The organism is Levilactobacillus tangyuanensis (genome assembly GCF_003946545.1).
GTDB lineage: Bacteria > Bacillota > Bacilli > Lactobacillales > Lactobacillaceae > Levilactobacillus > Levilactobacillus tangyuanensis.
On the sequence record NZ_RHOA01000015.1, the window covers coordinates 1 to 44591 of the forward strand.

The following is a 44591-nucleotide window of genomic DNA, read 5'->3' on the forward strand; positions in this document are numbered from 1 at the left end:
ATTGGCGAACACCGATTGAGATCTTTTTGCGTGATCTGCGTTACTAAATTTGTTCAAGTTATTTCTTGCAATCTGCCTATTAGTCACTGCCAGTACTGTCTATGGCGGAATGATCACTGCCTCAAGTAGTACCAGATTTGTCAGCAAGTTCAGCCATATCAGGGTCTCGAAACACAAAATTTCCGGAAAAACTTCTCGCGGTGCAACGATTCAGCTACTGACAGCCAAGAGTAAGCAACTGGCCAAAACCGTTTCGAATCGAAAGGGTCACTTTTCAATTAAGCTTAAACACGCTAAACTCACAAAGCTTAACTTTAAGTTGAAGGCCTCGAAACATGGGTTTCGGTCCAGATGGTTCAAACATTCTAAAACCGCAACCAAGATTTCGCGTAAGAAGGCGCCTCAGAGTGGTTCGAATAAGCCAGTTGAGACTCCAGAACAAGTCAAGCCTGTCATCCCTGCCACTGTAAACCCTTCTCCTCAGCCATCCACCCTTCCCAAATATCCGGCTACGGTGGAGCCAACAAAATCTAAAGAACAATTGATACAAGAAAAACTGAAACAACTAGACGATGCTTCTAACGATGCAGCTCGTATCCATGCGGAGTTCGACTCTAAATTAGCTCCCTTCAACGAAAAATACCTTTTAATAATCAGAGATTTTGAAAGCACAGATAAAGAAATTGATAAGCAACGCATCGATTTGCAGAAGGCCATTATTTCTAAAGACAATGACCAAATAGACAAAACAAATAAGGAACTCACAAAATTAAAATCAGAATACGAGCAGAAACGTAAAGACTACATCGCTATTCAAGCAGAACATGACCGTCTGTATTCACCGATTAGTAAAGCAGAACGCCTCGTTATCGAATTGAAAAATGAGATCCTTGAGCTAGACCCTAGCTATTATCCTGACATGGCATAATAGAATAAATTTCCGGATCAAGCCAAAATTTTTCTGTCGATTTCGGTTACAAATAACGTTGTAAGCACATCTGCTTTACGCAAGTTGTACGCAATGTTATAGTTTTGAATACTGGTAATGGTGTTAATAATTCAGGACATAAAAGGGGATTAAATAAATTATGCAGACTAAGCAAATGCTACTGTTAGCCACAGCCTTCGCCGCCATGCCGACCAAGGGCAAACCGGCCGCTAAGCAATTGAAGCCACTGATGAAGTTTCGCCACCTGCATGTGTCGAAGCACAAGGTCACTGGCAAGACGGTTAAGCACGCCCAAGTCCACATCTATGACCTGAGACATCACACCCTGTTAAGCGCTCAGGCTGACCGTCACGGCCACTTTAGCATCCGCTCCAAGCAAAGTAACCTGGGCAAGCTAAAGTTCCATCTGATTGCCACTAAGCCCGGTTATCAAGCTCGTGTTCTGACGCACCAATTGAAGAAAAACAAAGCTACCGCCTCGGAAAAAACGGCTGTCCTGATTGAAAATAGCCCCGCCCTGCCGGTCAAGGTCACCGCTCGGCCTGCTCATCAGCAGCCCAAGCAACAGGTGCAGGATTTACTGACCCAACTACGTTCCGTGGCCGCCGCCGAGAAACGGGAAATTCTGGCCCAACGATCCTCAAGAAAAACCATCCAGGAGCATCAAGAAATTCTCCGACGGTTACAGAACACCCTGGCACAGTCACAATTAGACCTGACGGCGGCGGAAAAGTCCGGTAATCAGTCGCTCCAACGGTCTTTGAAGGATGAGGTCCTGGCCGCGCGGACCGAGCTGTCTAATCAAATCGATGTGTTCAAGGTAGATACCGATACCCTGCACAGCCTCAACGTGGCGCTAAACTATTTCAAGACGCAGAAAACAGTTCTCAAGGAACGACTGGCCTCACTGGATGCCAATTCCGACACTGACAAGGTGACCGTTGCCCGGGCCTAATCAGTCCCCACTGGCCAACAACCGCTCAAGCACCAACAAATCATGGCCACTAAAAAAGGCGGAGCTCAGCTCCGCCTTTGATTGATAGAGTTAAATTAAGCGATGACCATCGATAACAGGAAAACACTGATTAAACCGATAATCACTGAGATTGCCATCGACCGAGTCCGGTACGCGACCACCACGACGATAACGGCCGCGATCATCTCAGAATATTTGGAAAAGATAAACTGGTAGCTTTCACTATCAATGAAAATATCCTTCACGACCAACGCCGTAAATAATGCCACGGGAACGAACTTCATCCATTCGTTGAACCATTCGGGAATTTCCCGCTTGGTGAACAACATCAGGGGGAAGAAACGCGGGATAAATGCGACGAAAAAGCCGAGGATGATTAGCCAAAAGTGTTGCGTACTATTCCAATTCATATAGCGTCTCCTGTATCCTAATTATCTTCTGTGTTCTCAACAACCGATTTCTTAGCCCCGGGACTGCGAAGTTTCCACAACCAGTGACTGTCTGGTAAATGCTTCTTCAGGGTGGTCTCTAGGAAGAAACCAATCAATGAAGCGATAATGGTCGAAATGACCAACCCCAGGGTACTCTTGGTTAGCATCATGCATAGGGCCGCAAACACCCCGGAAATCAGGCAGATCACAATGGTCAGCCGGTTCTTAATCTGCATGACAATCATATACAAGAACAATGCCGTCAGTGCGAAGTTAACGACCCCTAGGTCAATCTTCAACGCACTCCCGATCAGACTGCCGATAACGTTGCTGACAGCCCAAAAGAGTAAAGAATAGTGCTCCACCATCAAAGCCTCTTTACCCGTCCACTTCTTGTCAGTGGCGAATTTTAAATAGTTAATGGCGTAATTTTCATCATTTAACGAGACCGCAAAGATAAACAAAAAGCGGTTTGATTGGCCCTTTAAGTATGGCGATAAGCTCGAACTCAATAAGGCATAACGTAATTCCAAGAAGAACAGCATCAAAACAATTGAAAGTAATGGGGAATTAATCGTCAACATCGTGGCAATTAGAAATTGTGCCCCACCAGAAAAGATTAGCAATGAAACCAATCCGGTCAGTAAGGTATTGAATCCTGCCGCGTGTAGCAAAATCCCACAAGCCAGCCCAATAGGAATGTAACTTAGATTCAAGGGCATGGCTACCCGCAAGGTCGACCGCCATAAGGGTTCATCGGGGTCCGGCACCTGCTTGGGGTTTGGCCGTCGTTTATTCAATAATGTTTGCCTCCGTCGAAATACTTGAGATATGAAGCAAGTTAATGGATTTACCCGTTATCCACAAAACACAATGATATTTTAACATGTTTCATGCTATTTTCATATAACAACCGTGATATTTAGCAAAGGTAATCGGGCATTCCGGCGGGTTTCATTAAAACTTTGTGAAATTGCAAAGCCCATTTTCATCATTTTCACGCCGATTCAAGGGGCTCCACCGACTTTCCATCCTGAGCCGGATGGCCCCTTTGACTGACACCATAAAAAATGTCGCAAGGCCTGTGGCCCTGCGACATTTTCCATTATTTTATGAATGTGAATTAGTATTTGGATCCTCAACGGCGCCCAACTTTTGGTTGTCATCCAGTTGAGAAACGCCCATCAGATGCTTCTTCTTTAACCAGATCATCGTTGGCCACAACAGGGCTAACGCGACAATCATAAAGAGTAAGAGCATCCAGAACGCCTTACCAACCATCCCTGGCATCCCTGACGTAATCGCATCCCGGAATCCGAGAATGGAGTAAGTCATTGGCAAGAATGGATGAACGGCGTTGTAGAACGAGTTCGTGACTTCCATAGGGAACGTCCCACCGGAACCACCAAGTTGCAACATCAGGAGAACCATGGCCAAGAACCGACCAGGGTTGTCCAACAGCATCGACAGGAACATGACAATGAACATCGACGCCTCCGAGAACATGATGGAGACCAGAATCATTTGCATTGGGTGAACAACACTCAAGCCACCCAACATCATCAATGATGGTTCGATAACGGCCATCGCAAGCGCTACGACAGCTCCGATAGAAACCTTACTGAAGAACCAGCCGGTCGCACTACCATCTGCCTTAGAAACCTTACGGATTGGGAAGGCAAAGTTGAAGACCAAGGCCCCAACATAGAGTGCCACGGACAGAACGTACGGTGCTAAGGCATGGCCATAGTTTGGTACGTAGCTGTAGCTTTCATGCTTCAGGTGAGTTGGTGCAGCGAACATGTCCGCCGTCTTGTCAGACAGTGGTTGGTCGTTGATCTGCTTAGCCCCACTCTTCAAGGACGTGGCCAATTGGCCTTGACCCTTGTTAAGCTTGTTGGCACCACTGATAATCTGGCCGTTCTTATCAACTAATTGTTGTGACCCGTTGGCAGCTTGGTTAACCCCGCTGACCAGAGCCGGTACCTTGCCGTTCAAGGTGGTCAAGCCAGCGCTAAGGGTACTTGCACCCTGATTAAGCTGGTTGCCCGCAGACGTCAATTTAGGCGTGTTTGCTTGCAACTTGTTAACACCAACAGCAGCCTGGTTAATGCCGCTTGTCAATTGACTCATACCTGACGTTAATGATGGGCTCTTCTTGACCAGCTTCTTTGAGCCATCGGACAATTGAGTAACCCCTGCCGTTAAGGCTGGCACTTGCTTGTTCAACTTCGTTAAGCCATCCGTCAACTGGTTAGATCCATCTAAAGCGCTATGAACACCTGCAGTATACGTATCAAGTCCCGTGCTAAGCTTGGTTGCACCCGTAGATAATTTCCCTATCAGGTCTTTCGAACTTCCTAATTGTTGCAGAACCGGCATTTGAGCCTGTAGTTGAGTTAACGCACTAGCCACATCGGAATAGTCCTGTGGTTTTAAATTGGAGTTACTTAAACTTTGTAATACTGGCATCAAATTAACTAACTTAGGAGCAACGGTTTGCAAAGCTACGATGTCGTTAAGTTTGCTTGTAAGGCCGGTTAACGTGGTATTTAATTCCATCACATGGCTAACCAAAGACTCAACCGCAGCATTATAGGCGGAATCGCCCGTATTTGCAGCAGCCGGAGCTGGTGTATCTTTACCAGCCGTTACAGCTCCTGCTTTGGCATCAGCAGTTGTCGCATCCCGAGCAACCTGTTGAGTAGCATTCTTGATCGCGGTATCATCACCGCTCTTGACTGCAGCTTGGAGATCAGCTGTGTCACTCTTGGTTGCGGCCGCAGCATCCTGTGATGCTTTGATTTCTGCACTGTTACTGCCAGTTGTTGAGCCCGAAGTAGCCGTTGAAGAACTACTTCCTGAACTTGAAGGCTTGTTAGCTTCAATATTCTTAATGTCAGTGCTGATGGCAGTCTGGAGAGTTGGTAACCCAGACAGGTCAGCAGGATTAAGCCCGCTCAACGATTTTAATCCATTTTCTAATGTTGCCACATCATTCTGCGTTAGGTTCAGGTCACCGTTGTTGGCTAGAGATTGTAAAAGCCCACGAAGTTCGTCTAGCTTTGTAGGATCGGCTGTTAGTGTTGAAAGAGCACCCAAACTTGGTCCAAGTTTCGTAACCAGCGCATTAATATCGGTAACCCCACCGGCTACTGATTTGGCGCCAGAGTTTAAATCTTTCGAATTTTTATCCAATTCTTTTAGCCCTGACGTCAATTTATTGCTACCAGTACTCAACTTGGTAACGCCACTAGCTAATGGCCCAACCTTCGTCGTTAATTTACCCAGCCCAGAATTCAAGCTGTAAACCCCATTGACATACTTGTAGACACCTGAATTCAGCTTGTTAGCACCAGCCTGCATCGTTGGCATCTTAGCACTCAGTTGGCTAACACCACCGGTAAATTGGTTAACACCGGACGTGTATTGACCGAGGCCAGAAGCCAGGGTGGCCGAGCCATCCGTCAGCTTCTGAATCCCGTTCGACAGTGGTTGAACCTTGGTCTTCATGGTTAACAGGCCATCGTTAAGCTGAGAGACACCAGTGGTGTAGGCGTTCAGACCATCCGTCAAGGTAACGGTCCCGTCCTTTAACTTGGCAGAACCCTTGGCAGCCTTGTCCATCCCCTGACCCACAGCGTAGATTTGCTTAAACGTTGCTTGGGCGTAGGCCTTGGTAACCTTGGCCTTGATCTGGCTATCCAACTTGTCGGAACCAACTTCACTCATAACCTGAGCGATGTAGTTGGCCGACCCGTTCGTCTTGTAGCTAAAGGTCATCTTCTTGGGCGTTTTGTCCAGCGCCGTTGCGGCGTTAGCCGAGAAGTTCTTTGGAATCGTGATGACGGTGTAGTACTTGTGATGCTTCAAGCCATCTGCTGCCTTGCTTGCGGAAACGAACCGCCAGCCCAACTGATGGTTCTTCTTCAGGTTTGACACCGTCTGATCCCCAACATTTAATTTCTGCCCCTTGAAACTTACCGCCTGGTCATTGTTGACCACGGCAACGGGCAGTTTACCGGTTTCCCCATATGGGTCCCAAACCGATTTTAGAAAGAAAATACTATAGAGGAATGGAATAAACATAATGGCAATAACCGAGATTAAAATCAGTCGGTTGTGCCGGATGTAGCTCCATTCGCCTTTAATCATGTCCACTTGTTTCAGCTCCCTTTATCCTCAAAATAACCTTAAATAATTGCAGTCTCTTTTATAATAGAAGTATCTTCGCACATTATTACTTGACTTGTCAAAACAATAACATGCCATCGACTATTAATAGAAATCGCCACCACCCGCACCCCATCAATGTTTCGGGCCGTTTTACGTTAATTTTTAAAATTTTTCGGTTGGTTAAATAAATCCCTCAGGTTACGAAAAAGCTTACCAAACCGGCCCGCAACCCGCCTTGATCTGAATCAACCTTCCCCTAGCTCGGGAAAGGCCGGACCAAACCGTAAAAAAATCCGCTACCTCGTTATTTCGGTAGCGGATGACTACTATATTAATTTAACCCCTTAGAACAAGGCGACGATCGACCGCCATGCCCGAACCAGGAAGTTGGCCTTCTCGACGGGTTCCGTCACCTTGAGGGGAACCTTGGTCGTCTTGGTATTACCCAAGAAGCCTAACTGGTCACCCTTCAGAGAAACATTGGCCGTCCCGACCTGGTCATTCTTGGCAACTGGGGCTTCCAGCGCCTTATCCTTAGCTAACTTCGCGGTTAGCTGCGGCGTGGCCCGAACGTTGCTGGCTACCTGGTCGTTACGAATCCACAAGTCAACATCGCTGGCCAAGGCCGTCTTAGCCGTTGGCTGCTTGGCATCGTGCGTCTTAACCGACTTGGCCCCAGCAATCTGCGTGCCGGCCTTGAAGGAAACGGTCTTGAAGTTATTGTAAACATACGACATCATCTTCTGGGTCTGTTGAAACCGGGAAGGATCGGTCTCGGACTTGTGAGCGGCGTGCAAGACAACCGTCACAATACGCTTCCCGCCATTGTTGGCGGTCCCGGTAAAGTTTGCGCCGGCAGCATCGGACGTCCCCGTCTTCAGCCCGTCAACGTTGAGCTTGGTGTAAGCGGCCGTGAGCCCCTTCAACATCCAGTTCCAGTTTTCCATCTTGGTGGCATCCTTCGTACCCTTTTCGAACCACATCTTGGAAACCTTGGTGGTGTCGAGCACTTCCGGATACTTGTTTAACAAAGCCACGGCCAACGTTGCTTGGTCGGCGGCCGACCATTCGTTCTCGGCCTTGGCGGCAGCCTTGCTGTCCCCTAATTTGCCGACCTGCTTATTGGTCAACCCACAGGCGTTGTAAATCTTAACATTGGTCATGCCTAGGTCCTTGGCCTTGGTCTTCATCTTGGAAACGAAGGCTTGGGGTGAACCGGCAACCGCCGTCCCCAGGGCTTCGATGGCCCCATTGGCGGAATAAATCAAGGAAGCCTGATACAAGGACTTCACCGTGTAGCTATGGCCCGCCCGTAATGGCACGTTCGACAGCTTGGTGTTTTGGGCAACCTTGGCCGTCGCGGCGTCAATCTTAACCTGCTGGTTCCACTTCAGCTTACCGCTGTGAACGGCCTCCAGAACGAGGTAGATCGACAACAGCTTACTCATCGAGGCCACCGGCAAGGTCTTGTCGGCGTCCTTACTGTATAGAATCTGACCGGTCTTGGCGTCGACCGCGATGCCGGCCTTAGCCTTCAAATTAACCGTGGAACTGGTGGTACTCTTCGTCGCCGCCTGAGCGGTTACCGTCGCGGGGGCAACGCTCATCCCACTGGCAGCACCGGTGAACAAGGTCATCGCCGTGACGAGACCAATCACAACTTGCTTTAATCGTTTCATTTAACTTAAAACTCCTCTATATGTAGGTCGCCGAGTCGGCCGACACTTTATTTCGTTGATCCCGCTGTCTTTAATTCTTTGGGGATCTCTAAGGGGTGATCTTGTTTGACTGGTAAATGAATGACGAAACTGGTCAGATCATCATCTGATTCGACATAAATATAGCCACCGTGTAGGGCAACAATACTTTGCGCGATCGCTAGGCCCAGCCCAGTCCCACCGGTTTCCTTGGACCGCGACTCTTCAACCCGGTAGAACCGTTCGAAGATTAACGCCAGGGACTCCTTAGGAATCTTCGGACCGTCATTGGTCACGCGAACCTCCAACTCCTGGTCGTTGACCCGCTTGGCAATCAAATTAATCTCGGTCCCGCCATCCCCGTATTTCAGGGCATTGGCCACCAGATTATTAAAGACCCGTACCAGTTTCTCTGGGTCGGCCTCCATCATCAGGCTGGCCGGGGTGCTTGAGGCCCCGATCGTCATGTCTTTCTTCTGGGCTTCCAACTCAAAGCTGGCCCCCAGTTGCGCCAACATCGCGGCCAAATCAATCTTGGTCAGACTGAGTGGCGTATCCGTCTGCCGCACCTTGGTGTATTCAAACAAATCATCCACCAGGGACTTCATTTGCTTGGACTTCAGGAAGGCCGTATGGGTGTATTTCAACAGGTCGTCTTCGGAATGATACTGCTGGTCTTCAATCAGGCCCAGGTAACCAATGATCGAGGTCAATGGCGTCCGAATATCGTGACTGACGTTTGTAATCAGCTCATCCTTGGACTTCTCAATCGCCCGCTCCTCATCCATCGAATGGATGACGGAATCCACCAGGGCATTGACGGAATCCACCACCCGCTGCACGTCCCCACTGACCCGGAACGGAATCCGGTGATCGAAGTGACCGTTGGCAATGTAGTGAAGTTCTTCAATAATGTGGTGGAGTTGCATCTGCCGGTAACGCCGAATCAGGCGCCACCAAACAACTAAGGCGTCGGCAATTAACATCAAGCCAATGAACAGATTCTCCCAACTCCATAGCTGAAACTTATTGGGCCCCAACATGATGGAGCGCTTGATGATAAAGATCCCGTCTCGCAGGCCTGGGTTGCTTTCGATGGCCTGAATAATCAGGACCAATAGCGCCAGGTTCAGCATGAACAACAGGATCACCGTGACAACCCCCTCTAACCAGAGGGCACTCTTCTCTCGTGTGGTCAGCTTCATGCTCTGACCTCCCAAGCGTCAATCAACCGGGAGTCGCTAAGTTTTTCCATTGAACATCCCATCTTTCCTGACTGCCACCTTAAACCATTAATGTGATTCAATCTTGTAACCCACACCCCAAACGGTTTGAATAACCTTTTCACCGTTCGTGGCTTCTTCAATCTTATCCCGCAAGTGACTCACGTGGACCATGACGGTCTTGGCCGACACGATACTTTCCTGACGCCAGACCCGTTCGAAGATTTCGTCCGCCGAGAACACCCGGTTTGGATGACTGGCCAACAGGTAGAGGATCCCGAATTCTAGGGCCGTCAGTGAGATCGTCTTACCGGCAATCGTCTTGACTTCGTGAGAATCCTTGTTGATCGTCAACGTGCCGATGTCCAAGATATCTGGGGCATCATCGGTCACTTGATCTTGACTCCGCCGCAGCAGCGACTTAACCCGCGCCATGACCTCTAGAGGGTTAAATGGCTTGGTGACATAATCATCCGCACCGGTAATCAACCCTTGAATCTTATCCATGTCGCCGGTCTTGGCCGACAGGATTAAGATTGGAATCTGTGAATCCTTCCGGACTTCCTTCACGACCTCAATCCCACTCATCTCGGGCATCATGATGTCCAAGATCATTAAGGAAATATCGGGCGTGGTGTGTAATTTGGTGAGGGCTTCCTTCCCGTCATAGGCGGTTAAGGGTTCGTACCCTTCGTTTTTAATGTAAATTTCGAGTAATTGTGCAATTTCTTTATCATCATCGACAACTAAAATTTTCATAAGAGCTAGTCTCCTTTACCAACTAGGTCACATCACTAGTGGTTTCCCCTTTGGATTTATCTTCATTCTAGCAAATAAACCCGCCGGAACGTCCTTACGCCACCAACCTTTAATCGGGCGTAAGGCACTTTACCATTCCTTAATTTTACACTAATTAGCGATGACTAGCCAACCGGATGTTTAAACCTGGTTAAGCTTCTGAAATTTTCGGTCACTGACCTTCTTTGGCGGCTGGTCGCTCTGCTCCGGCTGCCAGGGCCGGAACGTGGTGGCCACGATTTTAAGCCCGGCAACCCACCGGTCTTAAAACTCGGGCTTTTCCTAATCCGGCCCAACCCGCCGAATAAGGAAAACGACACCACTGAGCCCTGGCCGCCTCCGCGGCGCTGACACTTACCAGTGAAGGCGGCAGCATACACCACCTCTAATCACCTCACTCGATGGTTCCATCGTCGGCCGCACTTTCCAGTAGGTAACGATTGGCATTTAGCCTTGACGCTTCTACACTGGCGGCAAAACGAGTGAATGAGGAGGCCTTTTTATGAAATCACCACGTACCACGGTCATCATCCTCGCTTGCCTTGTCGTCCTGGCCGCGTTTGTTTCCTTCCCGATTGAACACACCGCGTTCGGTAAATTTGTCGAGGTCGCCATGGTCCTAATCATTGTCATCGTGGCCAACTTCCACAAATTCCAACACTGGCGGCATCAACATTAATGGCTAACGCCAAGTGGTCAGACTTCTGACGCTTGGCTTTTTTTGTCGCAATCAATTGGCCATTACCGTGATAACACTTACTGACGAGAGTAAAAATCACAGACCTGTTGAACCATCCCCCCACTAACCACTAACCGATGCAGGACCAATCGGTAACGACTATTGACCCGTGGATCTCAACCAGAGGGCGCCGGGAGGGGGGCTCAGCCGTGGAACTGCCTTAGTGGAATGGTTTTCTCCGCTTAGGCAGAACTGACCTTTGAGACCGCTCTTTGGCTCAAAGTCATGTTCACCGCGTTCCAGCCCCCAGCACGGCAACCGGCGGTTGCCAAATCCAACCAAGATAAATAAAAAGGTCGATTCCCAGTGGAATCGACCCGTAAAACAGAATTATTTGTAGTTAGGTGCGGCCTTCGTGATTTGCACATCATGTGGATGTGATTCAATCAAACCGGCATTGGAAATCCGGACGAATTGCGCATCGTTGATTAGGTCTTGAATCGTGGCGCTACCGGTGTAACCCATCCCGGAACGCAGGCCACCAACCATTTGGAAGATGATATCGTTAACGCTACCCTTGTATTCAACCCGGGCTTCGATACCTTCTGGAACCAACTTGTTGGCTTCGTTCACGCCGCCTTGGAAGTAACGGTCGGCGGAACCGTGTGACATGGAAGCTAAGCTCCCCATCCCACGGTAAGTCTTGTACTTCTTACCACCGTCTTCGATGACGTCGCCAGGTGCTTCGTCGGTCCCGGAGAACATGGACCCAAACATCACAGCGTTACCACCGGCGGCGATCGCCTTCACGATGTCCCCGGAGTACTTCATCCCACCATCGGCGATGATTGGCTTGCCAAAGTCACGGGCCACGGCGGCAGCATCATAGATGGCCGTCAATTGAGGAACCCCGACACCGGCAACGACCCGCGTCGTGCAGATTGAGCCGGGGCCAATCCCAACTTTAACCACGTCGACACCGGCTTCGAACAGTGCCCGGGTACCTTCACCCGTAGCAACGTTCCCGGCAATCAGCGTGGCTGCTGGGAAGTGGTCGCGAATCTCGGCAACCTTACGCAGCACCCCAGCAGAGTGACCGTGCGCCGTGTCGATGATGATCGCATCGGCACCGGCATCGAGCAACGCTTGGGCCCGATCGAAGGTATCGGAGGTGACCCCAACGGCAGCGGCGACTAACAAGTGGTTGTTAGCATCGACGGCCGCAACGGGGAATTTCTTAGCATCATTTTCGATGGCCTTAACTTCGGCGACCATTTTTGCCTGGTCGGCGGCGCTCATGTTCTTGTGGATGACGCCCAGCCCACCATTGTGAGCCATTGCAGTCGCCATCTTGGTCTCGGTGACCGTATCCATCGAGGCACTTAGAAATGGAACGTTCAACTTGAGGTTCGGGGCTAATTGGACACTTAAATCGACTTCATTCGGCAAAACGTGACTCTCGGCAGGAATTAACAAAACATCATCAAACGTGAATCCTTCTTTAGCAAACTTGGTGTCCCAATTAGACATAGTTGATAGCGCTCCTCTTTTTTAGTCTCAGGCTCGGTTAGGAATCCTGGGAGATATTGTTTCTTAATTTACCAGTCTAGGCCATTGAGGTCAAGGACTCTCATTGAACTATCATCATTGAATTATTTAGCAACCGTTACTGGTTTAGGCCGTGAATCGGTAATCCCACGGCGATATTTTCGGATCAGCCAGCCAGCGAGGCCCAACCAACTCAAGCCCGAAATCCAGGCCGATAGCCGTTGCACGCCCGTCGGCACGTATTTTAACACGATGGTACTCTGCCCTTTAGGAATCGCCACGTGGATGACATCTGTCTGATCGGCGGTCCAACGCCGCCGTTGCCCATTCACCCAAACCTGATAACCTTGGTATCCCAGGTGGGGCAACTTGGTCTGGCGGGCGCGCCGACTGTTGACCCGATAGGTAAAGCTGTCGGGCCCCACCGTTCGGCTCAACTGGCGAATCGTCCGATCCCGTTGACCATTGGCCTTGGTATCCATCACGTCGATCGAATGCGTTTCGATGGCATCCAGCGAGACCAACGAGCGGGTTGGGATGTAATCGGGATTGCGCATCGAGGTCGCCGCCCAATCATACTGGTCGTCACGAATCGATCGGTTGACCGTCGCCGAGCTGTTGATAAAACCCTGGCAACTGAAGAACCCAAACAGGACAATGACCCCCGTCCCCGCCGTCAGCCAGGCCGTGCGGTTGAACCGCAGTCCCTGACCAAATAGGATCACGATGGCCCGCGTACCGGCCAAGGCGACAAACAGGTTGGCAATGCCCAGAAAACGCCAAGGGAATTGAATCATCCCCATCAGCCCCTGAAAGGGTGGCCACGGAAAGAGCTGCGTCGCCATAATGGTAAACAGCCAGCCGAGTCCCAACAGGTAGCGATCCCGCGGGCTAAACCGGCGGAACGCCACCAGGCCGAGCGTCAACAGAAGCAAGGCCACCAAACCGATATTGATATGACCGGAAGCCATCCGATTCATCACCGAATCCTTTAAGAAGGCCCACGGCTGTTGCACACTGTCCTCCAGTGTGAACTGGGCAACATTGAGTTTGCCCACCTGACGAAGCTGTTGCAGGAGTGGCGCTAGACAGGTCAGTGCCAGCAGCACCGTGGTGATAATCGCCAGACATAATGCCTTGAACCGCGGCAGTAAATGTTGGCGTTTGATCAGAGCCATCCCTAAGGTAAACAGAACCAGCGCCGCACACAACAAGAGCGAAACCAGATGGGTCAGTGCGATGAGGGCCATGCCGATTGCCAGCCAATACCACCGGTGCCAGTCCCCATAGGCAATGCTGTACGCCCCATAGAAAACCAAGGGAATGATGGCAAAGGTAATCCCTTCTGCCAAGGCGCCACGAACGAAGAAATCCAGCAAACGGTAGTGGGCAAAGGCGTAGAATACGGCCACCATGATCCCCTGAAACCGGCTATGTAATAGGCGTTGTCCCACGAATGATGCCGAATACAGGGTGGCCATATTGATCATAAATAGATACAGCGCATAGGCTAATGGGCCGCCGAACAGCACTTGCAGTGCTGCCATCGGCCACAACAGATAGGCCGGATAGAATAGGTTAACCGGATACCCCCAGGCGTTGAATGAGCCGGTCGCAATGTGACCCAGCCCTAATTTGCCAAATTTTAAGTACTGCGTGATGCTCTGAACGCGATTCAGATGAAATGCCAGGTCATCCCCGAGGTAAATCCGGCCATTGGCGATCCACGGCAGGAGCCAGACCAGCGTTAATACAATGAAGAACAACAGACGGGCGAGTTCCCAGTGTTGCCGCACCCACTGTCCAAGTGCCGTATTCGATGTCGTTTGCAAGCTGCTTCAACTCCCCTTCTAGCGCGCCCGCCGCTGATAGAGCCGGTAGGTCACGTTGACACTCTCAAATGATTGGGTATGCCGGGCCACTAACCGATAGTTTTTGGTCAGCGACTTCGCAATCACCCGGGTTCCTGGATTCAAATTACCCCCGGTGATCTGCCCCTTATGATAAGGGTCCCCCGTCCAGTTCCGCAGGGTTTTCTTCGCCGGCGTATTCAGGACGACCCATTCGACCTTGCGGTGACGAATCGTGGCCCGCTGCCCCCGCAGAATCTGCGGTGCGTCCTGTTCCGGAATGTTGTAATTTTGAAAATAATAGGTATTGGGTACGGCCCCCGAGGCCGTGTAGAACCCCATGTCGATCGACCCATAATTAAGCAACGTCAACGGTTGCGACGACCGCCGCATGATCCGGCCAAACACGACCTGGGCGGGTTGTTGCGGCACCACCGTGTCCTGCTTGGTTACCGACGCGTTGTTCGGAAACAGGCGAGAGCTCACCACGTTGTTGTTCACGCCGAGCACCAGAAAGGTACTAAGAACCACCGTGGCAACGATGATAAACGGATCGTCGGTTGCCGGTAATTTGGCAAAGGTTAAGCCCCAGCGAGCCATTAGAATTAATGGTAGCACGAAGAAGGCAAAATACACCAGCTGATAATAGGCATAGACGGAACCGGAATCATACCCGTACAGGGCCAACAGGTCGCTGGCCAAGAAAATCACCAGGTACAGTGCCCGGCCGAACGTGGTGTGGAATAGTTTCGGTTGAAAGATAACCAATAGCGTTCCCAGCAGGCCCAGGACGAAGAAGACCACATGATTGAGGAAAAACTGGGCCAACAACACGGCCGACTGAACCAGGTTGGCAAAGACCGATACCGATGAGGTCAAATAGGCCCGGGTATTGAAGAGAAAATACACGTTAATGAAGGCCTTGAGCGATCCCGTGGCGAGAAAATACAGTAACCAGGGAACGGTGGCCAACAGGAAGCCAGCACCGCTCCAAAGCACCATTTGCCAAAGTGTGGCGGTCCGATGTCGATGCAACAGATACACGCCCAGCATCAGGTAAAAGGCTATCCAGGCCCCCAGCAACGTGTACTTCGACAGGAAGACGATGCCCACGAATAGCCCCTGCGCGAAGTACCACCAGTGATTAACGGTGAACCCGTGCCGGTCGAGCAACACCACCAGATAGATTAACGACAGAATCAGCGGCAACACCGCGTATTCCACGGTATCACCATAATCATAGTAGGGATGAAAGATAAACAGCACCGGCGAAACGATGGCAATCAACAGTGCCGGCAACGACCGCATTGCCAGCAGTCGACCCAAACGATAGGTCAACCACATGGCGGCCACTAGAATGATAATTTCTAGAACAAAGATAATGATGAAACTGCGGGCTGCGATTAACGATGCCAGGCCGTGAATGAAGTAAACGTATGGCCCCTTCTGTTCGAAGATGTCCTTATAGGGCACGACACCGTGCATCATCGCCTTGCCAACCGAGAAGAAGGCGTTGTTGTCGGGCGAATAATCAAAGTAAAAGGCCGGTGACGTGTAGGAACAGAACGTCATCATAAAAATTCCGATAATGGTTAATAGATAAAAGTACTGGGCGTCATGACTCTTGAGCCGCCGCATGATCCGTTGTTTCACGAGGATAACTCCCTTTCTCGCCGATAAAAAAGAAAGAGCCTGGGCCAGAAGCCCAGACTCTTCTGTGTTTTAATGACTAGCCGTCGGTCTACTTGGAGATCGTGTACTTGACGGTGTACGTCTTGTAGCCCTTTAGCGAAACGGTGAAGGTGAAGTACTTACCGCCCTTGTTTAGCTTCTTGGCTTGTTTCTTCGTCAACTTAATGGTGAACTTCCCGTTCTTCTTAACGGTGAAGCGCTTAACGACTTGGCCCTTACGGTTCCGCAGGACAATCTTCGTGCCCTTCTTAGCCTTTTGAAACAGGATCTTCCGGGCGTTCTTCTTGTAGTGCTTCCGGCCACGCATCTTCTTGGCACTCGTCACGACTTTCTTCGTAGTTTTAACCGTCTTCTTCGAGCTGCTAGAGGAGACGACGCTGCTGGAACTGGAACTGCTCGTCACAACATGTGAACTATAAACGACGGAGCTGTGCCCACTGGTTGCGGTTGCAGCATTACCAGCGGCGTTGGCCGTTGTTGCCAGCACGCCACCCAATGACAAAACGGCGATTAATCCTAAAACATATCCAAATACTTTTTTCATAAAGTAGATGGCCTCCTATTCTAATTAGACTCAATTAAAAAAGATATGAGTTGTTTATTATTCACTTTCTAGCGTAGTTCTGTCCTGAAAAATCGTCAAGGTGTCATTTTCCTAAAACTGTGTCGTTAGTGAAAGCTTAGTTACATTCATTTTTTCAGTCAAAAACAGGTCACCCGTTAAGATGACCTGTTTTTGATTGCTTTAGTTGTGCCGCCGGCGGCGGTTAGGGCTTCCGTCCTATGGGACCCGTCCGGAGCCAAAGACCGGTCTCCGAATTCGCCTTCAAGCCGACAAACCCCTGTCGGCTCGAAGACGGTCCGTGCTGTAAGGCCGAAGGCCCTGGCCTAACACCACTTTCACAGGACTCCACCCCTACCCGCCTTTGGCTCAGATTGATAGAAAACCAACGCCACTCATACATTCGATTAAAGATGGCCGCCAGTGGCCATAGAGGCGTTGCCAATTCTAGAATGACTGGCAAGACCACTGTTAGTGAACCAAGCCACCTTCATTAATTTAGGGGTCACAACTCAGCATGATGACTTGGAAACAGCAATAACACATGCGACTTTCGAAGCCATAAGAACCAATGGCATTGTACTCGTCGATCTCAGCCGTAGGCGGCCAGACAGAGCCCCGTGGAAGTCGTGTTAGCTGGGGGATTCTCCCAGCTTAGACGACTGGCCAGTCTTGGAAACTCACGGGTTGGGTGAGGTTCCAAGCTGCCCTGAGGACCGGTCTTCGGCCTCAGGTCTGCCTCATGGGGCGGCGTCTGGCTGCCGTAGGCGAGCCAACACCCACCAGGCTAAGCTAGTTGGAGACGCCAAAGGCACACACTACTTATGAAGCCACCAGAACCAATGGCATTGTACTCGTCGATCTCAGCCGGAGGTAGCCAGACAGAGCCCCGTGGAAGTTGTGTTAGCTGGGGGGCATTTGCCCAGCTTAGACGACTGGCCAGCCTTGGAAACTCACGGGTTGGGTGAGGTTCCAAGCTGCCCTGAGGACCGGTCTTCGGCCTCAGGTCTGCCTCATGGGGCGGCGTCTGGCTGCCGCAGGCGGGCCACCAATATCCACAAAACTCAAAGCCTATTTCCGTTGATACAACCAGTAGGTAACGTTAACGCCCTCGAAGATTTGGGTGTGGTTGGCCACCATCCGGTAGTGGCGATTCAGTGACTTGGCAAGACCGCTGGTGCCGGGATTCAGGTTCCCGCTACTGATCTTGCCGGTACCACCGTTCCACTGCTTGATGTTCTTCCCGGCCGGCGTATTCAAGACGACCCACTCCACCTTGTGGTTGCGGATCGTCGCCACTTGCGACCGCAGGATTTGTGGCGCCGCGGATTGGGCAATGTTGTAGTTTTGGAAGTAATACGACGTCGGCACGGCCCCGGAAGCGGTGTAAAAGCCCATGTCGATCGAGCCATAGTTTAACATCGTCAGCGGTTGGCCCGACCGCCGCATCAGGTTACCGAAGACCACTTGCGCCGGTTGTTGCGGCTTGGTCGTGGTCTTCTCCGTAATCGCACTGTTGTTGGGAAATAGCCGTGAATCGGTCACGTTATTATTGACCCCCAGCACGAGTAAGCAGCTGACAATCAACATCCCCAGAATCAGGAATGGGTCGTCATCGTGGGGCAGCGGCACATGCCGAAATAGCATTTGTCCCAAGAGGATGAACGGCACCACGAAGAAGCCGAAATAAATTAATTGATAATACTGATAAACGGCCCCCGCTTGGTACCCGTACAGGGCAAATAGTCCACTGGCCAAACATGAGAACAGATACAATCCCCGCGTTAATTTGTGCTGAAAAATCTTGGGATCGAAGAGGATCAGCAACGTGCCGACCACCCCGAGAACCATGAAGACCGCGTTGCTCAAGTAGAACTGCGTCAACAGACTGGCCGATTGAATCAGATTGGCAAACAACGCCACGGATGAGGTCAGGTAAACCTTGGTGTTGAACAGAATATAGACATTGATGAAGGACGCCAGGGATTTAGTCACCAAGAAATACGCCAGCCAGGGTAGCGTGCTCAACAGGAACCCGGCTGCACTCCAGGCCACCAGCCGGCCCAGTTCCTTCCATTGGCGTTTCCCCAATAAATAGCCACCCAGCAGCAGGTAAAACGCGATCCACGCCCCCAGCAGCGTGTACTTCGACAGGAACACGATGCCAACGATCAGGCCTTGGGCGAAGTACCACCAATGACTCACGGCGAACCGGCGCCGATCCATCAACACGATCAGGTAGACCAGGGATAACAGTAGCGGTAACGTGAAGAACTCCACGGTGTCGCCGTAGTCGTAATACGGATGAAAAACAAAGAGTAGTGGCGACAGCAACGCCAGTAACAGGCTGCCCAATTCCGGCGTCCCTAGGAGCAACGCCAGCTTGTAAACCAGGAACATCGCCGCTACCAGCGTGATAATTTCAAACACAAAGATCAGGGCAAAACTACGATGACTGACCAAATAGGCCAGGCCGTGAATGAAGTAAACGTAGGGTCCCTTCTGCTCAAAAATGTCCTTATAGGGGACGATGCCATGCATCATGGCCTTCCCCACGGTGAAGAAGGCGTTGTTGTCAGGTGATGTGTCGAAATAAAAGGCGGGAGAGGTGTAGGAACAAAATGCCATGATAAACGCCCCAACCACGGTCAGTAGGCCTAACACCTGAGTTGAGCGGCGATGGATCAGTGATTGCATTCGTTTCATAATCGTTACCCCTCTCCATTAATTCGGTGAACAATCAATCTGACGAGATAAGAAAAGGCGTGGTCACCCACGCCCTTCCTTATAGCAAGCCAGCTACTTCTTGATGTCGTAACGGATCGTGTAAGGCTTGTAGCCGTGATCCCGAACGGTAAAGGTAAAGTACTTACCGCCGCGGTCCAACTTCAAGGCTTCCTTACGAGATAACCGTACGTCGAAGCGGCCATTCTTCTTGACCGTGAACCGGTCAACAACAGCACCTCGGCGGTTACGTAGGGTAACCCGTGCGCCCTTCATGCCCTTTTGGAACAAGATGGTCCGGCCATCACGATCGTAGTGTAAGCGACCCCGCATTTCGCGGTCTGCCCGCAGCCGGTAAACGACTGGGCGACGGCGAACGACTCTTCTGCGAGAAGTCCACTTGGTTGAACTTGAAATACTACTGCTCGTCGCACTTGAAGGTGCAGTTGACCCGCCACCGTTGTCGGCGCCGGAAGTCATGGTGGCACTGTCACTGCCACTACCGCTTGCTGCATCAGCACTGTTTCCATCGGCGTTTGCTGTCGTGGCGACCACACCAGCAAATGATAAGGCTGCAACTAACCCTGCAACATACCCAAAGACTTTTCTCATAAAAAATCCTCCCCGAAATGCTGAATTTTTCGTCAGGCCGAAGACCGGTTCGGCTTGATTACTTGAACGCATAATAAGGCTAGGGAGTAATGGGGTCAAGCACTGACACCATTGGGTTTTGCGGCGGTCACAACTAGTTTGCCCCTGAATAAATAGGCGCCATTAATACGTCCAATCCTTGGCTTTCTTGGACTTCTTTCCTGGTAGCTGCCAATTTAGTTAGGTTTAACTTAAGCAGTCTATTAGTCTTTTGGCTGAAATTCTTTTTTGCTTACTACCGTGAGTTTACTAAGTGGCTAGTGTTGTATTCTTTTTGATCTTTGATGGACCGCCGGCGGCGGTTAGGGATTCCGTCCTATGGGACCCGTCCGGAGCCACAGCCCGGTCTCCGAACTCGCCTTCAAGCCGACCATAACCCGGTCAGCTCGAAGGTCGGTCCGTGCTGTAAGGCCTAAGCCCTTGGCCTAACACCACTTTCACAGGACGCCACCCCTAACCACCTTTGGCTAACACTGAATGCTAGAACCAACACCTAAATACCAGAAGATCCATATCGACCTAGCTCTCTATTCAGTCTCATTAAACAACAAAGCGTGATCGACTTCCGCCGTTACTCTTGAACACTCCCAGACCAACTTCATAACAAAGACCGGCATCCTAAACGGGCAACCGGTTACTCTCTAATCCAACCAAATTCGCTGATTTCACGTCCACAAGAACAAAGACAATTGAATTTGACTCGTGACCAACCACGGTTACTGAAGCCAACGTTACGGTTTACCTCAACGACCAATCTTTCAACCAGAAGGCGGCGCTGGGACGGCTCAGCCGTAAAATTATTCTTAGTCGGGCGGCCTTCCCGGCTTAGAATAAGGTCGAGCTTGAAGACTTGTGTCCGCCAAGGGGTCAAGTCGTACCCACGGCGTTCCAGCCTTCCCAGGGCAACTGGCGGTTGCCAGCCTAGACCCAAGTCAAAAAACCAGAAAACAATGATGACCAGCAAAGGCGCTTCATGTCGATTGACTTCATTGTCATCTTAACGGCCGATCACAAACCGTAGGGCGGCCGGGAGGGGGGCTCAGCCGTGGAACTGCCTTAGTGGAGCGGTTTTCTCCGCTTAGGCAGAACTGACCTTTGAGACCGCTCTTTGGCTCAAAGTCATGTTCACCGCGTTCCTGCCCCCAGCCCGGCAACCGAAGGTTGCCAACCCCGACTAAAGTCAAAAAAAGCGCCAACCATCATGATGATAGTTGGCGCCACAATTCAATTTAAATTTAGCTTTGGCCGAAGAAGCCGCCTTCGATCTTGAAGAAACGACGGACCAGGAACATGCCACCGATTGATAGCACGCCCAGTACGATGCTCCACATTGCTGGAAGCACTGGGTTGAAGACAGTCAGGTTTTCTGAGACGTAGAATAATCCCATCCAAACACCGAAGCCTAAGACAACCGCAATCGTCCGGAAGAACAGGTTAAACCGGTGCTTGATGTGGGTGTCCAATAATTTAGGCATCATTGGTAACAAGAACCCAGCAACGATGGCACTAACGGCGATGGCCGTTACCCCAACGGGCTTGCTGGTCTTCATCAAGCTAGGACTAAAGGTGTACATCAACCCAAACATCAAGTTGAAGATCATGAAGAAGGTCAGGGCATTGTACAAGACGTTAGGCCAGTAGCCAATACCACCGATTAACTTCTGTTCAACCTTAGGGCCTTCAACGACGCGCTTGATGTGTTCATCAATGTCGCCGTACATGCTCTTAGCCGTCTTACCTTCCTTTTGCCCCGCCGTCAGTTCGGTAACCATCCGTTTGATGACCCCTGCCTTGTGGTCGGGCGATAAACGTTGTTTTTGTAGTTCACGGTTGAACCGGAACATGTAGTCTGCATTCCGCTTTGACAACCCAATGTTGTCAAAGGCAGCACGTTCTTCAATGTCCACGTGACGGTGAGTCTGGCGGACACCCGCATTCCGTTGGGACTGCTGGGCGCCTGCATTGCGTGGGGTTTCTTTGTTATCGCTCATGTATTCTTGATCCCTTCTAAACGTTGAATCGGAATTCGACGATGTCGCCGTCTTCCATCACGTAGTCTTTCCCTTCGACCCGCAGCTTACCGGCTTCTTTGACGGCAGCTTCGGATTCGAATTCATCTAAGGCGTCAAACGCCATAACTTCTGCTCGAATGAAGCCTCGTTCAAAGTCGGAGTGAATGATCCCTGCGGCTTGAGGTGCCTTGGTGCCGGTCTTAAACGTCCAGGCACGAGTTTCCTTACCACCAGCCGTAAAGAACGTTTGCAGGCCTAAGAGGTGGTATGAGGCCCGAATCAAGCGATTCAAACCAGGTTCTTCAACCCCTTCGGCTTCCAGGAAGTCCTTCTTTTCGTCGTCGTCCAATTGAGCGATTTCTTCTTCGGCTTCGGCAGCCACGGCAATGGCTTCGGCGCCTTCCTTGGCTGCATAGTCTTCGATAGTCTTGAAGTACTTGGAGTCTTCAGGGTCTGCCATGTCATCTTCTGCAATATTGGCCACGTACAGCACTGGCTTGGAGGTTAATAAGAACAGCCCCTTCACGATCTTGGTTTCCTCTTCGTCGAAATCAATCGTGCGCACCGCGCCGCCATTTTCCAAGACGGGTTGAATCTTCTGTAGGACGGCCAATTCAGCCTTAGCTTCCTTGTCGCTCCCCTTGGCAGCCCGTTCAACCTTCGCTAAGCGTTTGTTGACGGCTTCCAAGTCGGATAGACCGAGTTCCAAGTTGATGGTTTCAATATCATCAATTGGGTCGATCTTACCGGAAACGTGGGTGATGTTGTCGTCGTCAAATGCCCGCACAACGTGGACAATGGCGTCGACTTGGCGAATGTTTTCCAAGAACTTGTTCCCAAGTCCTTCACCCTTGCTGGCACCCTTAACGATCCCGGCAATATCGGTAAATTCAAAGGTCGTCGGAACCACCTTTTTGGCTGGAATCAGTTCTTGAATCCGGTCCAAACGCTTATCTGGCACTTCCACCATGCCGACGTTCGGATCGATCGTGGCAAATGGGTAGTTGGCCATTTCGGCCCCGGCCTTCGTAATCGCGTTAAATAACGTGGACTTACCAACGTTTGGCAGTCCAACGATCCCTGCAGTTAATGACATAGCAATTATTCACTCTTTCCATTATCGGCATCGGCCTGGTGGACCAATACCTTCTTTAATTTCTTTTCAAATTCACGCCGTGACAACATCACAATGTGGCCACAGTTCGTACACTTAATCTTAATATCGGCACCCATCCGGGTAATCTCCCACCGGTTAGTCCCACATGGATGAGGCTTCTTCATTTCTACCAAATCTCCGAGATCATACATGACAAGGCCTCCAAATCTGATTAATCCAAGTGAATGTCTAACAAATCTAAGATCCGGTTCAAATCATCGTTGGACAGGTATTCAATTTCAATCCGTCCTTGATGGTCGTCTTTGCTGCTTTCGTTAATCGAAACCTGGGTGCCAAAGCGTTCTTGGAGTTGGTTCTCCGTGGACCGCAAGAATGGTGATTTCTTCTTGCCTGGCTTCTTGGCCAGCTTCTTGGCGGCACCGTTCAGCTTATTAACCTCGGCCTCAAGCGTCCGCACGGTCATCCCGTCCGTAACGGCTTTTTTAGCCAATGCAACTAGCTTACTCTTGTCCTTCAAGGATAACAACGTTCGCGCCTGCCCCATGGACAGCTCGTTGTGTTGCAACATATCCTTAACGGCCTTAGGCAATCCCAACAACCGCAAATAGTTCGCGATGTATGGCCGACTCTTGCCTAAGCGTTCGGAGACCTGAGCCTGCGTCAGGGTGAGCTTGGTCATCAAGGTATCGTAGGCTTCGGCTTCTTCAAGTGGCGTCAGGTCTTCCCGTTGCAGGTTTTCCAGCACGGCAATTTCCATCATTTGTTCTTCGGAAATCGTCCGAACAATGGCGGGAATCGTGTCCTTACCGGCTAACTTAGAGGCCCGGTAACGCCGTTCACCCGCGAGAATTTCGTAGCGCTGCAGGCTCTTATCTGGCTGACGGACGATGATGGGTTGGAAGACCCCGGTCTTCTCGATGGAAGTTGCCAGGTCCTTCAAGCCCTTCTGATCAAACTTTTGCCGTGGTTGATAGGGGTTAGGCCGGATATCAGCCAGCGCCAGGTCAACCACGTTTTCCTCAGCGGTATCCACACCATTTTCAGCAAACAGTGCGTCGATCCCGCGTCCTAAACTTTTCTCTTTCTTACTTGCCATGGGCTGCTAGCACTTCCTTTGCGAGTTCTGCGTACACCTGAGCACCTTTCGACTTTGGCGCGTAGTCCACGATTGGCATCCCATGACTAGGGGCCTCCGCTAACTGCACGTTGCGAGGAATGATGGTTGAATAGACCTTGTTTTGGAAATACTTCTTCACTTCTTCGTTGACCTGCTTGCCCAAATTAGTCCGGGCATCGTACAGCGTCAACAGCACGCCTTCAATCTTCAAATCGCGGTTAAAGTGCTTTTGGACCAACTTAACCGTGTTCAAGAGTTGGGTTAACCCTTCCAACGCGTAGTATTCACTTTGCACCGGAATCAAGATGGAATCCGCTGCCGTGAAGGCGTTGATGGTCAGGAGCCCGAGCGAAGGTGGGCAATCAATTAAAATGTAATCATAGTCGTCACGGACCTCATCCAGGGCGGCCTTTAACCGTGTTTCACGGGCCATCATGGGGGTCAATTCGATCTCCGCACCGGAAAGCTGGATAGTGGCTGGAACGATGTCTAGGTCCGGATGTTCCGTATGAATGATGGCTTCTTTGATCGGCGTTTCATTGACCAGGACATCATAGACTTCCCGTTCAATCGTGGCCTTTTGAATCCCAACGCCACTCGTCGCGTTCCCTTGGGCATCGGTGTCGACCAACAACACGTGTTGACCCGCACTTGCCAAGGCTGCGCCCAAATTGACACCGGTCGTGGTCTTACCCACACCACCTTTTTGGTTGGCTAATGCAATGATAGTGCCCATATGTTTTCCACCTCTAGCTTTCTTTTGGAATATCGATGATGATGCGGTACCCGTCTGGGGTCTCTTCTTCATGAGTTTCCAGCTTCATCCCTGCGTCGGTGACCATCTTCACGGATTTCCGGATGGTATTCACCGCCACACGAGTATCGCCGGTCACACCGTGGCGGGTGACCTTGCGTCGCCGTTTCGCCGGCTTAGCGGGTGCCTTCTTTTCGGCAATCAGGGCCTCGGTCTCCTTGACCGTTAATTGGTCGGCCAGAACCTGTTGTAAGATTTCGGGTTGCGCGTCCTCGGACACGGCCAACATGGCCCGCCCGTGGCGTTCGGAAATTTTACGATTTAAGATGGCCGCCCGAACCGGTTCGGCAAGCTTCAACAACCGAAGTTTGTTGGCAATGAACCCTTGGCTCTTCCCAATGCCTTCGGCCAATTGGGCCTGCGTCATGTGATTCAAGGCCATCAACTGTTGATAAGCATGCGCTTCTTCAACAGCCGACAATTCCTCACGTTGGAGGTTTTCAATCAACGCCATCGAGGCCGTCTCATCATCATTCATGGTTTCGACGATCGCGGGTACCGTGTCCCATTTGAGACTGGATACCGCTCTAAACCGTCGCTCACCGGCAATAATTTCGTAGTGATCGGGCTCGTATTCCCGGAGCACAATCGGTTGAAGTAACCCGTGTTCCGCAATGGTCTGAGCTAATTCACCAATCGCCGTTTCATCAAAGCGTTGTCGCGGTTGGAATCGGTTGGGAATGATTTGCCCAATCGGAATCATCACGACAGTTTGTTTCACGGGATGCGTTGGTTCATTCGCCTTATCCCGGTTATTTCCAAATAATGAAAATGGCAATGATCTTACCCCCATCCCATTAATCTTCTAGCGGCTCCCGGTTGGGTGTGCCGGCCTTACGTGGATACTTCTTCGGCGTGTGCTTAACCTTATCAATCACCACAATGTGCCGTGGATCATCGGATACGGGCAAGTTAAAGGCCTCGTCAGCACTCAGCTGGCCACCCAGCGTGGTAATCCCCGTTTGACTGACCGCAAGTTCATTGGCCGTCTGTGCCGCCTTCAACGCGACAAATTGCCCACCGACCTTAACCAGTGGCAGACACAGTTCACTCAAGACGGACATCCGGGCAACGGCTCTGGCTAAAACCAGATCGTAGGCCTCCCGATGTTCGGAGCGCTTGCCACCAAATTCTTCGGCCCGGGCATGGTGAAAAGCCACACCCGTCAGGTCGAGCTTGGCTGCCAGATCATTCAAAAAGGTAATCCGCTTGTTCAGGGAATCCACGATGGACACCTTGAGCTGGGGAAAGACAATCTTGAGTGGCAGTGACGGGAAGCCGGCACCGGCGCCCACATCACAAATCGTGAGGGGTTCCGTACGGATTCCAGGCACATAAAAGGCAGGGGTCAACGAGTCGTAGAAATGCTTCAGGTAGACCTCGGGCTCCGCGGTAATCGTTGTCAGATTAACGTGTTCATTGGTCGCGACTAAGTAGTGAAAATAGTCCGCAAATTGTTGTTCTTGTGTAGCGGTTAATTCAATGCCCTGCTTAGCTAGCGCGGCACGAAACTCTTCTGGATTCATGCAATATCTCCCAGTTCATTTTGTGAAACAAAATGTTTCACGTTTGAGTATACTTTACCTTAATTACTGGTGAAACGCAACCAAACCACCGGGCCTGATTGAGCGTTTCACACTCGCGTCGCTCTCTATTATACCGAAAATTCGGGTCACATGGAACGCTTTCCCCAGGAAATAAATAGGAGGCGTGATTCCAGTCGTGTAACCGGGAATCACGCCTCACAATCGGCAGGTTTTAAAATGGGGGCTGATTGACCAAACGCCGGGGATTCATCAAGCGGGGACGGTGTTTGGCAAAGCCGGTGTTGCTGATCCGAATCGTATCAATCACGGGTTCTCCCAGCAACAATGGATGATTGGTCACACTGGCCAGGCCGCGTTGAATCGTAATGACGTTATAGCTGATCCCGTCATGGACTTCATGTTCATGGGGATTCTGGCAATCAATGTAGGTGGCCGTCGACCCCACCGAGGTCACGGGGATGCCGTTATCCACCAGATAACTCGCCCCAAAGTGTAAATGACCGGTAAAGATGCCACCAATGTTGTGGCCATGGAGAATGGCCAGCAGCTCGCGATTGTTCTGCAAAAGGGCATAGCGCATCGATTGCAGGGCCGGCGTATCCAGCGGATGGTGCATAAAGATAAAGGCCCGCCGCCGCGGCGCCAAGTGTAGGCTCTTATTCAACCAGTTCAATTGTTCCCGGTCGAGCCATCCGGCCTCCTTATTGGGTTCCCACTTGGAATCCAGGAAATAAAAGTCCATGTTCTGATGGACCTGCTTATAAGCATAATACGGTTGATGCGGTTCCTCTAAGTAGCCCTCGTTAAAGGCTTCCCGGTCGTCTTGATCGCCCAGGATCACCTGAATAGGTGCGCCAATTTGCTTCGCCTGTTGGTCGAGATACCGCCGGAACTGGGCATAGTCTTTGTTGGTTCCCCCGGCTAATAGGTCGCCACTAATCACGATCAGGTCTGGTTCAATCTGCTGGCGACGCACGTCATCGAACAGCCGCTGAAGCTTGTGTTTCGGTTCGATTTGCTGATGATACTGTGGCGCAGCCGATCCCACCGCCAGTTGTGGATCGGATAAATGGACAATTTTAAATTTATTCATACCCCCGTGGCCCCCATCGAATAAAGTTGCAGCCACCGGGAACCCCACCCGGCGACAGCTAAGCTGACTATCACTAAGTTAGGTCTAGCATACCGAACCGATGTAAATTCTTCGTATGAAGTTCGTCAACATCCTGTAAAGTTTCCGCAGATCTTGCACAAAGTCACTGCTTGGGGTGTTGTTCGATGAAACTGGCAACCTCCGGTTGCCGGAAATGGGCTGGAACGCGGTGAACAGGATTTTGAGCCACATACCGGTCTCAAAAGTCCGCTCTGCCTAACCAGAGCAGCCCCCTCCGCCAAGGCAGTCCCACGGCTGAGCCCATTTCCGGCCGCCCTGCGGTCTTAGATGGATCGTTGCTATCTACACCGGTTTACTGCCGGGGCAAATTCCAAGAGCATGAAACGGAGACTCCCCCGGCCTTTTCCAATCAGGTCAAGTTGAGCTCCGTTCCAATGAGACAGAAAAGCACCAGTACCCACACAGCGGCGAGTATTGGTGCTGCGGTTACTTCTTTAAATGTTTAGCAGGCTTAGCAACCCATATCATGGGTAACCACGTGACAATCAATAAGATCAACGTATCAAAGTGTACGGCTGACATACGATCATCCTCTTCCCCTAAGTTTGCCCTCATCATAGCAGGCCTATGTTTCGTTTCTGTATTGAAACACTACCCGTTCTTGTAAAGGTTAACTTAGCCATTTCGGACGCCTACGAATGCCCATTTAACCGCATTTCAACCGACAATCACCCGACTGGCAATTGACGGTCACCGAACAAATCCGACCAAATGAAAACGGCGCCCAACATTAGCTGGGCGCCGTTCGTTATTCAAACTATTTAATCGTCGAAATTAGTCCTTGATAGCCCGAACTTCTTCGATGAACCACTTGTTGAAGGCTTCTGAGTCAATGTCGACGGAAACCTTGGCGTTCGTCTTACCGTCATGGTAAGCGCCACGGATATCGCCGACCGTTTCACCAATGGCAGCGCCATCGGTCACAACGTCGATCCACATGTCCTTCGTGGTAATTGCTTCTGGGTGAAGTAAGTAGAAGATGGTGTTCACGTCATGCATCGCAATCCCGGCGTCACTGTTGTCACCGTCATGGATGATGATGTCATGCAGCATCTTGCCGGCTTCGTTCAAAGTAGGCAAAGTTTCGATACTCTTGTGAGTTAACAGGGCCTTCATGGTGATGTCCAAGCCAACCATAACGATTGGAACACCGGACTTGTACATGATAGCGGCTGCATCTGGGTCGGTGAAGACGTTGAATTCAGCGGCACTGGTCATGTTACCCATGCTCAATGAACCACCCATGGCCACGATTTCTTTGATGTGGCTCTTAACTTCTGGGTATTCGGAGAAGAGTAAGGCAATGTTGGTGTATGAACCGGTTGGAACCAAGGTGATTGGTTCGTCACTAGCCATGATTTCATCATGCAAGGCTTCTACGGCCGTCTTCTTCAATGGCGTAGGCAGGTCAGTTGGGAAGTCATAACCAGGCATCCCGGATTCACCGTGAATCCGTGCAGCATCTTCAAAGTCCTTGAATAATGGTTGTTCAGCACCACCAGCAACGGGGATGCTTTGGTTAAAGAAACGCACAATCTTTAAAGCGTTGATCGTGGTCTTATCAACCGTTACGTTACCGGCAACAGTCGTCACCAGCTTCAAGTCAATCTTTGGGTCATTAATGGCCATCGTTAAGGCCGCTGCATCGTCAATCCCAGGATCTGTATCCATAATAATCTTAGTTGTCATCATTATTTCCTCCCAATGAATTAATTCGGTTTTTATTGTTTAAGCGGCGTAACCGCTTACGTTAAACCCTTAAGTAAAGTTCCCCACTATAGCAGGGAACTGAAGATCAAGTCGAGTAGGAACAAAAATCCTAACAGGTACACTGGCCAGGCAACGTGTTTCCCCTGTCCCAATGCGAGTTTCATCACCGGATAGCAAACGAAACCGAATGCTAGTCCCGTGGAAATGCTGTTGGTGAGTGGAATCAGCACGATGATTAGAAAGGCTGGGAACCACTCCGCAAAGTCGCTCATCTTAATATTGCCAATGGCCTGCATCATGATGGCCCCGGTGATAATAATCACGGGCGCAATCGCACCGGATGGCACGTAGGCCAGCAGTGGCACGAAGACCAATGACAGGGCGAACATGATTGCGGCGGTCAGTGACATTAGGCCGGTTCGACCACCCGTCTCAATTCCGGAAGCACTCTCGGCGGCCGCCACCGTTGGGCTGGTCCCTAAGAAGCTGGAAAGGAACGTGGTCACAGAACTGCCCTCAAAGGTCTTCTTGAACTTCCGTTGGTCGGGCAACAACCCTTGCAACAGGCCCATCGACTCGAACACCAGAATCATGGTCATGGAGAAAGCGGCCAGGATAAATGGCGTGGAGAGCCAACTTGAGAAGTCATTTTGAAAGACAATCTTGTGATATTGACCCAGCCGAGCCAGGTCAACCGTTGGGGTGTCGGCGTCCTTGATGCCAAAGAAGAAGGCTACCAGACTCGTCGCAATGATCCCAATGAAGAAGTTCCCTTTGACCTTGCGAATATACAAGATGAAGCTCAAGACCAATCCGAACAGCGCCAGTAACGTCGCGGGCTTGGTCAAATCACCCAACACAATCAGCGACGACTTCCCGGCAACGATTAACCCGGCTTTCTCCAGGCCAATCTCCACCAGGAACAGGCCAATTCCGGCCGTAATCCCACTCTTTAACGATTCTGGAATCGCCTCCGAGAGAACCGTCGACGCCTTGGTGAAGGCAATCAACATATAAACAAAGCTGGCTACCGCAGCGATCCCTAACGCCTCACGCCAACTCAAGCCCATATTCACGACAACGGTATACGTGAAGAAGGCATTCACACCCATCCCCGGGGTCAAGATGATTGGGGCATTGGCCCAAAAGGCCATGACCAAACAACCAATGATCGACGAGAAGATGGTCGCGAAGACACTCAAATCAGTGGGAATCCCGGCATCCTTTAAGATTAATGGGTTCACAATGATGATGTATGAGATGGCAAAGAAGCCAGTGACCCCTGCGATCAGTTCGTTGCGGACGACATCCTTATGTCGCAGAGCTTCCCCGAGCGTCATTTTCTCCGCCCGTTCCACCTGCGCTTGTTGCTTATCCATAAAAATCCCTATCTTTCAGTACGCCAGCTATGACGCACATAGTTCACGGGCATTGCAACCGCAAGGTCTCATACTTCCGGCTGGGTTTCACTCTCATAGAAAGGTCGACACCCGTACGAACAGCTTACCACAAGCCACTAGAATCTGTCTTGCCTGACTTTGCTAATTTGTTGACCGCTTTTGATTCTCAGATCCAGGAGCCTTCGGCTCCGGTTGGCCAACTTTGCCGCAATGGCGAGACTGGCCCGTACTCCGGCTTCCGGGGCCGGAACGCTGTGGACACGACTTCAAGCTTCGTAAAAACCACGAATCTTGAAGCTCGGTCTTATTCTAAGGTGAGCAGTTCCCTCCCCTAAGAATAATCTCACGGCTGAGCCCCGGGTCCTCCGTACTCTAAATCCCACGTTCTGATTACCGCCGACTAACTGGGAACGCCAACTGCCGGCCGTTCTGGGCCACTCGGCAAACGTGTTCACCAGAGCAACAAATACACCATTACATCGTTGATTCGACTGTCAATGAGGACCATATGGTGCTCATGACCAACGTCTAGAGAACCAGAGTTGCCGGGCTAACGCCATTTCACTGACAGCGAGTCCTGTAAGGCGGAGGGCGGGCCAGATGGCGCTCAGCCGTGAAATTTTCCTTATTCGAGTGACTTCCTCGGATTAGGAAAAGACTGGTCTCAGAGACCGCTCTTCGGCTCTGAGCCATGTCCACGGCGTTCCAGCGCCAATCTGGCCAACCGGAGCCGATGGCTCCGTAAGCCTAAAAATCAAAAGCTAAACCCAGTAAAAACTGGTTTTATTGACACAGATGGCCCAGAAGCAAATGCCTCTGGGCCATCAATTTTATAGAATCACTCGCAATGAGCGACGGTTAGATTACCAAACGAAGAGTCCAACGATCCCGGCAGAAAGCAGGGAAACAAGGATACCAGAAAGTAACATGTAACCAACGTTCTTAGAGATTAATTCGTTGTTTTCACGGTCGACGATCCCCTTGAAACAACCAATGATCATCCCAGTAGTTGAGAAGTTAGCAAAGGAAGTTAAGAAGACAGTCAAGATGGCACGGTAGTGAGGTGAGAACGCGTTCGTGTTGATGGTTGAAGCAATCTTACCCATAACAACGAATTCGTTCGTCACTAACTTAGTCCCCATGTATTGAGCAAAGCCGAATGCATCGTGGACGCTCAGACCCATTAACCATGCGAATGGGAACATTACGATACCCAAGAGGTGTTCCAATGATAACCAAGGGTTAACCAAGCCAAGTAACTTATCGATCAGGGCTGCCAAGGCAACGAAGGCGATAACGTTAGCGGCGATGATTAAGATTAAACGACCGGCACCAAGGATGGAGTCACCCAAGAATGAGAAGAATGGTTCGCGCTTGCCGTCGTCTTCGCCATCTTCAGCAGCAGCGGCGTTTGAGCCACCAACTTTAGCGATGGTATCTTCTTCAGCAGACACTTCAACAGGGTTCAACATGTTGGTAACGATGATGGCGTTCAAGATGTTAATTGGAACGGCCGTCAAAACAAATTGACCTGGAACCATTTGGGTGTATGCACCCAAGATAGAAGCAGTGATACATGACATTGACATCATAGCCAGCGTCAAGTTACGTTCCTTACGCATGCTCTTCAATTGTAATTGAGAAACGGCTAAGGCTTCAGTGTTACCTAAGAACATCATTTCAACAGAGAAGAATGATTCGAACTTAGGTTGACCAGTGATGAATGAAAGGCCACGACCAACCCACTTGATGATCCATGGCAATACCCCGATGTAAGTCAGGATATCGAACATTGGAACAACTAATAAGATTGGCAGCAATGAACTCGTGATGAAGTTCATGGTCTTAGCAGTACCACCGTAGTTAGGCGTTACCCAGTTAGGTAATGCGAAGACGATCCCTTGGTAAGCCACTTGGACCAACCAGTTGAATCCGTCAGCAGCGCCTTGAACGATTTCACGACCGATACCGAAACTAGTGAAGAACCAGGCTAAGACTAAGTTAAGAACCAGAACAATAGCCGTAGACTTCCAGTTGATTTTCTTCTTGTTCTTTGAGAACAAGAAAGCGATTGCGAGGTAAACAATTACCCCTAAAATATTGACTGCGATTAGCATTGGTCAAAATACCTCTTTCCGATATTGTTTTGATGAATGACATCAGTGTCATCCAAAAGTTGACTCGATGTTTCCTGCAGAAATTATGTACTGCATAACTTCTATGGTGAACGAACAGCACCAGTTCTCGACAGGTCGTCAATCCAGCGGCAAGAAAAATGGCGAAAATCTATCAATAATGATTTGTCGCTGATTGCCTGACAACTCTACGTTGCGGTCCCTGGCTTGGTGCCCCTCACCTCCTTTCAAGTGGTTGTTCATTCATCGTTATTGCGTAAGCTCATTTAAAAAACTATGTCCTGCGGCGCGGGCGGCCAAACCGTAATTTTCCAAAACGGTGGCGCCCACGTCGGCTAACGTGCGGCGGATGCCTAAGGCGTGGCCCTGTGGTCGTGACGAGGACGCCACAATCAAGGGTAGATACTCTCTGGTCGGTTGTAAGGTCCCCACCGGGTCGCTGGCCTGCGTGGCGGTGACGATTAGCAAGTCGTTGGCCGCCATATCCTGAAGCACCTGCCCCAGGTATTGGTCGGCTTGAATCAACGAATCGCCAAATCCCTGCACATCGTGTTGCCGGGCCGCAAAGCGGAAATCCGGTAACATCACGTAGGTCAAGCCCGTGTCGGGATGATTCAATCGGTTAAAGAGTACGCGAAATGCCCCGCGATTATCTCCCAACTGGAAACGTCGGGTGCGTCGCTGGGTTTGTAAGTAGCTGAGAAATGGCCCCGCTACCGTGACCGGATAACCAGCCGCCGGCAACGTATCGAGCACGCTCTCCGTCCGGTAAGCACCGGTATAGTCCCACATCTCGCGCAGGCCGGTTGCCGGATGGTTCCCGGTGGCTTGCATGTGAAGCCGGCCGAAGAAACCCGTCGGTTGGTCTGCCGGGGCAATCCCTGGCAATTCATGGCCAATCCGAATGTTTCCTAAGCCTAACTTTAGCTGACCGGTCCAACCAGTGGCAACATGACCGATAGTGTCGGCCCCCACAGATTGAAAGCGATTTGCTTCCGGCGCTTCCCCTAAACCTAACCCGGCAAAATCGACAACGAAGATGCGATGAAAGGCCACTATTTCTCACTCCTTAGGTGAAATTACTGTAAATTCTCCCCCGACGTTTTTTTGTCTAGTAATAATATACCTTTTCCCGCCAAGCCTGTAAATGGCCGATTTGCGAAAAGCGGAAATTCGTAATTTCCGAACATTGGCACTCTTAATTATTTCGATTGGCCCGTCCCAATCCCGGTTGCCGAACGTCCTCAAAAAGTTGATAAAAGGATTTACTAACAACAATTTGTCCTGTTTTCAAAGATCAAAAGAAAGGCTGACCCCGTGGTACTTAGGGGATCTTGGTGTGTTTCAAAATCTAATCGTTACATAGCTAAAACCGGAAAACTCTAGTTGAACCGAACGACCAACTTCCCAAAAACAAAAAACGGGCTTCAAGTTTTTTGGAGAATACTTGAAGTCCGCTAACTCTCGGAAAGGAGGTTGTGACGACTACTTAATTTCCGTTTCGAAATCATTTTAATACTTAATCGCCTCATTACTTTAATTTCCCAGCTGAGCTGTCACAGTCCAACTACAATCATATGCTTTAATTTCTGACTGTCGTTTCAGCTTGTCACGTCGAATCTAAAACTTTAATCCCTTCATCATACCAACAAGACACGCTCCAACGATTCTTATTGAAATCTTCGCATGACCCTTGTTACCATAACATCCGAGCTCTAGCTAACGCCTGGAACTGTTCTCAAGTCTGTCAACATCGCGCTTTGACAAGCGCTAAACTGAATTCCCTTATTCAATTGTCGATGGTGCTTGATTCAAATACTTATAACACTGCCTGGAACTGCTAGAGTTCGTTAGAAGGTTTACCTTAGTTGCATTGAATCTTTCAGTATCTCGGAGTTACTCAGAAACTCTGACTCACGTTACCAAAACGGAAATCATAAATGTTCCTGTTGCTTAAGTTACCTTACCGATGTTACTGTCACAACCTTTGATACCTTTCCATGGCTTTACTATAGCACTCGTTGTAAGCGTTTGCAATCAAAATGCGCAAATTTTCTTCCCTAATTAAATAAAAAAATACTGCCAGTGATCAGCGACCACTAACAGCATTTCCGCAAAGTATGAATCAATTCCAGGCAAATCCATGGGTTCTTGTTTGGAGGAAAGGTTCACAGAATGAGCTCAGTAAATTGATTCCATATTAAGTAATTGGAGCAATGATTCATGCGGAGCTTTTACTCAACGCACACCCTAGTTATACCGCGAATCACGGCCCATTGCACCCTTTTTGACCGCCTAAATTAGCCGGCCTGGTAACGAATGCCGGGCGCTAGGCGTTCCGCTCCGTAAAAAACTTTTAGCCTATTGCCAGGCTGGCTTATCGCCATCGGTATTTGGCTTGTTAACGCCCAAGGATTCATGAATGGCTTGTGTTGGATCGGCCACCAGCTTCGTGACCAAGGCCGCAATCGACTTCCGTGAGACTTCCGTCCCCTTGAAGGGTTCACCCTTCTTAGTCGTTTCGTAGTCAATCTCATCATGATTGGATAACCAGGCTGGCCGGATAATCGTGTAATCCAGGTCGGAGCCTTCAATGGTCTTCGCTGCGGCGGCATATGTTTCAAGGTAGCCACCGTCCAGCATCTGGTGATTCCACTTGCCATAGGCGCCAGGAACCTCATCGTAAATGCCCAACGTTGAAATCCAGATCAGGCGCTTCACGCCAGTCGCGTCCATGGCACTGACGACCGCCTTGGCCTCGTCTTCAATCTTACCCGCCAGGTTCGCATAAACGACATCGATGCCGGCCAAAGCGGCCTTCAAGTCGTCGATGCTACCGGCGTCACCATCGATCACCTTGACCCGGTCACTTGCCTTATCGGCTAACCGATCAGCGTTGCGAAGGAATAACGTCAAATGGTTGTCGGGATTGGCCAACAGTTGGTCGGTTGCTAAACGGGCGATTTGCCCATGGGCACCTAATACTAATACGTTTGTCATTGTACAGAACCCCTTTTCTTTTTTATCTACGGTTATACTGTAACTCTGGCAATTACATTTAGCAAGTAAAGAGGTTTAAACTTTTTCGGCTACCGCAGGTAGCTGAGTCTTTATCTATTGTCCTCCAATACTACTCGGTCGCCTTGCAGCGCTTTCGGCGCTGGAACGCTGTGGACACGACTTCGAGCCTTGAAGCCCGCAAGTCTTGAAGGTCGGTCTTATTCTAAGCCGCACAGCCCGCGACTAAGAATAATCTCACAGCTGAGCGCCCGCGCCTCCAGGCTCCCCGTTTAATTCAATAGCCAGTCTGACCTTGCCCAACGTCTGAGTCCCTTCATTCTGGCAACAAAAAAGGCAACGGCCAATTGGTCGTTACCTTTAAAACAAGTCCGTTATTACTTCTTCTTCGGTCTTAATTTCAGCCAAGCATAGCCGGCAATGCCCAGGAAGATTGCGCCAAATCGCAGCACAACGTCGATCCCCCAGTCGCTGAGTTTGTCCTTGCCGTTCGACCGGCCACCGGCGTCGGTCCCAAAGCTACCGGTATTTTCACTGCTAATATTAGCTCGACGAGCCTCTTGGACCGGATTCTTGTTCGTCATATCAATTTCCTTATAGTCACTTTGGCTCCAGTGGCGGTAGACCGTCGGGAAAAACCAAGCGTAGCTAATGACGAGATAGACCGTCCACCAGGACCACTTTAAGCCCATGGTATGTGGATCGAGATTCATGACCATTAAGATTAAGATGAGTGGAATGAGTCCCTTTAAGTAAATTCGTTTCATGTCGGGTATCTCCTTATGACAAGTTCGGTAAATAAAAAGCATCAGCTTGTCAGCTGGTGCTAGCTCTAACTAGATTAACATAAGCGTGACGCCCTTGATGGGAGTCAGGCTATCGCCGAGGTCACCGAAAATCAATGGCTTCTTGAAGACCGCTTGATCCAATTCGACGAGGTTCGTTTTTTCAATCGTTAGATGATAACGGCCATGCCGGTCCCGACGAAGTTCGTAGTTCACGAAACGTTGTTCGGGGGCGTAATTCGCGAAGTGCGCGGCATAATGGCCGAGCTGATGGGATACAACTAGACGAATCCCGTTTTCATCTTCAAAGATATGCAAAATTGTTCACTCCTATATTAATTAGAACTGCCGCTACCGGGCTAGTCACTTTCAGCCGCGGTAGCTGCGCTAAGTTCTTAAACCACTCAGCGTCGCTAACGCGTTCCTCTTTGTGTTCTGATTGTACCATACTTACTTAAAAAAATTTAGTGGGTGCCAAAACTCCCTTAAAATTCATGATGTTTTGACCAATAACTCTTGTTGTCGGCGGTTAACAATGATTCAATATTAAGTAGACGGTTTTCGTGACCAGACAGTTGGTGGTGGTTGGCTCGCCTGCGGCGGCCAGGTTTCGCGCTGTGGGCACGATTTAGAGCCAAAGAGCGGTCTCTAAACTCGGCCATGCTCTAAGTGGGAAAAATCCCCCACTAAGACCATTGTCACTGCGCTTCACCTAGCCGCCTCCGGCTTCTGATCGACCTCTATAGCCACCAAAAGCCTTTAGCCATCTACGTTAGCGGGCAATTTTGCTAATATTATTTCACAAATCTCCACCTATTATAGAAATAATATTTACGGACGAGTTAATCGTGCCCCACTGATAAGGCACAACTGCTATGATGAGAGCGACCCATTGGCTTGAGATAGTCACCTGATTTTCCGGAATAAGCGGAGAATCTGACTGAGATAAAGAGTTTACGTCCATTAGGGCAAGCTCACCGCCCTATTTTTTTAATCAGTTTTCACTATGATTAAGTCAACGGTATACAGGCAGCTCGCCCCCAGCCCGGGCTCAGCCGTGGCACTGCCTTAGGGGAGTGCCCTTCTCCGCTTAGGCAGAACGGACCTTCAAGACCGCCTTTCGGCTTGAAGTCCTGTTCACAGCGTTCCAGCCCATCAGGGCTGGGGGCGAGCGAGACAGAACCAGCTAACTTAAATAAAACATTTATCAAACTAAAACGGAGGTTCACAATGGCAAATACCAAAAATAGTCAGGCGGCCAAGATCCGCCAACAAATTATGACGTGGCTTCAGGATGATAAAATCACCGAAGTTGCATCTGATGAAAAATTCCCCGGCATTCGTGGACTACGAGCCGTCACCTTACGTCAAATGTTAGGTGACCAGGGCTACACGAGTTCCGTCGTCATGGGGGCGGTATCCGCCGCGCCCTCAATCGATGGCCGCATCAAAAAAGCTTCAGTAACGCCCCGGCAAGTCTACTACTATTTCGACAGCGAAGGACCAGCCCCTAAGCGGCAACACCACCCCGCTGCCGCACCTAAGTCGGCGACCAAGAAATCCGTCGCCAAGAAAGCCCCAATCGCGCCAACCAAGATGGCGGCCAGCTCTACGGCGGCACCCGTTTCAAGTGCCATGACCGCGGCCACCACACCTGCAGCCCCAATCAGTCACGCCACGGCCAAATCGGCCGCCCCTGCCGGCGGCATCGTGGCCACCGACGCCTTTGCACAATTGATGACCACCAACACCGATCTCGCCAACCAGGTGGATGCCCTGTTAACCGACGCCCAGGCACAACGGCCACTGAGCGACCTCGACATCGATTTTCTCAGTAACTTTGCCACGGCGGTGACCCGGCAAAGTGAGTTGCTACAAAACTACGCGACGCAGTCCAAGATCGAACAGTTGCGCAGTTAGTTAGCTGTAATATTCGATAATCCCCTAAATCTTTCAGCCAGAGGGACTAATTTCTCATTTTCCCTTGACTTTTTGCCGACTGACCATTACTCTGTTATAAATTACCTTAATGGGGGACGAGTTACATGGCACTGCACGAAGATAATCGAGTATTCTGTAAAAAAACTGAACTATTTTCAGATTCATTCTATGGCACCGTTACGAAACTCTACGAACACTCAGTTATCGTTAAAGTCGAACCCGATCAATTATCCAAGAAAGAAACGGATAAGATCGATTCATTCGGGGACTTAGTTGTTATCCGGATGAGTGAACTCCAACTGGTCGACGCGGATGGAAATGCCATCGATGAACCCGAAGAGGATGAAGAAGAAGTCGAAGCAGCTGAATAACGACATGAAAACGGAGAAGCCCGGTCATTGACCAGCTTCTCCGTTTTTTATTGCTTATTCATTAGTGGGGCCATCGATGATATCCGCCAGTTGGCGCATCAGGTCGGGAACGACCCCGCTCAAGATGTCGCTGACGTGTTCTTCAACCCGCCGGCCCCGCGCCGTGATTTGAAAGACGTGGTAACGCCGGTCCGTTGGTAAGGTTTCGTCTTGGATGAACCCACCATTGAGCAACCGACTGATTTGAATAGATACCATGGATTGGCCGACGTTTAGGCGCCGAGACAATTCACTGGTACTGATTTTTTCTGATGCCAGTTCATGAAGAATTCGATATTGTTCAAACGTGATCGCATCCCCAGTGCTCGGGCGTTTGATAAATGGCCGAAGTAACGAGTTCAGTTGGTGAATTCGTTCGACATCTACGGCTAATTTGTTGGCTTCCATCATGACGCTCTTCCTCCTCGTGACCACCGGCAACCCTGGATTGATCGCCGGTGTGTCTTTAACATAGTCATCGTGCATATTAGCAAGTAAGGCGGCAAACAAATTGTTGTCTAACTTGCCCTACCTAAATATCATATCATAGATAACCGACTATATTATAAACAAATCACATCTCAGCCAAACTTTTTATTATTTCGCTTATATAGCGGGCTTATGAGCCATTATTTCGACTGTTACACGCAGTTTATAAACGACTATCGTTCGTCATTTAGATGTAAGGAATCGTTATTTCCCCGGTCAATCTCACGGACGATCCGCTTGATGTCAGCCCCCTTAATTTCCTTGCCAAAGCCGGCCTTATGAAGGACCTCTTTCGCAAATGTTTCCTTCGACAATTGATACAACTCCGACACAGCATTCAGCCAATCATTGGAAGCCTCAACTGAATTGGTCCGAGCGCGAACAGCCTGTTCAGCCTGCTCCAAACGCAGCACGGACTGGGCATCCGTTAAGCTCTTTCGTAGCCTGGGCTCTGAATCCCAAATGACCATTTCCATATGGTTGGCCAGGTCAATTCGGACTTTTGATTTCCCATTTGATTTAGCGACCTCGTTGATGTGACGAACGAATTGGCCCCCAATCCAACTGGTATGACTACGACTCTTCGGCATTTCCGTTGCAATGAACATCAACGGCCCAATCACAAAAGGCACTCGTCCCGTTAAGTGAAGATACCGGTAGAACATCGTCATATCAAACCACGAAATGCCATTATATTCGGCTAACCGGTTCAACAACATCCTTGGCCGAACCTTAGTCCGATAGAATCCCTCGGTCCGTGACCAAACAATCGTATCTAACGAACTACGCTTGGGACCCCGAATATTCTTGATAAAAATCACTTCGGTCCAGTCGACATCTAACAGCTTACCGGGAACGACCCGCCTAACGTCTTCCAATCGGATTTTGGTAAAGTCTACACAACCCGTTGACTCAACGTGCTCTCGATACTTGGCGGACAACCCTCTGGTGCTCAACCATGCCTTCATAAGTTATGCAGGATTCGGGACTATCTAGACACTTCTTAACGTAACGTGCCTTCCAGTTGCCCGGCTATAGATTCTCACAAAACACGAATAATAGCAAGAAATATACACTTATTTTTTAAAATATGCATTGCTGTTTATCCTCTACAATTTGCCTATTAACAAGTTTCTAGGCAACATTATCGAATTAATCGATAGCGAACAATAATATATTTTATACTGATTTAATTCGATTTTTCTCATAAAATTCGGTCAATTCTCACGGGAATTCCATGCAACGGTGACCAAATCTTGCTATACTCAGCAGTACTAGAGAGAAGGGGTAAAATGCAACCGATGCGGCACACTTTGGGTGATTTACTAACCAACGCTCGCTTGGTCTTGGCCAACGAGGCACCAATCGAAACCGTCCTCAAGAATACGGGCATTCCATCTTGGTACCTGGCCGAATTGGAAAAGGATCACATCGCCCGGCCCAATCCGGACTTTTTGACGTTGATCCTGCAATGCTACGAGCTCACCTATGCCCAAGCCGTTAAGCTGCGGCAAACCGACCACATCACGTCCGCCCTCTCCGAAATGGCCTATTACAAGCATCAACGACTGGTAACCTACCAGCAACAGCAGGAAATGCAATGGCCCGACAGCGCCGAGTTTGCTAAGCAGCATTCGCGGGTGGAGATGCCCACTCCCGACGCCGTCAACAGCTATGCCGACATCATGCGTTGCGTCCGGGTTCAGATTGAATGGCATCCCGTGGCGATTGCCTGCATCTTCTACCGGGTCTCACCCATGGAATACTGGCAAATGGAGGCCGAACAACTCTATGTGACGCCAAGCGTGATTCACATGCTCTGTCACCGACTAGAAGTTCCCGACCTGGACGAGTTGTTGGCCGCACCCGACCTCTTCGGTACGATCTGTGATCATCTGGGATTAAAAAAAGAAAGCCTCCCGACCACCTTGCGGATGCCGGGAGAATAAGTGCTAACTAACCTTGGTCGCTGATTTGAGCAAGGTTTTTGTTTCTTGTGAGAAACAAATCATGTTATGATACGAATCAGAACACATCGACCAAGTTTGGATGTGCCAAGTGCCCAATATTGACGAAATAAAATCAATTGTAATGACTGTCAAGAATCGCCGGGCTCATTGGTTGCTTAGCTCGCGGGCTAAGAATTATCAAACACTTTCTAAATTAGGTCTTACCGATCAGATCGTATTTGACCTAATCTTGAAAAAATTATCCTTGGGCAACTACATTTCCGGCCCGCTGATGGACAATCATATTCCACCAGTAGCTGGAAACGTTTGGATATTTGGCTTAATTCTGATGAGCACTGAATGTTATCTAAAGTTTCAAGAACGTCCAAGTGGCATTATTATTTGGATTTCAATTCACGAAGCCAAATACCGACTTATTTACCCGTATGAAAGTTTTCCATTCCGTCAATAAAATTGGAGGTGTCATTTTTTGGAAACATCACATGTGATGTTCAATCCCGAGACTAACCGTCGTGAAATCTTCACTGAAGTCACCCAAACAGAAAAGGTCAGCGTAAAGAATCTGAGCGGCTTGACCGTCCAACACCATTACTGGCGTGACTCGACTGGTGAGCTCTGGGTCGACTTCGATCATCCATTAGAGAACGTCCAGGCAGACTTTGCCGCCTATCGTAAACAGCTAGGACTGATGAGCCCACAAGAGATCCGCGAACTACGAAGCAATCTCGGCCTGCCCGTTCGCGAATTCTCCGAAAAATTAGGCCTAGGATCCTCCACCGTTTCACAGATTGAGAACAATCAACGCGTCCAAACCGGCTATCAAGATAATCTATTCAAATGGGCGAAAGGGATCCAGTTTGATGCTGCCGTAAGCCCCGAAAATCCGAAGTCATAACGTCTCAACATTTATCATTAGCTTCCCTATTCCCCCACCTTAAATACGGTCCCGAACGAATCTGTCCGGGGCTTTTTTGTTATCGGTTCTGTTATCGATGCGGTCATCAATTAACCTCTAAATAGTGTTACACTGATCAGTAGATAGACAATAGATGAGGCGATCAAATGACTAGCAAACTTCGCCGGCTCATTCTTACCGGCCTTTCACTCGTACTAATTGGCGGGGTCTTGTCCCCGACCGTCGTCCAGGCGGCAACCACTGATTCAACGACTGATTCTGATCCCAGTAACACCGATGCCGCCGTTACTTTCGGCGCGATACAAATGCCCTACGTCTTAATTACGGATAGCCATGGAACCACAACCAAGGTCCCCTGGTATCGCGACTTTAAGTCTCAGATAAATTCTCGCGACACAATTCTGGCAGATGATTTTGCCGATAACCTGAGCAAATCGGAGCCAGATCATTTCGACGCCTCAGAGACCGCTGGCCGAATGGCTGTTCTAGCAAAGTCTGGTATCACAGTGAAGCCTGACGAAAAATATGCTGACTATCTGCTGTCAACGGGCATGTATGGCAATGCTAAAAATTCTGCTGACATAACCGCCGTCTACGAAGCCACAACCTATGCTTATGCTTGGTTATTGGCATCGGCTGCCAAGGTCCAACTACATCAGACTAATTATACAAGCGTCCACGCCGATTTCACTCGAAACGTCTTAGGAAGACTTGAGGGAGTAAAAGGTATGATCGGTAGTGATAACTTTGACATATTTAATAATGTTTTTTTGAATGAAAGCATCTTTACCTCCCAGATGTCACTTTTATTACGCAACACCGCTGAATTCCACTTAGATAGTCTTACAGTTGATCAACTGGCTCAGTTGGACCCCACGGCTTCCGAAAACGCCGAGGCTAAGTTACTACAAACACCGATGACTGATCTCATCACGACACAAGCCGACGGGACTTTACTAGCCGATGGGCTATTAAATAAATCTGACACGCCACACGCCTTTGTCCTTAAATCCGCAGCGTCCTATCCGACGGCCACCAGTAAGCCCGTCACCGTCCACTACATCGATGAACAAGGCAACTCCCTGAAGCCGGACAAGACCTTAACCGGTTCACTTGGTGACAGCTACAAGACGGCGCCCCTCAGCATCGCTGGCTACCAGCTCGTAAAGACGACCGGTGACGAATCTGGCAAATTCACCAGTTCCGATCAATCCGTCACCTACACCTACCGCAAGGCTGCGGCCGATGTTGTCGTTAAGAACAGCGTGGTCTACGCGACCAAGAAGATTGGTCTCTATGGGTCCCCAACTTTCAGTAAGAAGGCTCTCAAAGCTACTTACGCTAAGAAGTCACGGATGAACCGCCCCATGTTCGAGGTCATTGGCACTGTCACCTCTAAGAACGGCGTAAAGCGCTACAAGGTTAAGGACCTCAATGGTAAAGGATCCACCGGCTACATCACCGCCAACAGCGACTATGTCGCACCACTCTACTACGTCAAGAAACAAAGTAGGATTACCGTGATTAATCCTAGTGGTCTGAATTCTTATTCGACGAGTAGTCTGTCCGGCAAGTCGACCCACTACAAGCAAGGTAAAGTCCTCAAAGTAAAGAAGATCGTCAGCCATAACCTCACCACGCGCTTCCAACTCAGAAACGGTAAGTACGTCTCCGCCAACAAGAAACTGGTCATCACTGGCAAGTACACGATGCCTAAGCGCGTTCAAGCCAAGATGGCGATCAACCGTTACGGCACGGGCAACTTGACGAAGAAGAACCAACGCTTCGCCAAGAAGACCACCTTCACCGTTAAGGGCTGGGCCTACTCCAATGCTCACAATTTCCACAAGGGTGACACCCTACGCTACAAGGTTGCTGGTGGCTATATCACTGGTAATTCCCGCTTTGTCAAAGCCCTCAAATAATCTCAATTTTCCAATAAATCCTCAGGTCAAGACGTCAATGTCTTGACCTGTTATTTTTAACACGCTTTCATGTTCAGCGGGAGTGTCAAATTTTTTGTGTAAATGGAAGTCCTCTCCCATTAGCTAGCTTCTAATACATGGATTCTAACGTATCT

The 44591-nt window shown here is 49.9% G+C and carries 37 protein-coding genes; 8 read left to right on the forward strand and 29 right to left on the reverse strand.

Features of this window, described 5'->3' with window-relative positions; genetic code table 11:
* The first annotated feature begins 49 nt into the window (after positions 1-49).
* Both EKM96_RS09095 and EKM96_RS09100 read left to right on the forward strand, forming a co-directional pair.
* Entirely contained in the window at positions 50-928 is an 879-nt protein-coding gene (locus EKM96_RS09095) for a hypothetical protein (RefSeq protein WP_164511018.1), read from the forward strand.
* Positions 929-1088: 160 nt separating this feature from the next.
* A complete protein-coding gene (locus tag EKM96_RS09100) occupies positions 1089-1904 on the forward strand; it encodes a hypothetical protein (protein ID WP_125642834.1) in 816 nt (271 codons plus the stop codon).
* A 95-nt stretch (positions 1905-1999) separates the two neighbouring features.
* On the opposite strand, the gene EKM96_RS09105 is transcribed toward EKM96_RS09100, so the two are convergent.
* The 6 genes from EKM96_RS09105 to EKM96_RS09130 form a co-directional block, all read right to left on the reverse strand.
* On the reverse strand, positions 2000-2335 hold the full coding sequence (locus EKM96_RS09105; RefSeq protein ID WP_125642837.1) for an AzlD domain-containing protein: 336 nt from the start codon (positions 2333-2335) through the stop codon (positions 2000-2002).
* 17 nt (positions 2336-2352) lie between these two features.
* A complete protein-coding gene (locus EKM96_RS09110; RefSeq protein ID WP_125642839.1) occupies positions 2353-3156 on the reverse strand; it encodes an AzlC family ABC transporter permease in 804 nt (267 codons plus the stop codon).
* Between the two features lie 310 nt (positions 3157-3466).
* On the reverse strand, positions 3467-6511 hold the full coding sequence (locus EKM96_RS09115) for a YhgE/Pip domain-containing protein (RefSeq protein WP_225417753.1): 3045 nt from the start codon (positions 6509-6511) through the stop codon (positions 3467-3469).
* A gap of 365 nt (positions 6512-6876) precedes the next feature.
* Positions 6877-8211: a D-alanyl-D-alanine carboxypeptidase family protein gene (locus tag EKM96_RS09120; RefSeq protein ID WP_125642845.1), complete on the reverse strand. Its 1335-nt coding sequence runs from the start codon at positions 8209-8211 to the stop codon at positions 6877-6879.
* A gap of 47 nt (positions 8212-8258) precedes the next feature.
* Positions 8259-9434 carry a sensor histidine kinase gene (locus EKM96_RS09125; RefSeq protein ID WP_125642848.1) on the reverse strand — a complete coding sequence of 392 codons (1176 nt, stop codon included), beginning with the start codon at positions 9432-9434 and terminating at the stop codon, positions 8259-8261.
* Positions 9435-9521: 87 nt separating this feature from the next.
* On the reverse strand, positions 9522-10211 hold the full coding sequence (locus EKM96_RS09130) for a response regulator transcription factor (protein WP_061775748.1): 690 nt from the start codon (positions 10209-10211) through the stop codon (positions 9522-9524).
* Between the two features lie 541 nt (positions 10212-10752).
* On the opposite strand from EKM96_RS09130, the gene EKM96_RS10620 reads away from it, so the two are divergent.
* Positions 10753-10929 carry a hypothetical protein gene (locus tag EKM96_RS10620; RefSeq protein ID WP_164511019.1) on the forward strand — a complete coding sequence of 59 codons (177 nt, stop codon included), beginning with the start codon at positions 10753-10755 and terminating at the stop codon, positions 10927-10929.
* Between the two features lie 390 nt (positions 10930-11319).
* Here EKM96_RS10620 and guaB read toward each other — a convergent pair whose 3' ends face one another.
* The 21 genes from guaB to EKM96_RS09235 form a co-directional block, all read right to left on the reverse strand.
* On the reverse strand, positions 11320-12459 hold the full coding sequence (gene guaB, locus EKM96_RS09135; RefSeq protein ID WP_125642851.1) for an IMP dehydrogenase: 1140 nt from the start codon (positions 12457-12459) through the stop codon (positions 11320-11322).
* A 122-nt stretch (positions 12460-12581) separates the two neighbouring features.
* Positions 12582-14309 carry a glycosyltransferase family protein gene (locus EKM96_RS09140; RefSeq protein ID WP_125642854.1) on the reverse strand — a complete coding sequence of 576 codons (1728 nt, stop codon included), beginning with the start codon at positions 14307-14309 and terminating at the stop codon, positions 12582-12584.
* 18 nt (positions 14310-14327) lie between these two features.
* On the reverse strand, positions 14328-15980 hold the full coding sequence (locus EKM96_RS09145) for a teichoic acid glycosyl transferase (RefSeq protein ID WP_125642857.1): 1653 nt from the start codon (positions 15978-15980) through the stop codon (positions 14328-14330).
* A gap of 88 nt (positions 15981-16068) precedes the next feature.
* The gene (locus tag EKM96_RS09150) at positions 16069-16563 is read right to left on the reverse strand and encodes a hypothetical protein (RefSeq protein ID WP_125642860.1); all 495 of its coding nucleotides are present in this window, start codon (positions 16561-16563) and stop codon (positions 16069-16071) included.
* A gap of 1089 nt (positions 16564-17652) precedes the next feature.
* Positions 17653-19287 carry a teichoic acid glycosyl transferase gene (locus EKM96_RS09155; protein ID WP_125642863.1) on the reverse strand — a complete coding sequence of 545 codons (1635 nt, stop codon included), beginning with the start codon at positions 19285-19287 and terminating at the stop codon, positions 17653-17655.
* A 93-nt stretch (positions 19288-19380) separates the two neighbouring features.
* Positions 19381-19917: a hypothetical protein gene (locus EKM96_RS09160; protein WP_125642866.1), complete on the reverse strand. Its 537-nt coding sequence runs from the start codon at positions 19915-19917 to the stop codon at positions 19381-19383.
* 1274 nt (positions 19918-21191) lie between these two features.
* Positions 21192-21947, reverse strand: a complete 756-nt coding sequence (locus EKM96_RS09165; protein ID WP_125642869.1) for a DUF1129 family protein — start codon at positions 21945-21947, stop codon at positions 21192-21194.
* Between the two features lie 16 nt (positions 21948-21963).
* A complete protein-coding gene (ychF, locus tag EKM96_RS09170) occupies positions 21964-23064 on the reverse strand; it encodes a redox-regulated ATPase YchF (RefSeq protein ID WP_125642872.1) in 1101 nt (366 codons plus the stop codon).
* Positions 23065-23069: 5 nt separating this feature from the next.
* On the reverse strand, positions 23070-23276 hold the full coding sequence (locus tag EKM96_RS09175; protein ID WP_061775756.1) for a DUF951 domain-containing protein: 207 nt from the start codon (positions 23274-23276) through the stop codon (positions 23070-23072).
* A 20-nt stretch (positions 23277-23296) separates the two neighbouring features.
* Positions 23297-24181 carry a ParB/RepB/Spo0J family partition protein gene (locus tag EKM96_RS09180; RefSeq protein WP_061775757.1) on the reverse strand — a complete coding sequence of 295 codons (885 nt, stop codon included), beginning with the start codon at positions 24179-24181 and terminating at the stop codon, positions 23297-23299.
* A complete protein-coding gene (locus tag EKM96_RS09185; protein WP_125642875.1) occupies positions 24171-24938 on the reverse strand; it encodes a ParA family protein in 768 nt (255 codons plus the stop codon). Before EKM96_RS09185 ends, EKM96_RS09180 begins: the two co-directional genes overlap by 11 nt.
* A gap of 13 nt (positions 24939-24951) precedes the next feature.
* Positions 24952-25794, reverse strand: coding sequence for a nucleoid occlusion protein (gene noc, locus EKM96_RS09190; protein WP_125642878.1), 843 nt, complete (start codon positions 25792-25794; stop codon positions 24952-24954).
* 19 nt (positions 25795-25813) lie between these two features.
* The gene (gene rsmG / locus EKM96_RS09195) at positions 25814-26542 is read right to left on the reverse strand and encodes a 16S rRNA (guanine(527)-N(7))-methyltransferase RsmG (protein WP_125642881.1); all 729 of its coding nucleotides are present in this window, start codon (positions 26540-26542) and stop codon (positions 25814-25816) included.
* 232 nt (positions 26543-26774) lie between these two features.
* Entirely contained in the window at positions 26775-27656 is an 882-nt protein-coding gene (locus tag EKM96_RS09200; protein WP_125642884.1) for a metallophosphoesterase family protein, read from the reverse strand.
* An 855-nt stretch (positions 27657-28511) separates the two neighbouring features.
* Positions 28512-29426 carry a ribonucleoside hydrolase RihC gene (gene rihC / locus EKM96_RS09205; RefSeq protein ID WP_125642887.1) on the reverse strand — a complete coding sequence of 305 codons (915 nt, stop codon included), beginning with the start codon at positions 29424-29426 and terminating at the stop codon, positions 28512-28514.
* 86 nt (positions 29427-29512) lie between these two features.
* On the reverse strand, positions 29513-30826 hold the full coding sequence (locus EKM96_RS09210; RefSeq protein ID WP_125642890.1) for an NCS2 family permease: 1314 nt from the start codon (positions 30824-30826) through the stop codon (positions 29513-29515).
* A gap of 884 nt (positions 30827-31710) precedes the next feature.
* The gene (locus EKM96_RS09215) at positions 31711-32964 is read right to left on the reverse strand and encodes a NupC/NupG family nucleoside CNT transporter (protein ID WP_125642893.1); all 1254 of its coding nucleotides are present in this window, start codon (positions 32962-32964) and stop codon (positions 31711-31713) included.
* A gap of 267 nt (positions 32965-33231) precedes the next feature.
* Positions 33232-34038, reverse strand: coding sequence for an alkaline phosphatase family protein (locus tag EKM96_RS09220; RefSeq protein WP_125642896.1), 807 nt, complete (start codon positions 34036-34038; stop codon positions 33232-33234).
* Between the two features lie 1305 nt (positions 34039-35343).
* The gene (locus EKM96_RS09225) at positions 35344-35982 is read right to left on the reverse strand and encodes an SDR family oxidoreductase (protein ID WP_125642899.1); all 639 of its coding nucleotides are present in this window, start codon (positions 35980-35982) and stop codon (positions 35344-35346) included.
* Positions 35983-36377: 395 nt separating this feature from the next.
* Positions 36378-36767 (reverse strand): hypothetical protein, encoded by a 390-nt coding sequence (locus EKM96_RS09230; RefSeq protein ID WP_125642901.1) that lies wholly within the window; start codon positions 36765-36767, stop codon positions 36378-36380.
* A 69-nt stretch (positions 36768-36836) separates the two neighbouring features.
* Complete coding sequence (locus tag EKM96_RS09235; protein ID WP_061775768.1) at positions 36837-37103, reverse strand: hypothetical protein; 267 nt, start codon at positions 37101-37103, stop codon at positions 36837-36839.
* Between the two features lie 912 nt (positions 37104-38015).
* Between EKM96_RS09235 and EKM96_RS09240 the strand changes: the two genes are divergently transcribed.
* Together EKM96_RS09240 and EKM96_RS09245 are read left to right on the forward strand one after the other, a co-directional pair.
* Positions 38016-38705 carry a hypothetical protein gene (locus EKM96_RS09240; protein WP_125642904.1) on the forward strand — a complete coding sequence of 230 codons (690 nt, stop codon included), beginning with the start codon at positions 38016-38018 and terminating at the stop codon, positions 38703-38705.
* A gap of 125 nt (positions 38706-38830) precedes the next feature.
* Entirely contained in the window at positions 38831-39097 is a 267-nt protein-coding gene (locus EKM96_RS09245) for a hypothetical protein (RefSeq protein ID WP_061775770.1), read from the forward strand.
* 54 nt (positions 39098-39151) lie between these two features.
* On the opposite strand, the gene EKM96_RS09250 is transcribed toward EKM96_RS09245, so the two are convergent.
* Together EKM96_RS09250 and EKM96_RS09255 are read right to left on the reverse strand one after the other, a co-directional pair.
* Positions 39152-39547, reverse strand: a complete 396-nt coding sequence (locus EKM96_RS09250; protein ID WP_125642918.1) for a MarR family winged helix-turn-helix transcriptional regulator — start codon at positions 39545-39547, stop codon at positions 39152-39154.
* A gap of 251 nt (positions 39548-39798) precedes the next feature.
* A complete protein-coding gene (locus EKM96_RS09255) occupies positions 39799-40581 on the reverse strand; it encodes a hypothetical protein (protein ID WP_164511020.1) in 783 nt (260 codons plus the stop codon).
* 336 nt (positions 40582-40917) lie between these two features.
* Here EKM96_RS09255 and EKM96_RS09260 point away from each other — a divergent pair, with 336 nt between their 5' ends.
* The 3 genes from EKM96_RS09260 (at position 40918) to EKM96_RS09270 (ending at position 44436) form a co-directional block, all read left to right on the forward strand.
* Complete coding sequence (locus EKM96_RS09260; protein ID WP_125642909.1) at positions 40918-41574, forward strand: hypothetical protein; 657 nt, start codon at positions 40918-40920, stop codon at positions 41572-41574.
* A 490-nt stretch (positions 41575-42064) separates the two neighbouring features.
* On the forward strand, positions 42065-42490 hold the full coding sequence (locus EKM96_RS09265; RefSeq protein WP_125642912.1) for a helix-turn-helix domain-containing protein: 426 nt from the start codon (positions 42065-42067) through the stop codon (positions 42488-42490).
* Positions 42491-42657: 167 nt separating this feature from the next.
* Entirely contained in the window at positions 42658-44436 is a 1779-nt protein-coding gene (locus EKM96_RS09270) for a DUF5776 domain-containing protein (protein WP_125642915.1), read from the forward strand.
* Positions 44437-44591 lie beyond the last annotated feature (155 nt).

Excerpts from the sequence above, each read along its gene's own strand:
- EKM96_RS09105 (WP_125642837.1), bottom strand. The coding sequence starts at position 2,335 with ATGAATTGGAATAGTACGCAACACTTTTGGCTAATCATCCTCGGCTTT.
- EKM96_RS09165 (WP_125642869.1), bottom strand. The coding sequence starts at position 21,947 with ATGAGCGATAACAAAGAAACCCCACGCAATGCAGGCGCCCAGCAGTCC.
- EKM96_RS09125 (WP_125642848.1), bottom strand. The coding sequence starts at position 9,434 with ATGAAGCTGACCACACGAGAGAAGAGTGCCCTCTGGTTAGAGGGGGTT.
- EKM96_RS09245 (WP_061775770.1), top strand. The coding sequence starts at position 38,831 with ATGGCACTGCACGAAGATAATCGAGTATTCTGTAAAAAAACTGAACTA.
- guaB (WP_125642851.1), bottom strand. The coding sequence starts at position 12,459 with ATGTCTAATTGGGACACCAAGTTTGCTAAAGAAGGATTCACGTTTGAT.
- EKM96_RS09225 (WP_125642899.1), bottom strand. The coding sequence starts at position 35,982 with ATGACAAACGTATTAGTATTAGGTGCCCATGGGCAAATCGCCCGTTTA.
- EKM96_RS09240 (WP_125642904.1), top strand. The coding sequence starts at position 38,016 with ATGGCAAATACCAAAAATAGTCAGGCGGCCAAGATCCGCCAACAAATT.
- EKM96_RS10620 (WP_164511019.1), top strand. The coding sequence starts at position 10,753 with ATGAAATCACCACGTACCACGGTCATCATCCTCGCTTGCCTTGTCGTC.
- EKM96_RS09180 (WP_061775757.1), bottom strand. The coding sequence starts at position 24,181 with ATGGCAAGTAAGAAAGAGAAAAGTTTAGGACGCGGGATCGACGCACTG.
- EKM96_RS09115 (WP_225417753.1), bottom strand. The coding sequence starts at position 6,511 with ATGATTAAAGGCGAATGGAGCTACATCCGGCACAACCGACTGATTTTA.
- EKM96_RS09200 (WP_125642884.1), bottom strand. The coding sequence starts at position 27,656 with ATGAATAAATTTAAAATTGTCCATTTATCCGATCCACAACTGGCGGTG.
- EKM96_RS09130 (WP_061775748.1), bottom strand. The coding sequence starts at position 10,211 with ATGAAAATTTTAGTTGTCGATGATGATAAAGAAATTGCACAATTACTC.
- rsmG (WP_125642881.1), bottom strand. The coding sequence starts at position 26,542 with ATGAATCCAGAAGAGTTTCGTGCCGCGCTAGCTAAGCAGGGCATTGAA.
- EKM96_RS09260 (WP_125642909.1), top strand. The coding sequence starts at position 40,918 with ATGCAACCGATGCGGCACACTTTGGGTGATTTACTAACCAACGCTCGC.
- EKM96_RS09150 (WP_125642860.1), bottom strand. The coding sequence starts at position 16,563 with ATGAAAAAAGTATTTGGATATGTTTTAGGATTAATCGCCGTTTTGTCA.
- EKM96_RS09175 (WP_061775756.1), bottom strand. The coding sequence starts at position 23,276 with ATGTATGATCTCGGAGATTTGGTAGAAATGAAGAAGCCTCATCCATGT.
- EKM96_RS09160 (WP_125642866.1), bottom strand. The coding sequence starts at position 19,917 with ATGAGAAAAGTCTTTGGGTATGTTGCAGGGTTAGTTGCAGCCTTATCA.
- EKM96_RS09270 (WP_125642915.1), top strand. The coding sequence starts at position 42,658 with ATGACTAGCAAACTTCGCCGGCTCATTCTTACCGGCCTTTCACTCGTA.
- EKM96_RS09120 (WP_125642845.1), bottom strand. The coding sequence starts at position 8,211 with ATGAAACGATTAAAGCAAGTTGTGATTGGTCTCGTCACGGCGATGACC.
- EKM96_RS09215 (WP_125642893.1), bottom strand. The coding sequence starts at position 32,964 with ATGCTAATCGCAGTCAATATTTTAGGGGTAATTGTTTACCTCGCAATC.
- EKM96_RS09250 (WP_125642918.1), bottom strand. The coding sequence starts at position 39,547 with ATGATGGAAGCCAACAAATTAGCCGTAGATGTCGAACGAATTCACCAA.
- EKM96_RS09210 (WP_125642890.1), bottom strand. The coding sequence starts at position 30,826 with ATGGATAAGCAACAAGCGCAGGTGGAACGGGCGGAGAAAATGACGCTC.
- EKM96_RS09100 (WP_125642834.1), top strand. The coding sequence starts at position 1,089 with ATGCAGACTAAGCAAATGCTACTGTTAGCCACAGCCTTCGCCGCCATG.
- ychF (WP_125642872.1), bottom strand. The coding sequence starts at position 23,064 with ATGTCATTAACTGCAGGGATCGTTGGACTGCCAAACGTTGGTAAGTCC.
- EKM96_RS09185 (WP_125642875.1), bottom strand. The coding sequence starts at position 24,938 with ATGGGCACTATCATTGCATTAGCCAACCAAAAAGGTGGTGTGGGTAAG.
- EKM96_RS09230 (WP_125642901.1), bottom strand. The coding sequence starts at position 36,767 with ATGAAACGAATTTACTTAAAGGGACTCATTCCACTCATCTTAATCTTA.
- EKM96_RS09155 (WP_125642863.1), bottom strand. The coding sequence starts at position 19,287 with ATGAAACGAATGCAATCACTGATCCATCGCCGCTCAACTCAGGTGTTA.
- rihC (WP_125642887.1), bottom strand. The coding sequence starts at position 29,426 with ATGACAACTAAGATTATTATGGATACAGATCCTGGGATTGACGATGCA.